We start from the raw sequence: 55875 nt of genomic DNA, 5'->3' as shown, positions 1-55875 counted from the left end.
GTCGAGCCATGCTCGACGGGCTGTGCTGCAGTCGAGCATGGCGCGACTCTACAACGCAATCGCCCGTTGCGGCATGGTTCCGTCACCGTGCTGGCGCGACAATATCCCCATGACCGACCGTATCCCCCTGTTGCTGCTGCCCGGCCTGCTCAACGATGCCGAGCTGTGGCGCGCGCAGCTGGCCGACCTGGCCGATATCGCCGACTGCACCGTGGGCGACCAGACCCGTGGCGAGACCCTGCAGGCGGTGGCCGAAGACGTGCTGGCGCAGGCACCGGAGCGCTTTGCGCTGGCCGGGTTCTCGCTGGGCGGCTTCGTGGCCCAGCAGATCCTGCGCATCGCGCCGGAACGGGTGCTGCAGCTGGCGCTGATTGACACCTCGATCCACGCCGACTCGCCGGAGCGCGCCGAGCAGCGGCGCAGCCAGCGCGCCAGCGTGCGTCTGCCGGGGAAGTTCCACGGCTTCGGCGATGTGCTGATGCGCAGCTACATCGACGCCTCGCGGCTGGACGACTACGTGCTGGTGCAGCGCGTGCGCGACATGACCGCTCGCCTGGGCGCGGAAGTGTTCCTGCGCCAGAGCGCACTGGAACGCCGCGATGGCCATGATGTGCTGGCCGGTTACCGCGATCCGCTGCTGATCGTATGTGGCGCCAACGACCGCATTACGCCACTCGCGGTGAGCGAGGAAATGCACGCGATGGTGCCGCACTCGCAGCTGGTGGTGGTGCCCGATTGCGGGCACCTGGCGCCGATGGAGAAACCGGACGAGGTCAGTGCGGCAATGCGTCGGTGGTTGTTGCAGGGCAGGGGATGATCCCCGCGTTCTGGTAGGTGCCGACCTTGGTCGGCACGGCGTTTCATCGATCGGTCAGACGTCTGCGCCGACCAGGGTCGGCGTCTACCAGAGCAGTTGCGCGCCGTCGTTGGAATCAATCCCAGGCCGGCGCGATGCCTTCCGGGTTGGCCAGGCGATGGCCGCGGTCGAGCTTGGCGATCTGTCCCATGTCTTCGTCGGTCAGGCGGATCGCTGCCGCTTCCAGGTTGCTGGCCAGGTTCTCGCGCCTGGTCGAGGACGGAATGACCGAGAAGCCCTGCTGCAGCGCCCAGGCCAGCGCGACCTGCGCCGGCGTGGCCTGGTGGCGGCCGGCAATGGCCTGGATCACCGGGTCCTTGATTACCTCACCATAGGCCAGGCTCATGTAGGCGGTGATGTGGATGCCGTTGTCCTGCAGGAATTTCACCAGCAGGCGGTTCTGCAGGTACGGGTGGATCTCGATCTGGTTGGTGGCGATGGCGCCGGCACCCAGGATGCCGATCGCCTTGCGGGTCTGCGCGATGGTGAAGTTGGAGATGCCGATCTCCTTCGTCAGGCCCTGTGCCTTGGCCTCGGCCAGTGCGGTCAGGTACTCCTCCATCGGCACGTCGACCTTGTCGTTCGGCGACGGCCAGTGGATCAGCGTCAGGTCCACATGATCGGTGCGCAGCTTTTCCAGACTGGTACGCAGGCTGGCCAGCAGCGCTTCGCGCTTGAACTCGGTGATCCAGATCTTGGTGGTCAGGTAGATCTCATCGCGCGGCACGCCGGAATCGGCGATTGCCTGGCCGACTTCGGCTTCGTTGCCGTAGATCTGCGCGGTATCGATGGCGCGGTAGCCGACCTCCAGCGCGTTGCGCACGGAATCGATCACGGTCTGGTCTTTGAGGCGGAAAGTGCCAAGACCGAAGGCGGGGACTGTCATGAGGGGCTCCAGCAGTGGGGGAGGGAGACGGGACTATCCACGAAAGGGTAGGCCAGCGGCCGTGTGCATGCCGGCAACGGTGCATTGCACTGCCGTGTACGACCACAGGCCGTAATGAGTGCGGAACGTTGGTCCGCACTGTTCATGCCGCCACCCATGTAGCGTTGGACGCTGCCGGCCAGCGGCCGGCACTACCCCCGTCCGCGCTCCACGGTGGTGCCGGCCGCTGGCCGGCAACCGGATCACTCAGGCTGCGCGCGCCAACGCGTCCTTCGCTGTCGCCGTGGCCGACAGGTCGAACACATCCACCGCATCGATCAACCGGTTCGCCTGCTGTTCCAGGCTGCGCGCCGCGGCGCTGGCTTCTTCCACCAGCGCGGCGTTCTGCTGGGTGGTGCCGTCCATCTGGATCACCGTCTGGCTGACCTGTTCGATGCCTGCGCTCTGCTCCTGCGACGCCGCGGAGATCTCGGCCATGATGTCGGTCACGCGCTGCACCGAGGCGACGATCTCGGCCATGGTGTCACCGGCCTCGCGCACGCGCTGCGCACCCTCACCGACCTGTTCCACCGACGCCTCGATCAGCGATTTGATCTCCTTTGCCGCCGCCGCAGAGCGCTGCGCCAGGGTGCGCACTTCGCTGGCGACAACCGCGAATCCGCGGCCCTGCTCACCGGCGCGTGCCGCTTCCACCGCAGCGTTCAGCGCCAGGATGTTGGTCTGGAACGCGATGCCATCGATCACGCTGATGATCTCGGCGATCTGCCGCGACGACGTTTCGATCGCACCCATGGTCGCCACCACCTGCCCGACCACGCTGCCACCGTGTGAGGCGACACCCTGTGCACCGATCGCCAGCTGGTTGGCCTGGCGCGCGTGTTCGGCGTTCTGGCGCACGGTGGAGGTCAGCTCTTCCATGGATGCCGCGGTCTCTTCCAGATTGGCGGCCTGCTGCTCGGTACGGCGCGACAGGTCATTGTTGCCGGCGGCGATCTCCGCGGCGGCGGTGTGGATGTTGCCGGAGGCGTGCTTGATGTCGGTGACGATGGTCGCCAGCTGCGTGGCGGTGGTATTGGCATCGCCGGCGATACGCGCGAACACACCCTGGAAATCACCGTGCATGCGTGCACCGAGGCGGCCATCGGCGATCGCGCGCAGCATCGTCGAGACTTCGCCGAGGTTCAGTTCTGTGGTCTGCATCAGGCGGTTCAGGCCATCGACCATCGCGCGGAAGTCATGCTCGAAGCGCGCGCTGTCGCCGCGCTGGCTGAAGTCACCGGCGGCCGCCGCTTCGGCCAGGCGGCGGATTTCGCCGTTGATCGCCCCGAGGTTGTGCTTGACCGCATCCAGCGCTTCGGTGATCACTGCCTTCTCGCCGGGCAGGCGTTCCATGTCCTGGCTGAGGTCGCCGACGGCGTAGCGGCCCATGATCGAGATCGCGCGCATCTTCACCCGGATGTGCGCGTCGACCAGCGTGTTGCAGTCGGCCACCATGGTGCCGAACGCGCCCGGGAAGGCAGCGGCGTCCATGCGATGGCTGATGGTGCCGGCCTCGTGCGCCTGGGCCATCGCGGCCTGCGCATCCAGCACGCCGCGCAGCGTGGACTGCAACGCCTGCATCGCCTGGGCGAGGCGTCCGATCTCGTCGCGGCTGCGCACCTGTACCACGTGCTGCAGGTCGCCGGCAGCCACTGCGCGTGCAGCGGCTTCCACCGCCAGTACCGGCTGCACCACGGCGCGCCGCAGCCACCAGGACAGGCCGATCAGCAACAGCACGGCGGCCAGCACCGTCAGTGACGCGCACAGCAGCAGGGTCTGCCGCGCCTGCTGCGAACGTGCCGCCAGCGCCGCTTCGGCCACCTGCGTGGCATGCCTGCTCAATGCATCCAGTGCGGTCGCCACCGCGCGATCCTTGCCGCGCACGAGGGTGTCGCCGACGGCGGGATCGTAGCCGGCCGCGGCAAATGCCTGCAGCGCCGCGTGATAGTCCTGCTGCAGCTGCGCGTGCAGGCCGATGAACGCCTGCGCCAGTTCACGCGTGCGCGCGTCCGGGCTGGTCACCAGGCCCTTGGCCAGCCGTTCGACCAGGCGGCCTTCGTTGTCGAAGGCGTCCAGATGGCGCTGACGCAACGCGTCGTCGTGACCACGCAGCAGCACGTTCTTCCATTCCTGCACCTGGCCGCGGAACTCACGCTGCAGGCGTTCGGCGTCGCGGCTGTGCGCGACTTCGGGTGGAACCTCGGTGGACAACTTGAACCAGGCGGAGGCCAGGCCAGCCAGCGCGCACAGCAGGACCACGGCCAAGCCAACAGAAACCGCGCCGAGCAGCTTGGACTGCAGGCGCGGAGCACGGACAGACGCATTCATCGGGAAGCACTCTCGGGAAGGGGCAATGCGGTATCGACCCGCCAAGCTCCCGCTGAAGTGCGACGAACATCACATTAGCGTTTCGTTTAGTGATGTGAAGAAAGTGTTTCATAGGACAAATGTGTCCATATGGAACGAATACGGACCCTGGACAGGGGATATAAATGTAACTAATGTAGTTACATGAAATCCGCGAACCTGCTCTCTGACGCCCTGCATGTGATGGCGCACCTGGTCGGTCAGGACGGCCCGCGCACCTCCGAGCAGCTGGCGTCCTGCCTGCCGACCCATCCGGTGGTGATCCGCCGCCTGCTGGCGCAGCTGCACAGGGCGGGCCTGGTTCACAGCGCCCGTGGTCATGGCGGTGGCAGCCAGTTGGCCCGCGATGCCGCAGCCATCACCCTGCATGACGTCTACCTGGCGGTGGGCGCACCGTCGCTGGTGCAGGTCGGTACCCGTGATTCCGGCGGTGGCTGCCCGATCCAGCAGCTGGTCAACAGCGCTTTGCTGGAGGGTGCACGCGAAGCACAGCGCCTGCTCGAACAGCGCCTGCGGGCGACCACGCTGGACAAGCTCGGCGCCGACTTCGCCCGCCATCTCGCCCATCACCGTTCCCTGGAAGGTCACCATGAATCCTGATGTGCTCATCGTCGGCGGCAGCTATGCCGGCATTGCTGCGGGCCTGATCCTGGCCCGTGCCCGCCGCGCGGTCACCGTCATCGACGCCGGTTTGCCGCGCAATCGTTTCGCCAGCCATTCGCACGGGGTGCTGGGGCTGGATGGCATCAGCGGTGCCGAGCTGCTGAAGGCCGCGCGCCAGCAGCTGCTGGACTACCCCAGCGTGCGCTGGGTGCATGCCGAGGCCGTGCAGGCCAACGCCAGCGCAGAGGCCGTGGAAGTACGTACCGCCGATGGCCAGGTGCTGGCCGCGCGCAAGCTGCTGCTGGCCAGCGGCATCGCCGACCAGCTGCCGGCGCTGCCGGGTCTGGCCGAGCGCTGGGGCAGCACCGTGCTGCACTGCCCCTACTGCCACGGTTACGAAGTGGGTGGCGGCGCCATCGGCCTGCTTGGTGGCCATCCGATGTCCGCCAGCAAGGCGCCGCTGTTTGCCGACTGGGGCAATGTCACCTTCTTCAGCCAGGGCCTGCCGATCACCGATGAGGAACGGGCTGCCATGCAGCAGCGCGGCGTGCAGATCGAGACGTCACCGGTGCTGCGCGTGCAGGGCGACCAGCCGACCTGGCTGGAGGTGGAGCTGGCCGACGGCCGCCGCATCGCCCAGCGGGCGCTGTTCGTGCCGGCCACCCAGGTGATGGCCACGCCGCTGGTGCAGCAGCTGGGCTGCACATTGGCCGAGAGCCCGCTGGGCGAGCTGATCGAGGTCGACATGATGAAGCAGACCTCGGTGCCGAACGTGTATGCCGCAGGCGATGCGACGACGGTCGGCAACATCACCCTGGCCATGGCCGAAGGCGTGCGCGCGGGCATCGGCGTGCACCACGCGCTGGTGGCCGAAGACAGCGTCGTGCGCTGAACGTTGCACAGGTAGAGGCCGACCCTGGTCGGCGCCGTTCCATCCACGCATGGCGTGGATCTACTGCAATTGGGTGCGGTGGGTGCCGGCCTTGGCCGGCACCGCCCCATTTACCCCTTCACGCACAACACCTGGCGCAGGGTGTGCACCACGTCGACCAGGTCCAGCTGCGCGGCCATCACATCGTCGATCGACTTGTACGCGGCCGGTGACTCGTCCAGCACGCCGCTGTCCTTGCGGCATTCCACATGCGCGGTGGCCTCGCGGTGCTGGGCCAGCGTGATCTGCTGGCGCGCGGCGCCACGGCTCATCACCCGGCCGGCACCGTGACTGCAGCTGTGGAAGCTGTCCGCGTTGCCCTTGCCACGCACGATGTAGCTGCGCGTGCCCATGCTGCCGGGAATGATACCCAGCTCACCCTCGCGGGCACTGACGGCCCCCTTGCGCGTCACCAGCAGCTCCTGCCCGTGGTGCGTTTCCTTCTGCACGTAGTTGTGGTGGCAGTTCACTGCCATCGCCGCCAGCTGGAACTTCGGCAGCCGGTGGCGCATCTCGGCCAGCACGCGCGACATCATCGCCTCGCGGTTCTGCCGGGCGTAGTCCTGCGCCCACGACACGGCTTCGACGTAGTCATCGAACAGCGGCTCGCCTTCCATGAAGAACGCCAGGTCCTTGTCCGGCAGGTGGAAGCCGAGCACGCGCCGGGCCAGTTCCTCGCGCGCCTTCTCGATGAAGTAGGTACCGATCAGGTTGCCGGTGCCGCGCGACCCGCTGTGCAGCATCACCCACACCGTGTCGGTCTCGTCCAGGCACAGTTCGATGAAGTGGTTGCCACCACCCAGCGTCCCGAGCTGGCGGTCGAGCTTGTCGGTACGGATCCTGCGGTGCCTGTCCTTGATCTTCTCCAGGCCGGCGGCCAGCCCGGACTGCACCAGCCGGGTATGGATGCTGTCGGGCATGCGCTGATGCTCGCCGCCGCGCCCGTTGCCGACCGGGATGCTGCGCTCGATGCTGTTGCGCAGCTGCCGCAGGTCATCGGGCAGGTCGTTGGCGCGCAGCGTGGTGCGCACGGCCGCCATGCCGCAGCCGATGTCGACGCCGACTGCGGCCGGGATGATCGCACCGCGGGTCGGGATCACCGAGCCGACGGTCGCGCCCTTGCCCAGGTGCACGTCCGGCATCACCGCCACCCACGGCCCGACGAATGGGATCGCGGCGATGTTGCGCAGCTGCTCATGCGCCTGCGCTTCCAGTGGCACGCCGTTGACCCAGCCCTTGATCGGCGTGCTGCCCTCGGCATGCAGCCATTGATAATTGTGTTGAGTGTCCATGTCTTCGTGTATGTCCTTGATGGGCCGGCGGCGCGTCCCTGCGCCACCGCGACCCCCTACCTGATCGTCACCAGCTGCTTCAGCACGCCGTCCAGGCCGCCGAACACGGTGAGCGTGTCGATCTTCTCGGTGACCTTCTCCAGCGCCTCCAGCTCCTTCAAGCGCATCAGCACCGGGTTGTCCTCGATCAGCTTTGCGGTGTTGAGCTGCGAACGGGTGGCATTGGCCTCCTCGCGGCGGCGGATCACGCTGGCCTGGGCCTGCTTCTCGGCCAGCACCACGCCGTTGAGGATCTCCTTCATCTCGCCCGGCAGGATCACGTCCTTGATGCCCACGCCAAGCAGACGTACACCGTGGCCCTCGATCGCCGCCTGCACATGGGCAGCGATCTCACCGTCCAGTGCTGCCTTGTCGCCCAGCAGCTCGTCCAGGCTGCGCGCGGCAATCGCCTGGCGCAGGCCGAACTGCAGCTGCCGGTAGACAAACTCATCGGCATTGCTGAGCGTGCGGTGTGCCCGCACCGGGTCGACCACCTGCACGGTCGCGGCCAGGTTCACCCGCAGGGTCACCTTGTCGCGGCTGAGCAGCTCCTGGCCGGACACGTCCAGCGACCGCGCACGCAGCTCCACACGCTCCACCGACACGTTGCCGTTGAAGTTCCAGAACGCGTGCAGGCCGGCGTCCAGCGTCTGCCGCAGCGTGCCATCGATGAACAGCAGGCCCACCGACTCGCTCGGCACGCTGCTGATCACCGCCACACGCGGCAGCACGCCCAGCTGGCCCAGGCGCTGCTGCACGTCCGCCGGAATGCGCGGCTCGTCACCCAGCGCCATCACGCGCACCTGGGTGTCGACCGAACCGCGCCAGTACAGGCGACGGCTGCCCGGCGGCAGCACTTCATCGATGCGGCCATTGCGCAGCAACAGGCCAACTTCGCTGGCGCCGACGTTGGCCAGCACGAAGTGCGTCTCCAACTGCGCGCCCAGTGCTTCGATCAGGCTGTCCTGGTCGCTGCCGGTGTAGGCCGCGCCCTTCGATGCGGTGTGGATGTCCACCTGCGGGCGGCCGCCGAACGGCGACAGGCGGTGCACGCCCGGCAGCAGGATCTGCTGGAAACGACGGTTGCGATACACCAGGCCGCGCTCGCCGTCGCCGATCACGACCTTGATGGTCCAGAACATGGGAGTCTCTCCTTGTATGGCTCTGGTGGTTCGACCCGTTGCGGATGAATCACCATGACCCGGGTCGATCAGGTCGTGGCAAGGCCGCCTGCACACCACGTGCAGGCAGCGGAAGAGGGCGGCCATCGGCGGACGGTCCGCGCGCGGAGCCTTCGGTGCACCGGCAGTGCTGCCATCGTCGTTCCCGGCAGGCAGCACCGGGGCGGAACGTGGCTGGCAGTGACGGCGGGCCGAGGCCCGGCGTGCGGTCCGCTGCCTTCCACGCCCCCGCCCGAAGGCAGTGACCGTGGACGGCGACGATGGCCGCTGGGGCTTGCGCCCCGGGTGTTGCTTCAATTCATGACGTGACAGGTCATGTGGTTGGAGTGGGAGTCGAACCCACGACAGACGGAATCAGGATCCGTTGCTCTACCCGACTGAGCTATCCAGTGGTGAACCGCGCGGAATCGAACCGCGTACCGGCGAACCGGCGCCTGCCTCCAGCAGGCGATCCAGGCGATGGCTTGTCCGCGACCTCCGGCATACGCCACGGCAACGCCGCGCGCACCAGCCCGTGGTGGAAACGGGACCGTTGGAGAATCGAGGGTGCAGGCCACCGACATTATCGGCGAGCGATAATGTTTGGCTGCAATGCAGATAATGTCCAGGCGTTGCCGTGCACGCGGAGAAAATCCTCCGGCGCGGCAGAAAAACCTGGATCAGTGAGCGGCGGGTTGCCGCGCGGGGTGCAGTTCTGGCATCGCGGGTCCTTGTGCCGACGCAAACGAAAACGCCCCCGGGACTTGCGTTCCGAGGGCGTCGTCAGGCCTCGGAGATCGGGGTGGCCGATCTCCGCAGGGCGGGTATCAGGCCGTTGTCAGCTGGTCTTCCTTGCCGAACGCGCGCGCCGGCCGGTCCATGCGCAGGCATGGCAGCAGTTTGGCGATGGCGACGGAATGCGCGTTCAAGGGAAGTTTCCAGTGGGTGTTGAAACGAGGTGCGCACGATAAACCACGATTTAGTCGCGTGCAACCATTTTGTTGAATTATTTTCTTCGATGTACGTGTCATGCCGGCCAGCGGCCGGCACAACCGGGTCTCATGATTCGGCGCTGGCGGCATCCAGCTGCGCGACATCCTGCACGCTCAGCGATACGTTGGCTGCGGCCAGCAGGTCGTGCAGCTGTTCGACGCTGGTAGCGCTGACGATCGGCGCGGTGATCGACGGCCGCGCGATCTGCCAGGCCAGTGCGATCTGCGCAGCGCTGGCGCTGTGCTTGCTGGCTACGTCATCCAGCGCCTGCAGGATGCGCAGGCCGCGCGGGTTCAGATAGCGCTTCACCACCGTCTCGCCACGTGCCGGGCTCTTGGCTGCATCGGCCGGCGTGCGGTACTTGCCACTGAGGAAGCCACTGGCCAGCGCGTAGTAGCCGATCACGCCGATCTGCTCGCGCTGCACCAGCGGTTCCAGTTCCTTTTCGTAGCCGGCGCGGTCATACAGGTTGTACTCCGGTTGCAGGGTTTCGTAACGCGGCAACTTGTAGTCGGTGGACACCTTCAGCGCATCGGCCAGGCGCGTGGCGCTGTAGTTGGAAGCACCGATCGCACGCACCTTGCCGGCCTCGATCAGGCGGCCGAACGCGGCCAGCGTGGCTTCCAGCGGCGTCGACTCGTCATCCTCGTGGGCCTGGTACAGATCGATCACGTCGGTCTGCAGCCGGCGCAGCGAATCCTCGACCGCCGCATTGATGTTGTCCGGGGTCAGGCCGGGGCGTTCGGCCCACTTGGCCACCTTGGTCGCCAGCACCACCTTGTCGCGCTTGCCGCTGCGGGCGAACCACTTGCCGATCAGCGTTTCCGATTCCCCGCCCGAATTGCCCGGCACCCAGGCCGAGTAAACGTCGGCGGTGTCGACCAGGTTGAAGCCGGCATCGACGAAGGCATCGAGCAGGGCGAAGCTGGCCTTCTCATCGGCGCTCCAGCCGAACACGTTGCCACCGAAGGCGAGCGGACGTACATGCAGGCCGGAACGGCCCAGTTCGCGGGTTGCCGTCATGGGCACGGACTCCTTGGGGGAAGTGTTCCAGAATAGAACGCGATGTGTGACCGTGCTGCGGCGACGACCACAAAACAGTGTTCCGCGACGCGCACGCCGCTAACGTTTTGTGAACACCTGGGACGCTGCGACTGCTAGTCTCGCCGCATCTTCCGCTGGAGTCGTCCCGATGATGCCTGCTTCGTCCCTGCGTGGTTGCCGACTGCTGCTTGCTTCGGCCCTGCTTGCTGCTGTTCCCGCGTTCGCCGCACCGGCCACGGTGGCACCGGCGAAGATCGAGGTCTTGCCGGCCATCGACGCGGCGGTGAAGGCGCCCACCCGCGATGCCAACAACGTCAAGCGCGATGGCTTCCGCCATCCGGCGCAGACGCTGTCGTTCTTCAAGGTAGCGCCGGAAAAGACCGTCATCGAGATCACCCCCGGCAACGGATGGTATTCGGAAATCCTGGCGCCGCTGCTGCATGACAAGGGCCACTACGTCGCTGCGGTGGTCGATCCGATGGCGGTGCCCGAAGGCCGTGGCCGTGACTACCAGCAGCGCAGCCGCGACAGCCTGGAAAAGAAGTACGCCGGTGCACCCGCGCAGTTCGGCAAGACCGCCGTGGTCGCCTACGATCCGGCCAAGCCGGTGTTCGGCCCGGCCAATTCAGCCGACGTGGTGCTGACCTTCCGCAACGTGCACAACTGGCGCAAGGCCGGCCAGGCGCAGGGCATGTTCCAGGGCTTCTTCAACGTGCTCAAGCCGGGTGGCGTGCTGGGCGTGGTCGAGCATCGCGCCAAGACCGACGTGGCCGACGACGATGACACCGGCTATGTCGGCCAGCAGCAGGTGATCGCGATGGCCGAGGCCGCCGGTTTCAAGCTGGACGCGCGCAGCGAGGTCAACGCCAACCCGCGCGACACCAAGGACCACCCCAATGGCGTGTGGACGCTGCCCCCGACCAACCAGCACGACAAGGCCGATGATGCGAAGTACCAGGCGATCGGCGAAAGCGACCGCATGACCCTGCGTTTCATCAAGCCGTAAGCCGGCACGCCCTGTTGCCAGCGCGGAGTGCCCCGTAGAGCCGAGCCGATGCTCGGCTCATTGCGCGCAGCGCGACGGAGTACAACAGCAGCCGAGCGCGGGCAATGCCGGCCGTCCTGACCGGCACCCTTCGGACCGTCGCACGCGACGTTGGCAGCGGCTCCTGCCGCTGCCTCCGGTTCTACAGTTGCCTGGGCGCGAGGCGTGGGACAATGCCCCACCCGCCGCCCGCCGTGCCTGCAATGCTGATCGCCTTCAACAAGCCCTTCAACGTGCTCTGCCAGTTCACCGACCGCAGCGTGCCGCCGCGGCCGACCCTGGCCGGGTTCGGCCTGCCGCCGCGCGTGTACGCCGCTGGCCGGCTCGACCATGACAGCGAGGGCCTGCTGCTGCTGACCGACAACGGCACGCTGGCGCACAAGCTCACCGACCCCAGGCACAAGGCCGACAAGACCTACTGGGTGCAGGTGGAAGGCACGCCCAGTGACGAGCAGCTGCAACAGCTGCGCGACGGCGTGGTACTCAACGATGGGCCGACCCTGCCGGCGAAGATCGAGCGCCTCGATCCAGCACCATTGCTGTGGACGCGCGATCCGCCGGTACGCTTCCGCAAGACCGTGCCGGACAGCTGGTTGGCGATCACGATCCGCGAAGGCCGCAACCGCCAGGTGCGGCGGATGACAGCGGCAGTGAACCTGCCGACGTTGCGGCTGGTGCGGGTGTCGATGGGACCGTACCGGCTGGAGGACCTGCAGCCCGGACAGTGGCGGCAGATCGGTTGAAACAGAAAGGGCCGGAGGCCTCTCGGCATCCGGCCCTCATGGAGTGCCTTGGGGTCAGAGCCCTTCCTGTGGAAGGGATCCGACCCCGGCAGGCTCAGGCGTCGCTGCCGATATCGCTGTGCTCGTCCACGACGGTGTCGTTGCGGCGGTCACGCGCGCTGATGCGCTGCGCCTGCCCATTCACCACATGGCCATTGGCAGCCTTCTTCTTCTGCTGCTTGCGGTACAGCGCATAGCCGAGCAGGCCGACACCCACCGCAGCAGCGGCCACGGCCACGGCCGGATTGCGGCGCACGAACTTGGTGGCGACCTTGCCGCCGGTCTTCACTGCGCCGAGGGCGGCGCCGGTCTTGATCCAATCCGCGTTGCGCAGGCTGCCACCGGCGCTCTTCAGGCCATCGCCAGCGGTGTGGGCCAGCTCCAGGGCGCGCTCCAGAGCGCGGTCGGTGATTACGGTCAGCTTGCTCATGCGGGGGTCCTTTGCCTCGGGTCGAAGTCCAGTGTCGCGCGTTGCCCGTAAACGGTATGTCAGTCGGGGACGCACGTGGTGTGACTCTACCGCAGCCATTCAGGATCAGGCAGGGTCCCAAACCGGTAGCCGGCCGCTGGCCGGCAGTCCCGGGCACCCTGTGGAATGCATTGCCGGCCAGCGGCCGGCACTACCCGTCAGGTTCCACGCGGCTTGGCGCGGTGCGTGGCTGTCGCGGTCCACGGATCGTCCGGCCACGGATGGCGCGGGTAACGGCCCTTCATTTCCTTTTTCACTTCGGCGTAGGTGTTTTCCCAGAAGTTGCGCAGGTCCTGGGTGACCTGCAGCGGGCGGCCGCCGGGGGAGAGCAGGTGCAGGGTCAGCGGCACGCGGCCATCGGCGATGCGCGGCGTGTCGGCCAGGCCGAACAGTTCCTGCAGTTTCACCGCCAGCACTGGCGGCAGCGGATCACCACTCTCGCTGTCCAACGCGTAGGTGATCGGCCGCTCCAGCCCGGACGGCACGGTGATGCGGGTCGGCGCATTGCGCTCGACCAGCTGCCGTTGTGACCATTCCAGCGGCGACTTCAGTGCCTCGCCGAAACTGGCCTCATCCAGCGCGTCCAAGCGGCTCTTGCCGGCGAACGCGGGTTGCAGCCACTGCGTGAGATTGGCCAGCAGGGCCGCGTCGCTGCAGTCGGGCAGGTCCAGCTCCGGCATCCAGCGCCGCAGTGACTCGACGCGCGCCTGCCACTGGCGCAGGCCCTCGGTCCACGGCAGCGCCTGCAGACCGAGTTCAGCCACCGCGTCGGTCAGTGCCTGCGCGGCGTGCTGCGGATCGACCCGGCCGGCCGAGCGGCTGTCCAGCACGATGCGGTCGAAACGGGTCTCGCGCAGCGCCACCAGGGCGCGTCGTTCGCTGTCCCAGCGCACCACGTCTTCAGTGACGAAGCGCTCCGGCCACGCCTTGCGCAGCCGATCCTCGTCCACCGGTGCGGCGCGCAGCAGCAGTGCATCGCGCGCCTCGAAGCGCAGTTCGCTGGCCACCAGCCACGGCTCACCGCGCAGGTCGCTCAGCTCGTGCAGGCGCGCGCTGCGGCCATTGGCCAGCAGGTAGCGCAGAGGATCGCTGGGATGCTGGAAGCCAATCCGGTCAGGGAAGGCATGAGCGAGCAGGTCGCCCAGCTCATGGGCCTCGATGCTGGCCGGCGGCGTGGCTTCGCAGCGCAGGCGGCTACGCCACTGCTTGGCGGCGGCATCGATCGCGGCCAGCCCGCTGCGGTTGGCATCGCCCGGTGTGCGGCCATTGCGGAACGCGGCCAGTGCGCGCCAGCGGGCCGCCAGCGCGTCGCCGCCCTGGCGCAACGGGTCGCGCGCCTCCAGCAGCGCGGCCAGGTCGGCAGCCAGCGCCTGGGCGCGGGCATCGGGCGCTGCCAGCAGCATCGCCGCCATCCGTGGATGCGTGCCCAGCGCCAGCACACGCCGGCCCAGTTCGGTGATCGCGCCACTGCTGGACAGGGCGCCGAGCCGCTGCAGCAGTTCGCGCGCGGCACCCATCGGGCCGGCCGGTGGCGGATCGAGGAAGCGCAGATCGCTGCTGCCCCAGGCCGCCAGCTCCAGTGCCAGTCCGGCCAGTTCCACCTGGTCGATCTCGGCGCGGCGCTGCGGTTCCAGCCGCTGCGACTGTGGCCACAGCCGCCAGGCCACGCCCTCGGCGACGCGGCCGGCGCGGCCCGCGCGCTGGTCGGCCGATGCCTGCGCGATGGCCACCACGTCCAGCCGGGTGAAACCACTGTTGGGGTCGTAGCGCGGTTCGCGTGCCTGGCCGCTGTCGATCACCACGCGCACGCCGGGCAACGTCACCGACGACTCGGCGACGTTGGTCGCCAGCACCACGCGCCGGCGGCCATCGCTGGCCACCTGAAGTACGCGCGCCTGTTGTTCCACCGGCAGTTCACCGTGCAGCGCCAGGACCTCGACATCGCCATTGAGCGATTCCTGCAGGCCCGCCTGCACCCGCGCGATCTCGCGCTGGCCGGGCAGGAACACCAGCAGGTCACCGGGGTGCTGGGCCAGGGCCTGCTGCACCGCGCGGCGCACCTGCAGTTCCAGCGCCTCATCGCGGCGCGCCGGGAAATGGCTGATCGCCACCGGGTAGCTGCGGCCCTCGCTGCTCAGCCGCGGCGCATCGAGAAAACGTGCCAGCCGCTCGCCGTCCAGCGTGGCCGACATCACCACCAGGCGCAGGTCATCGCGCAGCTGCGCCTGCACATCCAGCGCCAGCGCCAGGCCGAGGTCGCCGCTGAGATGGCGCTCGTGGAATTCGTCGAACAGGATCGCACCGACCTCTTCCAGCATCGGGTCGTCCTGCAGCACGCGGGTCAGGATGCCTTCGGTGACGACCTCGATGCGCGTGCGCGCCGAAACCTTGTTTTCGAAGCGGATGCGGTAGCCGACCGTGCCACCGACCTCCTCGCCCAGCTGCCGCGCCATGAACAGCGCGGCGCTGCGGGCTGCGACCCGCCGTGGTTCCAGCAGGATGATCTTGCGGCCCTGCAGCCACGGTGCGTCGAGCAGTGCCAGTGGCACCTGGGTGGTCTTGCCGGCACCGGGCGGGGCCTCCAGCACCAGTCGCTGATGCGCGGCCAGATGTTGCTGGATCTGCGGCAGCAGCGGGGAAATCGGGAAGAGCGGGGCGTTCATGTGCAAAGGATAAGGGGGCACGGCGGGCGCAGGTACAATGCGCGGGCACTTTTCCCCCGCGATGACCATGCACCTGATCGATATCGGCGCCAACCTGACCCACGACTCCTTCGACCGCGACCGCGATGCCGTGCTGGACCGCGCGCGCCAGGCCGGCGTGGTGCAGATGGTCATCACCGGCGCCAGCCGCGAGCACTCGCCGCTGGCGTTGCAGCTGGCCCAGCAGCACCCCGGCTTCCTGTACGCCACCGCCGGCGTGCACCCGCACCACGCGGTGGAATACACCGAGGAATGCGATGCCGAGATGCGCGCGCTGCACGCGCATCCGGAAGTGGTGGCGGTGGGGGAGTGCGGGCTGGACTACTTCCGTGACTTCTCGCCGCGCCCGGCCCAGCACCGCGCGTTCGAGCGCCAGCTGCAGCTGGCGGCAGACAACGGCAAGCCACTGTTCCTGCACCAGCGTGATGCGCATGCCGACTTCATGGCACAGATGAAGAACTTCGAAGGTCGCATCGGTCCGGCGGTGGTGCATTGCTTCACCGGCGAACGCGGTGAGCTGTTCGATTACCTGGACCAGGATTGGTACATCGGCATCACCGGCTGGCTGTGCGACGAGCGCCGTGGCGCGCACCTGCGCGAACTGGTGAAGAACATCCCGGCCAACCGCCTGATGATCGAGACCGACGCGCCGTACCTGCTGCCGCGCACGCTGAAGCCGATGCCGAAGGACCGGCGCAACGAGCCGATGTTCCTGTCGCACATCGTGGAAGAGCTGGCACGTGACCGTGGCGAGGACGTTGCGGTGACCGCGGCCAATGCCACGGCGGCCGCCCGCGCGTTCTTCCACCTGCCCGACGCGGGTTGATCCGTAGAGCCGAGCCCATGCTCGGCTTATCGCGCGCAGCGCGAAAGACGCAAAGAGCAGCCGAGCATGGGCTCGGCTCTACAAAGCGCTGTCCGGTAGCGCCGGGCCATGCCCGGCGAGCGAAGCGGCAAGGTCCGTCAGGCCTTCACGGTAACTCGGGAAGCGCGGCTGCCACCCCAGCGCTTCACGCGTGCCACGGCTGTCGATGCGCTTGTTGCTCTCGTAGAAGCGCCGCAGCGTCGGGCTCAGTACCGGGTCATCCCAGGCCACGGCGAGCGGCAGCGCAAACCCGCCCAGCTTCGCGGCGAAGGCCAGCACATCCTGCGGCGGCGCCGGTTCGTCGTCGCTGGGCAGGTAGAGACCCTGCCGGGCCGGGCGCCGCATTGCGGCGATGATGACGGTTGCCAGGTCATCCACGTGCAGTCGGTTGAACACCTGGCCCGGGCGAACCACGTGGCGCGCACGCCCCTGCGCCAACTGCACCAGCGCATTGCGACCCGGCCCGTACAGGCCGGGCAGGCGGAATACCGCCGAGGCGATGCCGCGTTGTCCGGCCAGTGCGCGCCACTGGGCTTCCGCGAGCAGGCGCTGCACGCCAGCCGCTTCAGTGGCGTCGGCCGCGCTGCGCTCGTCGATCCAACCGCCGGCGCGGTCGGCATACACCGAGGTCGACGACAGATAGCCGACCCAGCGCAATGCCGGGCTGGCCTGCAGCGCGGGCAGCAGCAGGCGCAGTGCCGGGTCGCCCTCCGCGTCGGGCGGCACGCTGCACAGCACGGCATCGGCCTGCGCGATCACATCGAGCAGGGCAGGCGACGGTGGCGTGTCGGCGTGCAGCTGATGCCGTGGCAGGCCATCGTCCGGCGCGAACGAGGGATCGCGCACCGTGCCGGCCACGCCTATGCCGTGCGCCTGCAGCTGCGCGGCCAGCACGCGTCCGCTCCAGCCCAGCCCGAGAATCAGTACCCGCGCGGGCAATGGGCTGGCCTGCAAGGCGGGACTCACGCGACCCGCAGTGCCTGGTAGGCCTGCAGACTGCTGTAGGCAACCTGCAGCAGCAGGGCTTCCTGATCAGCCCTGCGCGCACGCACCAGCATGTCGCCAACAATCTGTTCGGCCTCCACCTGCTGGCCGGCCTCCAGATCACGCAGCATCGAGGCCTTCAACGCCGAGCCGGCCTGGGTCAGCGTGCCGCGCGCAGTGTCCTGCGCTGCCTCCGGAACCGGTTCACCGGCGGCTTCGGCGACGGCCAGGCACTCGTCGTAAAGGCCACGTACGATCGCCTCGCCATCATCGGTGGCGACGATGGTGCCGATATCCGCACGCAGCAGGCAGGTGGCTGCGGCCAGCGCGGTCAGGAAGGTGTACTTGATCCACTGTTCCTGGCCGATACGTTCGCTGGCAAGGTGATCAAGGTTGGCCTTCGCGCAGACCGCAGCCAAGGCGCGCACGCGCGCGGAGATCGCGCCGCCGTCGCGCTCGCCGAAGGTGAGCTTGGCCGGCTTGCCCAGATGCAGCACCGCGCCATCGGGCGCCTTGGTGGCGCTGATGAAGCACAGGCCGCCGAGCACCGCGTCGCGGCCAAAGCGCATATCCAGTGCGTTGTAGTGGTGCAGACCGTTGAGGATCGGCAGCACGGTGGTGTTCGCTCCGACTGCCGGGGCGATGGCATCGATCGAACTGTCCAGGTCGTAGGCCTTGCAGCTGAGGATGACCAGATCGAAGGGCTTCTGCGCGGCCAGTGCGGGCAGTGCATCAGCAGTGACGTGCTGAACCGGGAAACGCGCATCACCCAGTGGGCTGCGGATGACCAGGCCATCATGGTCCAGCTGCGCGGCGCGCGCGGGGCGCACGAGGAAGGTCACGTCCACGCCGGCCTGGGCCAGGCGGCCACCGAAGTAACCGCCGGTACCGCCGGCGCCGAGGATCAGGATGCGCATTGCACGTTCACCGTTTTCTGGGGGGGAATCAGAACTGCGATTGTGCCGGAGATTGCAGGCAAAAAAGAGCCGAGCATAGGCTCGGCTCTACAGACTGCTGCATCCACGCATGGCGTGGATCTGGTGTTGCCGGCCAGCGGCCGGCACTACCACGCAGGTCTCAGCTGCGCATGCCCACACCACGGCGCAGCAGCCACAGGGCCAGCGCCGTCAGCACCACCACGAAACCGATCATCAGGCCGTAGGCCACCGGCAGCGGCACATCGCTGCTACCCAGCAGGCCATAGCGGAACGCGTTGACCATGTAGAAGATCGGGTTCGCGTGCGTGGCCGCTTCGGCCCAGCCCGGCAGCAGCTTCACCGAATAGAACACGCCACCCAGGTAGGTCAGCGGGGTCAGGATGAAGGTCGGCACGATCGCCACGTCATCGAACTTCTTCGCATACACCGCATTGATGAATCCGGCCAGCGAGAAGATCGTCGCGCCGAGGATCACCGTGGTCAGCATCACGATCGGATGCGGGATTCGCACCGGGGTGAAGAACATCGCGATGATCAGCACGATCACGCCGACCATCAGGCCGCGCAGCACGGCACCGGCCACGTAGCCCCACAGGATCACCCAGTTCGGCATCGGGCTGACCAGCAGTTCTTCGACGTGGCGGCCGAACTTGGCACCGAAGAACGAGGAACTGATGTTGCCGTAGCTGTTCTGGATCACGCTCATCATCACCAGGCCCGGCACGATGAACTGCATGTAGGTGTAGCCGCCCATGTCACCCACGCGCGACCCGATCAGGTTGCCGAAGATCAGGAAGTACAGGGTCATGGTGATCGCCGGCGGCACCAGGGTCTGGCCCCAGATGCGCATGATGCGGGCGACTTCGCGGCGCACGATGGTCATCAGCGCGATGCGGTTGCGCTGGCCGTCGGTCAGCTCGGTGGTGCTCATGCGGGCTTCTCCATGTTGCCGGTGAGGCGCACGAACAGCTCCTCCAGGCGGTTGCTCTTGGTACGCATCGAACGCACGCGGATACCCGCCTCGTTCAGCGTGGCGAACACGCGGTTGAGGTCCATCGCGCGTGGCATGTCGATGTCCAGCGTGTGCGGATCCGGCGCGGTCAGCGTCGCGCCCTCGATCACCGGCAGCTGCGCCGGCAGGTCACCGTCGATGTCCAGCAGGAAGCCTTCCACGTCCAGCTTGGCCAGCAGGGTGCGCATCGGCCCCTGCTCGACGATCTGGCCATGGTTGATGATCGCCAGGTGGCGGCACAGGTACTCGGCCTCTTCCAGGTAGTGGGTGGTGAGGATGATCGTGGTGCCGGCACCGTTGATCTCCTTCAGCACGCGCCACATGTCGCGGCGGATCTCGATGTCCACGCCGGCGGTGGGTTCGTCCAGGATCAGCAGCCGCGGGCGGGTCATCATCGCGCGGGCGATCATCAGCCGGCGCTTCATGCCGCCGGACAGCGTGCGGCTCATCACCTGCGCCTTTTCCCACAGGTGCGCGCGCTTCAGTTCTTCTTCGGCGCGCTGCTCGGCTTCCTCGCGCGGCACGCCGTAGAAACCGGCGTAGTTCACCAGGATGTCGAAGGGCTTTTCGAACAGGTTGAAATTGATTTCCTGCGGCACCAGGCCGATCAGGCGCATGGTGGCGCTGCGGTTCCGCACCAGGTCGCTGCCGAACACTTCCACCTGGCCCTCGCTGAGGTTGACCAGGGAGCTGATGATGCCGATCAGGGTCGACTTGCCCGCCCCGTTGGGGCCGAGCAGGGCGAAGAAGTCGCCCGGGGCCACTTCCAGGGAAACGCCCTTCAGGGCCTGGGTGCCGTTGTCATAGGTCTTGCGCAGGTCGCGCACGCGCAGGGCGGGCGCCGTATCGTTCTGGGATGCCAAGCTCGAAGCCTTCGCGCCCATGGGCTGGCGCTGGAGAGGGGCGGGGAGGGGCTATTATAGAAGACCCCGAGGGCTTGCCCCGGCTACACACTGTCCCGAAAAGTCGTGCCTGTTCAATTCCCCCTCAAGCTGGTCGGCTGCCGCATGCTGGCCCCGACCGTCGGCCATTACCAGTTCGTGCGTGACGATGGGCAGCCGCTGGATTTCCAGCCCGGCCAGTTCATCCAGGTCCATTTCAGCTACGCCGACGGCACCGAAACCAAGCGCAGCTACTCGCTGGCGACCATCCACGACCATGCGCTGGGCCCGGGCGAGGCGGTGGACATCGCGGTCAGTTTCGTGCCCGGCGGCGCCGCCACGGCCCTGTTCGAGGCGCTGGAGCAGGGCAGCCAGATCAGTGCGTCCGGCCCCTATGGCCGGTTCTGCCTGAATCCCGGTGACCACAACGCCCGTTACCTGCTGATCGCCACCGGTACCGGTGTTACCCCGTACCGCTCCATGCTGCCGCTGCTGGAGAAGGCCATGGCCGAACGCGGCGTGCAGATCGTGCTGCTGCAGGGCGCGCGCAGCCCGGGCGAGCTGCTGTACAGCGAAGATTTCTACAGCTTCGCCGAAAAGCACGCGAACTTCCGCTATGTTCCGTGCCTGTCGCGTGAACTCCCGGCTGATCCGCACCCGGACGTACAGCACGGCTACGTGCAGCAGGCGCTGGCCGGCTTCACGCCGGACCCGGCCACCGACATCGCCTACCTGTGCGGCAACCCGGACATGGTCGATGCCTGCGCCGAGCTGCTGAAGGCCGCCGGCCTGGGCAACCCGCAGATCCGCCGCGAGAAGTACGTCAGCAGCAAGTAGGCGGGGCGTGCCGGCCGCTGGCCGGCAACCCCGCGAACCGGAGGCGGCACCCTGCCGCCCCCGGTGCCTGCCTCAGTACGCGACCCAGGCATCACGCCAGGCATAGCCGGTGCCCGGGCGATAGGCACCGGCATTGATGTTGCACCACGCGCCTTCCGGGAACGGGCGGCAGGCGTACAGCTTGCCGTCGGTGCCCTTCACCACGGTCTCGCCCGGCGTGTAGCTGCCGAGGCCGGCCGGATACACGAAGTCGAAATCGCCACCCGGCGGGTCGACCGGATCAACCGGGCCCGGCACTTGGGTTTCCAGCTGGAAGCGATTGCCCGGCTTCAGGTACACGCGGTTTTCGGTGGCCGAGGCGACCGGCGTGATCACGCCGTTCTTCATCACACCGACGCGGGCGTGCTGCGCACTGGCATTGACCTTGCGGGCCAGCGCCAGCGGCCACTGTGCGGGAGCGGTCTGGCCGGCCGCCAGCGTGGTCTCCACGCGCTCCAGGTCATTGCCGTTGGCATTGAACACACGCAGGGTCACGGTGCTGTCCACGTCCAGTGCACCGTTGGCGGTCACAGCGCCGGCATCCTGCCACTGCGGCGGCGGAACCACGCCATCGCCGCCTTCGAAGCGCACGTCCATGCAGGTATAGAACGCCTCCTGCGAATCCGAGCGCTGCCAGGTGTTGTAGATGATGTGCTGGCCACTGCGCTTGGGCAGCGGGCAGTCCAGCTTGTAGACACCGCCTTCGGACAGCGGCGTGTTGCCCAGCGTGCAGAATTCCTGCAGGTCGGCCCAACGCAGCGGGCTGCCCGGCTGCCAGCCATCGCGGGTGACGTAGAACTTCCATTCGTGGGTGGCGTGCGGCGCCGGCGCGCGGAACTCGAAGGTGTAACGGCCACGGGCGTCGGCGCGGATCGGCGTGGTCGGCCAGTCCGTGCGGTTCAGGTCGAGCCCGCGGTACTTGGGAATGCTGGCACTGCACAGTTCGCCGTCGCGCACCAGTTCGCGATGGTTGCCATTGGCATTGCCGTGGGCAATCGCGCTCCAGTCGTAGAACGGCTGCGAACCACCGATGGCCTTGGCGGCGGCGCAGGCCGGGTTGGTCGGGTTTTCCGGATTGCCCTCGTGGCACTGCTTCACGCGGCTGAGCGGCTTGGTCATGGTGCCGTGGGCGAAGGCGCTGCCGGACAGGGCCAGGCCGGCAACGACGGACAGTGCGAGGACTGCCCGATGGGACAGGTGCATGCAGAGACTCCTTTGCGAGGTATGGGAAACCCCATGAAGTCTTCACATGCAGACAGGCCGGCAATATCGGACAAGTTTGATTTCAGTGGCTGTCGTGCCTGATCTGCAGCACGCTGCTCAAAGCACTGCGGCTCAGGCAGAAGGCGGCGCGATGCGCACCGCCTTCTACAACGGGTCAGTAGGGCACCCAAGCATCGCGCCATGCACTGCCCATACCGGGGCGATATGCCTCGGCATTGACGTTGCACCACGCCCCTTCCGGGAACGGGCGGCAGGCGTACAGCTTGCCGTCGGTGCCCTTTACCACGGTCTGGCCGGGGACGTAGCTGCCAATGCCTGCGGGGTACACGTGGTCGAAATCACCGCCCGGCGACGGCGTGCCCGCGTCGGGCACCCGGGTGTCGAGCTGGAAGCGGTTGCCGTCCTTCAGGTACACCCGGTTGTCGGTGGCCGAGGCCGCCGGCGTGATCACGCCGTTGCTGAGCACGCCCACGCGTGCGTGCTGCGCACTGGCATTGACCTTGCGTGCCAGCACCAGCGGCCACTGTGCGGCGGCAGTCTGGCCGCTGGCCAGCGTGGCTTCCACGCGTTCGACATCATTGCCGTTGGCATTGAACACGCGCAGCGCCAACGTGGTGCCGACCGGCAGCTCGCCGCGCGCGGTGACCGGGCCGGCATCCTGCCACTGTGTTGCCGGTGCCGTTCCGCCGCCGCCCTGGAAGCGCACATCCATGCAGGTATAGAACGCCTCGGTCGAATCCGAGCGCTGCCAGGTGTTGTAGATCACATGCTGGCCGCTGCGCTGCGGCAATGTGCATTGCAGCTTGTAGGTGCCATCGGCCGACAGCGGTGTATTGCCCAGGGTGCAGAACTCCTGCAGGTCGGCCCAGCGCAGCGGGCTGCCCGGCTGCCAGCCTTCGCGGGTGACGAAGAAGCGCCAGTCACGGGTGGCGTGCGGTGCGGTCGCCTTGAACACGAAGGTGAACCTGCCATTGGCATCGGGCTGGATCGGCGTGGTCTGCCAGTCACTGCGGTTCACATCCAGCCCGCGGAAGGTCGGGTTGTTGCCGCTGCACAGCTTGCCGTCGGGTACCACGGCCTGGTGGTTGCCATTGGCGTTGGCCTGGTTGATGCCGTTCCAGTCGTAGAACGCCTGCGAACCGCCGATGGCCTTGGCGGCGGCACAGGCCGGGTTGGTCGGGTTCTCGGGGTTGCCCTGGAAACAGGCGTAGACGCGGCTGACAGGCGTGGTCATGGTGCCGTGGGCGAACGCGTTGCCGGCCAGGCACAGGCCCGCAGCCACGAACGAGGTGGCCAGCAACAGCGGTGTGGATCGGAATGACATGGCGCATCCTTGTGGTCGTCGAAAGGGAACGGTGACCGCAGGCGCTGCGCTGCGCGGCGGACTTCCGGCGGCACCACGGCGAGTATCGAGTCGCGATGCAGGCGACGGAACCATCGAAGTGCCGATCCGTGACTGCGCATGTGAAGCCCTTCCCGCAGGCTTCACGCAGGACTGAACAGATGCGCTGTATGTCACGTGATCGGCGTGGCATCGATCACGTCATGGAGACCACGCTACGCGGTCCCGGTACCCACCCGATCTGCCTGGCACGAGAAACAGCCATGCGCCGCGTTGTGCAGCTGGACGAACGCCACCGACGGGTCGGCAAACAGTGCATCCAGATGGTCGGCCACCTCGGTGCCCGCACAGACCTGGGCACCGCACATCAGCGCGGCGTGGTCATAGGCACGCATCGAAATCATCCGGCGCTGCACATACGGGGGCACCTCGCCCGGCGTCAGCACGCAACGGGTCACGCCGCGCTGCACGAAGATCGGGCCGGCGGCGCGGTACGGCGAATGCAGCGGCAGGTGGACGTGGGACAGCAGGAGCAGCTCGCTGCCAGGCGCGGGATCGCTCAGGCTGATCCGGCAGGGATGTCCGCCGTTGGCGCCGGCCCAGCGACGCTGGATGCCGAGCGCGGCGAGCGCGCTGTCGCTCATCTCGAACAGGTGCAGGAAGGGGCGATGGTCGATGCCACCGAGGTACCACGTGTGCATGGGCGTCTCCTGGGTCTGCGGCGGATTCTGCGCGTGCGCCGGCGGCCGTGCTCGCCGTTTTCAGACCCCGCATCGCCGTCGGGCCGGGGCACTGGCCCATGGGGCGCTGCGGTCCGCCGCCGATGCCGCCCTGTGCCGGCCGAGGCCGAGGGGCGGGACTGCCTGGTCTGCGCGCCGTCGGCGGCGGATTTGTCATTGCCCATCGCCGTCGGCGCGCTGCCCGTGTAAGTTGGGTCACATCTTCCGCGGCAGCCCGTCGTGGTCGACAGGAACGTCCTCCAGGGGAAACGAGCACGATGCAAAGACACCACCTCGCGCTGGCCGGGATGCTGGCCAGCCTGATGCTTGCCGGGTGCAGCCAGCCGCCGCCGGCCGACGCCGGAAGCGCCAGCGATGCACCCAGCCGCCGCTTCGGCACGATCGACTTCCAGCCCTGCACGCTGTCTACCGAAGGCGCCAGCGCCAACGTGGAGGCGCAGTGCGCCACCCTGCAGGTGCCGGAGGACCGGGCCCAGCCCGGCGGTCGCCGGATCGGCCTGCGTATCGCCTGGCTGGAATCGGGCAGCAGCGGCGCCAGCCAGCCGGACCCGGTGTTCTTCCTGGCCGGCGGCCCCGGACAGGCGGCCAGCGAGGTGGCGGTCATCGTCGACACTGCACTGCGCCAGGTGCGCAAACAGCGCGACGTGTTCCTGATCGACCAGCGCGGCACCGGCGGCTCCAACCCCCTCAGCTGCCTGGGCGCGGACGGCAAGCCGCTGCAGGTGGACGAGGATGCCGCGCCTTCCGAGGCAGCGTTGCGCGACTACGCCCAGCGCTGCGCCGCATCGCTGCAGGGGCGTGCCGATGCGCGCTTCTACACCACCACCGAGGCGATCGCCGATCTGGATGCGGTGCGTGCGGCGCTCGGTGTGGACCAGCTCAACCTGGTTGGCGGCTCCTACGGTACCCGCGTGGCCCAGCGCTATGCCGGGGCCTACCCGCAGCACACCCGCAGCATCGTCATCGATGGCGTGGTACCGAACGAGCTGGTGGTCGGTGGCGACTTCGCAACCACCTTCGAGGATGCGATCGCCCTGCAGTCGGCGCAGTGCCGCAAGGATGCCGCGTGCAGCAAGCGTTTCCCGACCGATACCCGCGCGCAGCTGCGCAGCGTGGTCGACTCCCTGCGCCGTGCACCGGTCTCGGTCGAGTATCGCGACCCGGGTACCAACGCACCCCGGCAGGATGTCCTGACGCCGGACAGCGTGGTCGGCCTTGCCTTCGCCTTCTCCTACGTGCCGCAGTATTCCTCGCTGCTGCCACTGGTGCTGGATGAAGCCGCACAGGGGCGCTATGCCCCGTTGGCATCGCTGGCGCGCGGCGCGAACCGCAGCATGGATTTCCAGATCAACCGCGGCATGCAATGGTCGGTGATCTGCAGCGAGGATGCGCCGCGCTACCACGCGCCGGCCGAAGATCCCGAACGCCTGTTCGGCAACGAGGTCGCCAGCGCGTTCTTCGCGGCCTGCCCGGTGTGGCCGCACCGTCCGGCGCCGGCAACCGATGCCGTGCCGCTGCGCAGCGACGTGCCGGCACTGCTGCTGTCCGGTGAGCTGGACCCGGTGACGCCGCCGCGCTACGCCGCACAGGTGCTCAAGGGCCTGCCCAACGGCCGTGCGCTGGTCGCCCGTGGCCAGGGCCATGGCACGTTGACCGCCGGCTGCATGCCGCGGCTGCTCGGACAGTTCATCGACAAGACCGATGCCAAGGCGCTGGATGCCGGCTGCCTGGACACGCTGAGCTACGTGCCGGCGTTCACCTCGTTCAACGGATGGGAACCATGATCGTCGCCGACAACCTGCACAAGGCCTTCGATACCCGCACGGGCCGCATCCAGGCGGTCGCCAACGTCGGCTTCCGCGCCGGGGATGGGCAGATCACCGGCCTGCTCGGCCCCAATGGTGCCGGCAAGACCACCACCATGCGCATGCTGTACACACTGATGACGCCCGACCAGGGCAGCATCACTGTCGATGGCATCGATGCCGCCCTCAATCCGGTGGAGGTGCGCCGCCACCTGGGCGTGCTGCCCGATGCGCGTGGCGTCTACAAGCGCCTGACCGCGCGCGAGAACATCGCCTACTTCGGCGAACTGCATGGCCTGTCTGCCGAGCGCATCCGCGAACGCATCGAGGTGCTGTCGCACGCGCTGGACATGGGGGACATCCTCGACCGGCAGACCGATGGTTTCTCGCAGGGCCAGCGCACCAAGACCGCGATTGCCCGCGCGCTGGTGCACGACCCGCGCAACGTCATCCTCGACGAACCGACCAACGGCCTGGATGTGATGACCACGCGCGCGCTGCGCCGCTTCCTGCTGGGCCTGCGCGAAGAGGGGCGCTGCGTGATCCTGTCCAGCCACATCATGCAGGAGGTGGGCGCGTTGTGTGACCACATCGTGATCATCGCCAAGGGCACGGTGATGGCTGCCGGCAGCGCCGACGAGCTGCGTGCGCAGGCCGGCGAAGCCAATCTTGAGGACGCGTTCGTGAAACTGATCGGCAGCGAAGAGGGCCTGCACGCATGAGCATGATGTCGACCCTGATGACGGTGATGCGCAAGGAACTGCGCGACCTGTCGCGTGACCGCCGCACGCTGCTGCTGACCCTGCTGTTCGGGCCGCTGCTGTACCCGGTGCTGCTGCTGGGCATGGGCAAGCTGGCCGAGAGCCGGGTACGCACCCAGATCGAAGAGCCGTTGCAGATCCCGACCATCGGCGCCGGGAACGCGCCGAACCTGGTGCGCTTCCTCGCCGCACAGGGCCTCAATGCCGCACCGGCACCGAAGGACCTGGCCGAGGCCATCCGCACCCAGGACATCGATGTGGCGCTGCGCATCAGCGATGACTTCGGCAAGGACTGGGCCGAGGGCAAGCCGGCGCTGGTGGAGGTGATCAAGGACAGCACGCGTCGCGCGGCCGAAGTACCCAGTGCACGCCTGGAAGCGGCGCTGGCCACCTACAACGGCCAGGTCGGTGCACTGCGCCTGATGGCACGCGGCATCGACGCACAGGTGGCACGCCCGCTGGACGTGGCGCGCCAGGACCTGGCCAGTGCCGAGGCCAAGCGCGGCATGATCCTGTCGATGCTGCTGCCGGTACTGCTGACGCTGACCTCGTTCATCGGTGGCGCCTACCTGGTGATGGACGCCACCGCCGGCGAGCGCGAGCGGCAGTCGCTGGAACCCCTGCTGGCCACGCCGGGTTCGCGCAGCGCGATCGTCAGCGGCAAGATCGCCGCCGCCTGCGTGGTCGGTTTCGTGTCGTTGCTGCTGACCCTGGTCGCGTTCAAGGTGAGCGCGCAGATCGCACCTGGCAACATCGGCCGCCAGTTCAACATGAACGTCGGCTCGATGCTGCAGATGCTGCTGGTGATGTTGCCGATGCTGCTGATCGGCACCTCGCTGCTGACCTTCCTGTCGGCCGCGGCCAAGAGCATGAAGGAAGCGCAGAGCCACATGACCTGGCTGATGCTGCTGCCGATGCTGCCCGGCTACGCACTGGTGGCCTATCCGCTGAAGAGCGAGCTGTGGCAGTACGCCGTGCCGTTCCTGTCGCAGAACCAGATGCTTCTGAAAGTGATCCGCCACGAGATCATCACCCCGGCGATCTGGGCGATCTACCTCGGCGCCAGCCTCGGCCTGGCCGCCGTGCTGTGGTTCGCCGCCGTGCGCCGCTATCACAACGAACGTCTGGCGATCTCTGGCTGACCAAAAAGGGGACGGAGGGGATTAAGTCGTTTCTGCCTCTCCCGTCCCCTGCTTGCGCGGGCGCCCTCGTCTGCGCATCACCACGGGGCGTCCCAGCGTCTGTTCCACCATCCGCAGGAATGCAGCGTCCCCCATTGGGCTTTGCCTGGCACTGTGGTTGCGGATCGCAGGTACGTCGGCGGATGCATTCACGTCGCGCAGGAACTCGGCATACAACGACGCCCTTTTCCGAGCGGTCGCTGCCAGTGCTTTGAACGCAGGATGCGGTGTCAGCATCGGATCATCGCGTCGTTGAAGGTTGCCGTGCACGCTGGACCACGGATGATCTTCGGCGCTGACCGCAATTCCGGCACGAACCGGATTGCGTTCGATGTAGCGGTATACGCTGAGAAGATAGGCATCGCTGTCGATCATCGAGGAATGGAAGCGACCCTGCCACAGCGGCCCACTGCGTCCGTGCCGCTGGTTGAACGCCTGCACGTAGTTGTTGCCCTGCATGCGCATTGCGCCCGCCAGTCCCTGCTGTGTGGACGGCGTGGCGAGCAGATGGATGTGGTTGCCCATCAGGACATAGGCATGCAGTGCGACGTGGTGCTTGAGGAATGCGCTGTGCAACAGATGCAGGAACAGTTGGCGGTCGACGTCGTCGATGAAGATCGCGCCCTTGTTCACGCCGCGCTGGATCACGTGATAGGCCTGGCCTGCCAGCATCAGGCGTGCTTGTCGGGGCATGGGATCTGGAGACTGGACGGGGTTTCAGCCTGTCATTGCGGCCGCGAAGCCGGACATCAGGCAACGCCGCGAAGCCGCGTCGGATGAGTCAGAAGCGACTTAATCCCCTCCGTCCCCTTTTGCGTCTTTTGCGTACCGCGCAGGCGTCACCCCCATCTCGCGCTTGAACACGGTGATGAACGCGCTCGGGGTGTCGTAGCCCATCGACAGCGCAACGCTGATCACCGGCTCGCCGGCCAGCAGGCGTGGCAGCGACAGCAACACGCGCAGGCGCTGCCGCCAATGGCCCAGGGTCATGCCTGTTTCGGCCTGCCACCGGCGGGCGAGGCTGCGGCCGGACAGTCCGTTGGCGGCTGCCCACGCTTCGACGCTGCGAAGGTCGTCCGGCGACCGTGCCAGCGCCGCCGCGATCCGCCGCAACCGTCGATCCTGCGGTTGTGGCAAGGCAAGCGGCAAAGGCGTGCTGGCGGCGATCTCATCGGTGATCACGCCGGCCAGGCGTGCCTGCGCGGCGTCCAGCGCCTGATGTGGCCAACTCAGTGCGCGCATCATCGCCGCCTGCAACAGCACGTTCGGCTGGAAAATGCGCGGCACGGCGGGCAGCTCCAGACAGGCTTCGGCGTTGAAGTACAGGCTCCAGCCATCGAATGCCTCTGCCCCTACCAGGGCGTGGGGCAGCAAGGGCGGTATCCAGGCAACGTGCCCCGCCGGCAGCAACCAGTGCAGATCGCCGGCCTCGATCCGCAGCAGGCCGTGGTGGGCACCCAGCACTTGGCCGCGCACGTGCTGGTGGCGTGCGGTGCGGCGCCGTCCCGGCACCCGCAGCTGCGAGGCCAGGATGAGGGGACCGTCTTCGGCGTTCGCCAAAGCGGGGTCAATCAACGCGGGTGATGTCTGATCTGCCATATCCATTGGCAGTTATACGGCAGAAGTGCCGCTGGCTGGGCGGCACACTGGGCTCCCGATCCCACAGGAGCATCACCCATGCAGCCACACGACATCCTTCCCGACCATCAGAACGAGGTGCAGGTGAACGGCCTCACCGTGCGCAAGGGCAGCGTCGGCGCCTTCCTCGCCAGCGTCCGTGACTGGCAGGACCCCGCCAGCGATGACGCCACCCGCGCCACCGCCGAAGCCGACCTGCGTGCGCTGCTGCCGGGCCTGCATGCGCTGGGCCTGTTCCAGGTGTTGGCCGCGCGTGATCCGGCACTGCAACGCCTGATCGACAGCCTCTCCTGAAACGAACACGGCCCGGACATGCCGGGCCGTGTGGTCATTGCGGGGCGGAAACGACTTAATCCCCTCCGTCCCCTTTTCGTGGTCAGCTGCCGCCCGGGGCGAACACCAGGGTGCGGCGGGTGGTGACCGGTGCGCTGACCGGCTCGAAGCGCCAGCGCTTGACCGCGTTCATGGCCTCGCGATCGAAGACGCGCGACGGTGTTGCGCGCAGCACACGGGCGTTGGTCACCGAACCGTCGGTGCCGACGGTGATCTCCACCAGCACCTCGCCGGAGGTGCCTGCACGCAGCGCCTCGGACGGATAGCGCGGCGCCGGTGTGCTGACCGGGCGCAGGTTGGGCGCCGCAGCGGCCGCCGGAGCTGCAGCCTGGCGTGCGGCGCTGGCCTGCTGGGCGGCAGCCTGCTGCTGCTTCTGCTCGGCTTCGCGGCGGGCCGCAGCCTGGCGCTCGGCTTCCTGGCGCTCGTTGTCGCGGCGGGCAGCGTCCTGTTGGGCAGCGATCTGCTTGGCTGCGTCGGCTTCCTTGGCACGCTGCTCGGCCAGGCGCTGCTGTTCGGTCTGCTGCTTGCTGCGGTCCTCGGCGTCCTTCTTCGCTTTCTCGGCTTCGGCCTCGGTGCGCTTGGCCGCGTTCTGCACGCCCTTGGCCAGGCCGTCCTTCAGGCGCGGCAACGCCGGCGCAGAGGCGTCCACCTTCTCGATCAGTGCCACCAGGCGCTGCGCTTCGGTGTAGTCCTCGCGGCCCAGGTGCTGTTCGGCGGCGATCAGGGTGTAGGGCAGCAGGTCGGTCAGCGCGCTCTTCACCGAGGCGTCGTCCGGCGTCTTGTCGCGCAGGGCGAGGTAGTACTCGATGGCGTTGTCGCCGGCCGGCGCGTACATGCGGTTCTCGCGCAGGGCCTGGCTGGCCGACTCACGCAGCTGCTCGGTGCCCATCGACTGCACCTTGGCGGCAACCACCGGTGCGGCCGGTGCAGCGGCGGTGGGTGCGGCGGCCGGGGCCGGTGCGGCGGTTTCCTCCTTGCCCGAGCAGGCAGCCAGTGCCAGTGCCAGGGCAACCGGCAGCCACCGGCGCGCGGCGGTGATCGTTGAGACGTGCGACATCCTGCTCCCCTCTAGAAGACGACGTGACGTAAATCATTGATATGCATGGCCGGGACCTGCGGTCCGGGCGCGGCAGGGTGACGTTTCCCGACGCCACCGCCGGCAACGGCGAGGGTGCAATCTAGCATCCCGGCCGCCGCCGCGTACAAGAGCAGTGGCCGGGATGGGCAACGGCGGCCGTGCCGTTGCCGGCGCCGACCTCAGTGGTCGTGCGCCTTGTCGTGCGACTTGCTGTGGCCGTTGGACATCAGCTTGTCGGTCCAGGCGATGCCGATCGCCGACAGGATGAACACGCAGTGGATGATGGTCTGCCACAGCACGCCTTCCTGAGTCAGCATCGAGCAGCGGGCGACACCGATGTTGGCGGCGGCCACGCTCATCTGCTCCGGCGTGCACAGCGGGATGCCATTCAGTGCGCCACTGGCGATGAAGGTCTTCAGCAGGTGGATCGAGGAGATGCCGATGATCGCCATCGCCAGCTTCACCTTCAGCACGCTGGCGTTGACGTGGCTCAGCCATTCCGGCTGGTCCGGGTGGCCTTCCAGGCGCAGGCGCGAGACGAAGGTCTCGTAGCCGCCGACGATCACCATCACCAGCAGGTTGGAGATCATCACCACGTCGATCAGGCCCAGCACGATCAGCATGATCTGCTGCTCGCCCATCGACACCGAATGCGAGATCAGGTGCCACAGTTCCTTGCCGAACAGGAACACGTAGACGCACTGCGCCACGATCAGGCCCAGGTACAGCGGCAGCTGCAGCCAGCGCGAGGCGAAGATCAGCGTGGACAACGGGGAGAGCGGCGGGCGGTTTGCACTCATGCGGGGGATGCTGCGTTTCGGGGGAGAGGCGAGGTTACCGGCCCGCCATGACGGTGCCAACCCAACTCACGCACTAGACTTCAGGTTCCTTTCCACACCCCGAGCCGACGCCATGATCGACCTGTATTACTGGCCCACCCCGAACGGCCATAAAGTGACCCTGCTGTTGGAGGAAACCGGCCTGGAATACCGCATCCACCCGGTCAACATCGGCTCGGGTGACCAGTTCAAGCCGGAATTCCTCGCCATTTCGCCCAACAACAAGATGCCGGCCATCGTCGACCACGCCCCGGCCGACGGCGGCGCCCCGCAGAGCGTGTTCGAGTCCGGTGCGATCCTGCTGTACCTGGCCGAGAAGACCGGCCGCTTCCTGCCCAGCGATCCGCGCGGCCGCGTCACCACACTGGAATGGCTGTTCTGGCAGATGGCGGGCCTGGGCCCGATGAGCGGCCAGATGGGGCATTTCAATGTGTATGCTCCGGAAAAGATCCCGTATGCGATCGAGCGCTATGACAACGAAGTGCGCCGCCTGCACGGGGTGATGGACAAGCGCCTGGCCCAGCACGCCTTCCTGGCCGGCGACGCGTACACCATCGCCGACATGGCCAGCTACCCGTGGGTCGGCGCCTACGACACGCTGCCGGTGGACTTCGCCGCGTTCCCCAACCTCAAGCGCTGGCACGAGGCCATCGCCGCGCGCCCGGCCACCCAGCGCGCCTATGCGCTGCGCCAGCAGGTGAACCCGAACGCCGGCAAGCCGCTCAGCGACGAAGAACGCAAGCACCTGTTCGGCCAGCGCTGACCCCGGCATCTGAAGGTGGGTGCCGACCGTTGGTCGGCACTCGTCCGCACCGCTTATGGGCAGAAGGTCATGCTGCCTTCCCGCACGGGCTTGGTTAGGATGAGGGACGACCGTCCCGCGCCCCGCGTGGAGGCGGACCTGCCGTTTGCCGGGATCCTCCATGCGCCATCTGTTCGCTTCGCTCGCCCTCATGCTCGCCACCAGTACCGCCGCCCACGCCGAAAAGCTGACCCTGGAAGCCATCACCGGCCCGCTGCCGCTGTCCGGCCCGACCCTGATGAAGCCCAAGGTGGCGCCGGACGGTTCGCAGGTCAGCTTCCTGCGCGGCAAGGACAGCGACCGCAACCAGCTGGACCTGTGGACCTACGACATCGGCAGCGGCCAGACCCGCCTGCTGGTTGATTCCAAGGTGGTGCTGCCCGGCACCGAGACCCTCAGCGATGAGGAAAAGGCCCGACGCGAGCGCCAGCGCATCGCCGCGATGACCGGCATCGTCGATTACCAGTGGTCGCCGGACGCGCAGCGCCTGCTGTTCCCGTTGGGCGGCGAACTCTACCTGTACGACCTCAAGCAGCAGGGCCAGGCGGCCGTGCGCCAGCTGACCCACGGTGAAGGCTTCGCCACCGACGCCAAGCTGTCGCCCAAGGGCGGTTTCGTCAGCTTCATCCGCGGCCGCAACCTGTGGGTGATCGATCTGGCCAGTGGCAAGCAGCTGCAGCTGACCCGCGACGGCAGCACCACCATCGGCAACGGCGTGGCCGAGTTCGTCGCCGACGAGGAAATGGATCGCCATACCGGTTACTGGTGGGCGCCGGATGATTCGGCCATCGCCTTCGCCCGCATCGACGAGGTGCCGGTGCCGGTGCAGAAGCGCTACGAGGTCTACGCCGACCGCACCGATGTGATCGAACAGCGTTACCCGGCCGCCGGCGACGCCAACGTTCGCGTGCAGCTGGGCGTGATCGCACCGGCCGCCGATGCGCAGCCGCGCTGGATCGACCTAGGCAAGGAACAGGACATCTACCTGGCCCGCGTCGATTGGCGCGATGCGCAGCACCTGAGTTTCCAGCGCCAGTCGCGTGACCAGAAGCAGCTGGACCTGGTCGAAGTGGCGCTCGACTCCAACCGCCAGCGCGTGCTCGTACACGAGACCAGCCCGACCTGGGTGCCGCTGCACAACAGCCTGCGCTTCCTTGAAGATGGCAGCGTGCTGTGGTCGTCCGAGCGCACCGGCTTCCAGCACCTGTACCGCATCGACAGCAAGGGCAAGGCCACTGCGCTTACCCATGGCAACTGGCCGGTGGACGAACTGCTGGCGGTCGATGAGAAGGCCGGCAAGGCCTACTTCCGTGCTGGCATCGAGACCTCGCGCGAAAGCCAGATCTACGCGGTGTCGCTGCAGGGCGGTGAGCCGCAGCGCCTGTCGAAGGCGCCGGGCATGCACAGCGCCAGCTTCGCCCGCAATGCCAGCGTCTACGTGGACAGCTGGTCCAACAGCACCACGCCGCCGCAGATCGAACTGTTCCGCGCCAACGGCGAGAAGATCGCCACGCTGGTCGAGAACGACCTGGCCGATCCCAAGCACCCGTATGCGCGCTACCGCGATGCGCAGCGCCCGGTCGAGTTCGGCACGTTGATGGCTGCCGACGGCAAGACCCCGTTGAACTACAGCCTGATCAAGCCGGCCGGCTTCGATCCGTCCAAGCGCTACCCGGTGGCGGTGTACGTCTACGGCGGCCCGGCCAGCCAGACCGTCACTGACAGCTGGCCCGGCCGTGGCGACCATCTGTTCAACCAGTACCTGGCCCAGCAGGGCTACGTGGTGTTCTCGCTGGACAACCGCGGCACCCCGCGCCGCGGCCGCGACTTCGGTGGTGCGCTGTACGGGAAGCAGGGCACGGTGGAAGTGACCGACCAGCTGCGCGGCGTGGCCTGGCTGAAGCAGCAGCCGTGGGTGGACCCGGCGCGCATCGGCGTGCAGGGCTGGTCCAACGGCGGTTACATGACCCTGATGCTGCTGGCCAAGGCATCGAACCAGTACGCCTGTGGCGTGGCCGGCGCACCGGTCACCGATTGGGGCCTGTATGACAGCCACTACACCGAACGCTACATGGACCTGCCGGCGCGCAACGAAGCGGGGTACCGCGAAGCGCGCGTGCTGACCCATATCGACGGCCTGCGTTCGCCGTTGCTGCTGATCCACGGCATGGCCGATGACAACGTGCTGTTCACCAACTCGACCAGCCTGATGAGCGCGCTGCAGAAGCGCGGGCAGCCGTTCGAGCTGATGACCTATCCGGGTGCCAAGCATGGCCTGTCCGGCGCCGATGCCCTGCATCGCTACCGTGTGGCCGAAGCCTTCCTGGGACGCTGCCTGAAGCCCTGATGCACAAACGGGAAGGAGCCCGCCGATGACACTGCCGCCGCCGATTCCCACCCATGGCCCGAAGCCTGCCGGCTGGTGGTCCCGTCACTGGCGCTGGGCGATGCCGCTGGCCGTGCTGCTGGTGTTGGCCGGTGCCGGTGGCGTGGTGGCCTGGAGCGTGCTGCGCTGGAGCGAGGCGGCACGCGAGAGCCCGCCGATGCGCGAGGCGATGCGCCGCGCCGGATGCAGCATCGAACTGGTGGAAGCCTTCGGCGAGCCGCTGCGTGCCGAATCGATGCCGCTGGGCAGCATGCAGACCGCGATCAATGGCCAGCGCGACGTCGGCCTGACCGTGGCCCTGGAAGGCCCGCGCGCGCACGGCCGGCTTTTCGTGAAGGGCACCCGCAGCGACGACGTCTGGGACTATCCGGTGATGTATGTGCTGGGCGAGAACAAGCAGACGTTCGACCTGACCGCGCTGGATGATGATGAGGCCGCGCAGGAATGCGAGCTGCAGGCCTGCCGCGAACGCGGCGAATGCCCGCTGGCCGCGGCGTTGTGACCTCCGGCCGATTGTCGCCACAGCGCTGAGCGCGTAGGGTGCGGGCAACCCTGTCCTGGAGTGCACCATGAAGCCGATCGCGTTGGCCGTTGCCCTGGCCCTGACTGCCGCCCCGCTGATGTCCGCACCGCCGGCGCTGGCGGCACCCGCCACCAAGGCCGCTACTCCGGCCAGCCCGGCCTGGGTGGCCCGCAGCAACGCATTGGCGCAGATCCTGCTCGATGCGCAGGGCCCGTTCCAGCCGGAAGAAACCGGCTTCTTCGGCGTGCCCGGCTATGACGACAAGGTGGCCGACCTCGGTGCGGACAACGGCAAGCGCTACCGCGCGGCGATGGCCAAGGCGCGCGACGAACTGAAGGCGAAGCTGGCCACCGAGCAGGATCCCAACGTCCGCCAGGACCTGGAGATCATGATCCACGCCGCCAACCAGAACATCGAAGGCAGTGAGCTCAACGAGAAGTACCTGCTGCCATGGAGTGACGCGCCGCAGACCATCTTCAGCGGCCTCAACCTGCTGCTGTCCGACCAGGTGCCGGCCGAGCGCCGGGCCAAGGCGATCGACCGCCTCAAGGCCTACGCCGGGCTGCAGCCGGGTGGCACCGCGTTCACCACGCTGGCCCGCCAGCGTTACGAAGAGCGCTTGAAGGACGGCAGCCTGCTGCAGCCGACGAAGATCGAAGTGCAGCAATCGCTGGACAACGTCGAGACGTACATCACCGGCATCGAGTCGCTGCTGAAGAAGTACCAGATCGCCGGCGCCGATGAGGCAATGAAGGCCCTAGCCGGGCAGATGAAGGATTACGCCAGCTGGACGCGCACGACCGTGCTGCCAAAGGCACGCACCGACGCGCGCCTGCCGGCGCCGCTGTACGCCTACCAGCTCAAGCAGGTCGGCATCGATATCGACCCGAAGCTGCTGATGCAGCGCGCGCAGCTGGAGTTCATGGAAACCCGCTCGGCGATGCAGCAGCTGGCGCCGCTGGTGGTGAAGGACAAGGGCCTGAAGGTGGCCGATCCGAGCGACCCGGTGGCGGTGATCCGCGCGCTGAAGGCCGACAAGATCGCCGACGACCAGCTGGAAGGCCACTACCGCAAGGTGATCGATGCGATCGATCCGCTGATCCGCGAGCATGCCATCGTCGATGTACCCAAGCGCGCCATGCAGATGCGCCTGGGTTCGGCCGCCGAGAGCGCGGCCAGCCCGGCCCCGCATTTCCTGCCGGCGCCGCTGGTCAACAACACCGGGCAGCAGGGCACCTTCGTGCTGCCGCTGGGCAACCCGGCGGCGGGCCCGGGCGCACAATACGACGATTTCAACTTCGGTGCGGCGGCGTGGACGCTGAGCGCGCATGAAGGCCGCCCCGGCCACGAGCTGCAGTTCACCGCGATGGTCGAGCGTGGTGTCTCGCTGGCGCGCACCATGTTCGCGTTCAATTCGGTGAACGTTGAAGGCTGGGCGCTGTATGCCGAGGCCGAGATGGTGCCGTACGAGCCGCTGGACGGGCAGATGATCGCCCTGCAGTTCCGCCTGCTGCGGGCCGCACGCGCAATGCTTGACCCGATGCTCAATCTCGGCCTGACCGACCGCGCCAACGGCGAGCGCGTGCTGATGGAGCAGGTCGGCCTGTCCAAGGCGATGGCCACCCAGGAACTGGACCGCTACATGGTGCGCATGCCGGGCCAGGCGGGCAGCTACTTCTATGGCTACACCCGTATCCTGGAACTGCGCATGCAGACCGAGCTGGCACTGGGCGCGAAGTTCGACCGCCTGGCGTTCAACAACTTCCTGCTCGACCAGGGCCTGCTGCCGCCGGACCAGCTGGCCGATGCGGTGAACAAGGTGTTCGTGCCGAAGTACAAGCGCTGAACCCCTCCGGTAGTGCCGGCCGCTGGCCGGCATTCCCCTGGCGTAGAGAGGATTCCTGAGGTTGCCGGCCAGCGGCCGGCACTACCCGCGGTGAGGCTGCCGCGTCACCGCTGCGGTTGCGGCGTGATCACCTGGGTCGGCAACCGTGCCGGCGGTTCCGGATTGGGTACCCAGATCGCCACGCCGGCGGCGCGCTTCTGCGTGGTCGGAATACCGATGCCGACGCCACCCCCCACATGCGAGCCAAAGGTGCCGGCACCCACCGACATGCCGACCGGCGAGCCGCTGCTGCCCACGCCCATCAGCACCACGCCATTGGCGCCCAGTGCCGCCGCTTCACGCTTCAGGCGTGCCACCGCGGCGTCGGTCTGGCCCTGCGTGCCGAAGCCCACGGCAGATGCCGATTCCAGCTGCGCGATTTCCTGCGAGCCGGCCGGTGGCGTGGAATAGATCTGCACCAGTGCCGGATCGATCGGCGCGCGGGCGCGCCCCAGCATGACCTTGGAGGTGCTGGCACAACCGGCGGCGACCAGCAGGATGGCCGCCAGCGCGGCCCAACGGATGTTCATGGCACGACCCCTGTAGGACTGGTTGCGATCTTCGGTGGGCCACTCTGAATCGGCGCCAACACCCGGGCCCGGGCACCCACGGCAGCACGCTAGCACGCGTCGGGTGACAGCCCCGCCAACGGCAGTAGGCGGCGACCGCGTGAACGACTATGGTGGACAGACAGGAACCAACTGCGGGAGAGCGGAATGGGCGTGATCAGTCTTTTGTGGGGCGTACTGGCGCTGTTGTGGATGATCCTGGCGCTGATTCCGCTGCTTGGCTGGGGCAACTGGTTCCTGATCCCGTTCGCCGCCGTCGGCGCGGTGATCGCCGCGCTGGGCATCCTGTTTACCCACCCGACCAAGCGCGGTCGGGCCTGGGCCGGGCTGGTGCTGAACGGCATCGTGGTGGTGGTCGGCATCCTGCGCCTGGGCCTGGGCGGCGGCGTGATCTGAATCCCGGCGCCGGGTGCGACAGGGCGTCGCAGGCGCACGGCCGGTGGCCGGGCAGGGGCGTACAATGAGCGGCTGCGCGAGCCCCCCGCGTGCCTGTGATTCCGCGCCTGGCGCGGCTGCCCGATGATCATCCGACCCCGTCCCCACGGCTGGCAACTGCTGTACATCCTGCGCGGCTCGATCGTCAAAGCGATCGCGCCGAAGGTGCTGGCCATCCTGATCCTGTCCATTGCCGTGGCGGCCGTGGTGGAACTGGCCCCGCCGACCGGCATCGAACGCGTGTCGGTCACGCCGTTCACCCTGCTCGGCCTGGTCCTGTCGATCTTCCTCAGCTTCCGCAACAGCGCCTGCTATGACCGCTGGTGGGAAGGCCGCAAGCTGTGGGGCCAGCTGGTCTACGAATCACGTTCGCTGGCCCGCCAGGTGCACCTGCTGCTGGCCGATGACGGCGGCCGCCGTCGCCGCATCGCGTACCTCACCACCGCGTTCGCCCATGCGCTGGCCGCGCGCCTGCGTGGACGCATCGTGGCCCTGGCCGCCTTGCCATGGCTGGACAAGCCGCAACGCGAGCAGCTGGGCCAGCGCGAGAACGTGCCGGATGCATTGCTGTCGATGATCGCTGCCGAGCTGGCCCAGGCGCTGCGCGCCGGCGAGCTCGATCCGATTCTCTACACCCAGCTGGAGGAGCGCCTGCACGCGATGTCGTCGATCCAGGCCGGCTGCGAGCGCATCCTCACCACGCCGCTGCCGTTCGCCTACACCCTACTGCTGCATCGCTGCGCGTGGATGTTCTGCGTGCTGCTGCCGTTCGGCCTGGCCAGTTCGCTGGGCTGGGGCACGCCGGTGCTGTCGGCGGTGCTGGCCTATGCCTTCTTCGGCCTGGACCAGCTGGGCGAAGAAATGGAAGACCCGTTCGGCCTGGAGCCGAACGACCTGCCGCTGGACGCGCTGGTGCGCACGATCGAGATCGACCAGCTCGACGCGCTCGGCGAACGCCCCTTGCCCGAACCCCTGCTGCCGCAGGGTTACCTGTTGCAATAGCCACTCCTCGGAGCCTGCCATGTCCCATCCGCTTTACCGCCCGCGCCGCATGCGCCACGACGAGTTCTCGCGCCGCCTGATGCGCGAGAACACGCTGACCACCGACGACCTGATCTACCCGGTGTTCGTGCACGAACTGGCGGGCCGCACCGCAGTGCCGTCGATGCCGGGCGTGGAGCGGCTGTCGATCGAAGAGCTGCTGAAGGTGGCCGAAGAAGCGCTGGAACTGGGCATTCCGGTGATCGACCTGTTCCCGGTGATCGACCCGTCGCTGAAGTCGCTGGACGCGTCGGCGGCGTGGGCCGAGGACGGCCTGGCGCAGCGTGCGATCCGCGCGCTGAAGTCGCGCTTCCCGGAACTGGGCGTGATGACCGACGTGGCGCTGGACCCGTACACCACCCACGGCCAGGACGGCATCATCGACGACAAGGGCTATGTGCTGAACGACATCACGGTCGAAGCGCTGGTCAAGCAGTCGGTGTCGCACGCCGAGGCCGGTGTGGACATCGTCTCGCCGTCGGACATGATGGACGGCCGCATCGGCGCGATCCGCCGTGCGCTGGATGCCGACAACCACATCAACGTGCGCATCATGGCCTACTCGGCCAAGTACGCCTCGGCGTTCTACGGCCCGTTCCGTGATGCGGTGGGCAGCGCGGCCAGCCTCGGCAAGGCCGACAAGAAGACCTACCAGATGGACCCGGCCAACGGCGACGAGGCCCTGCGCGAGATCGCGCTGGACCTGGAAGAGGGCGCCGACATGGTGATGGTCAAGCCGGGCATGCCGTACCTGGACCTGGTGCGCCGGGTGAAGGAGACGTTCGGCGTGCCGACCTTCGCCTACCAGGTCAGTGGCGAGTACGCGATGATGAAGGCCGCCTTCGCCAACGGCTGGCTGGACGAGCGCGCCTGCGTGCTGGAGTCGCTGCTGGGCTTCAAGCGGGCCGGTGCCGATGGCGTGCTGACCTATTTCGCGCCGCAGGTGGCGCGATGGCTGCGCGAGCGCTGACAATAGCGCCACGATAGACGGAGGACTGCGCGATGGGACCCGAACTGGGATGGATGCAATGGCTGATCTGGGGTACCGGTGTCCTGGTGTTCGGTGCCATCATCGTCGGTGTCTTCATCGCTGCCTGGCGGGCGGGCAAGCGCCCGCCGGAGCAGCTTTCCGCCGCTCGCCACGTAGCCCGTGAGCAGGCCCTGCCGGACAGCGTGCAGGCCGAGCTGGCTGCGTTGAACCAGCGCAAGGACAACGGCCAGCTGAGCGAGATGGAGTACGAGCAGTTGCGCGCCAAGGTGCTGTCGCGCTGACGGGTGGGTGCCAACCTTGGTTGGCACTTTCCCGCATGCCAACCAAGGTTGGCATCTACCAAACGATCATCCACGCGCGGCGTGGATCTACCGCACGCACCCGGCCACCGCCGCCACCTTCGGCACCGCCAACCGGTACACGTCCACGCCACCGGCGCGCGGCGCCTTTGCCGCGCTGCTGGCCACCATCATCTCGCCGGGCCTGGCGTTGTCGATCACCGGCGCGCCGGTCCAGCCGCCGGCCTGGTTGAACGATAGTCCCAGCGGCTGCAGCGCCACACCGCTCCACGCACAGCCGCTGCTCCAGACCTGCGCGGTACTGCCGTGGCCGCGGCTGAACACCACGGCGCCGTCATGGCCCAGCCAGTCGCCGTCGGTCTCGTCGTCGGCGCTGTTCAGCGCGCTCAGTGCGGTGGCCGGGCCACGCACGCCCTGCGCATCCAGCGTCGCCACGAACAGGTCCCAGCCGGCGCCATGGCCCTGCTGGCGGGCAAACAACAGCTGCTTGCCATCCGCGCTCAGGGCCGGTCCGCGCTCTTCCCGGCGCCCGCCGTCACCGGCCAGCGGCTGCGCCGGGCCCAGCCGGCCATCGGAGGCCAGCGCAGCGCGGTACAGCGCCAGCGCGCCCTCGCGACCGGCCGCGAACAGCAGCCAGCGGCCGTCACGGCTGAAGTAGGGATCGCGGGCTTCACCGGCCACGCCGACCGGCAGTGCCTGTGCCTGCTGCCAACGACCGTCGACCACGCGTGCCTCCCACAGGCTCCAGCCGGCTTCGCCGCGGCGGGCGAACACGATGCGCTGGCCATCGGCGCTGATCGCGGCGCGGCCCTCGTCGGCGCGGGTCGAGACCACGCCCATGCCTTCGATGCCGTACTCGTTCAACGCCATCGCCACGGGGGCAGAGAGTAGACTGGCGGCAAGCACCAGCAGGGGCGGGGTGATGCGCATCATCCGGTTCCATGCACGAACAGAGCATCAGTCTAGCCAGCTTGAGGATTCCATGACCGACCGTTACGCCGTCTTCGGACACCCCGTCGCCCATTCGAAGTCGCCGCAGATCCATGCGACGTTCGGTCGCCAGGAAGGCATCGCCATCGACTATCGCGCGATCGACCTGGCCCCGGAGGCGTTCCTGGCCGGCCTGGAGGCCTTCGCTGCCGAGGGCGGTGTCGGCGCCAACGTCACCCTGCCACACAAGGAAGCCGCGTTCTCGGCATGCACCACGCTGACCGCACGTGCGCGCCGCGCCGGCTCGGTCAACACGCTGCTGCGCAAGGGCGACCGCTGGCACGGCGACACCACCGATGGCATCGGCCTGGTGCGCGACCTGACCGACCGCCACGGCCTGGACCTGCGTGGCCGCCGCGTGCTGATGATCGGCGCCGGTGGCTCGGCGCGCAGCGTCGCCCCGGCGCTGCTGGATGCCGGCATCACCGAACTGGTGGTGGTGAACCGCACACCGGAGCGCGCCGATGAACTGATCGACGCGATGGGCGAGCCGGGCCGCGCGATCAGCCGCTACTGGGAAGACCTGCGCGAGCTGGGCGACTTCGAACTGATCGTCAATGCCACCTCGGCCGGCCGCGACCGCGACGTCGAGTTCAAGCTGCCGCTGTCGCTGGTCAATTCGATGACCACTGCCGTCGACCTGAACTACGGCGAGGCCGCCATCGCCTTCCTGGCCTGGGCCCGTGCGGCGCAGTGCCGTAACACCGTCGACGGCTTGGGCATGCTGGTCGAGCAGGCTGCCGAGAGCTTCCTGCAGTGGCACGGCGTACGCCCGCAGACCGACGAGGTCTACCAGGCGCTGCGCCAGGGCCCGGCTGTGTTGGCCGGCGAGGACTGATCGATGGACGGCACGACCCTGATGGTGACCGTGCTGAGCATGGTCGGTGTGCGCCTGCCGGTGCTGATCGCGCTGTGCGTCGGCCTGGTCTGGGTGGTCGGCGCGCCGCGCGATGCCACCCGCACCGGCGCGCTGGTCGGCCTGCTGCTGTTGCTGTTGTCCAGCCTGGGCGGCCTGGCCGCGGGCCTCCTGCCGATGTGGCTGGTCAGCAGTGGCAACTTCAGCGCCATCTCGGGCATGAGCGCCATCTTCGGCGTACTGCACTTCGCGCTGGCGATGGTCGAGGCCATCGGCGTGGTGCTGCTGGTGTGGGCGCTGGTGCGCCTGCTGCGGCTGCGCGGCAACGCGGTGCAGTGACACCCCGGTGACGGCCCAGGGCCGTCGCCAGCAGCGTACGGTGTGTTCATCCAGCCGCCGGGCGTCGCCGCTGCCCCGTTCAGACAGCCAGCGGCGGCGGACATGGCCGGCCATGCGACAATGACCGGCCCGATCCAGCCACGGTAATTCCCGGCGTGACCGAAACCGTCGCCGCTCCGCGCACGCTCGATGACACCTTGAAGGACGCGATCCGCAAGGCGTACACGACGCTGCAGGCCAATACTCCCGGCTTCTCCACCCGCCGCTCGCAGAGCCAGATGATCGGCGTGGTGTCGCGCGCGCTGTCGAAGAGCGGCGGCGTTGGCGTGGTCGAGGCGCCGACCGGCGTCGGCAAGAGCCTGGGTTACCTCACCGCGGGCGTACCGATTGCGCTGGCCACCAGGAAGAAGCTGGTGATCAGCACCGGCACCGTGGCGCTGCAGTCGCAGCTGGTCGAGCGGGATATCCCGAATTTCCTCAAGGCCACCGGCCTGGAAGCAACCGTGGCGCTGGCCAAGGGCCGTACCCGCTACCTGTGCACGCGCAACGCGGCCGAAGCACAGGGCGAGGGCTCGCAGGGCGGCATGTTCGAGGAGGATGCACCACTGTTCGACCGGCCGCTGGCGCCGATCGAGATGGACATCGCCAAGCGCCTGACCGATGCCTTTACCGGCGGCAGCTGGGACGGCGATATCGACAATGCGCCGGAGACCATCAGCCCCGGCCTGCGCAGCCGCATCACCACGCCGGCTTCGGGCTGCGCCGGGCGCCGTTGTGCGTATTCGGCGCAGTGCGCGGTACTGCGTTCGCGCAACACCGTGCGCGATGCGCAGATCGTGGTCACCAACCACGCGCTGCTGCTGTCGGCGCTGTCGATCGGCGACAGCGACAATGGCCAGCCGTTGATCGCACCGCCGTCGGACATGCTGCTGGTGCTGGACGAAGGCCATCACATCGGCAACGTGGCGATCGACCAGGGCGCGGCCAGCCTGGCGCTGGACGAGATGGCCAAGCGCACCGGTCGCCTGCAGATCCTGATCGCCGGCGCCTACCGCGCGGTCGACAAGGATCGCCTCGGCAACCTGCTGCCGAACGAAGCGATCGAGGTGGCCAGCAACGTGGCCAAGCAGCTGCGCGCGTTCCGTGACCACATCGAGCGCGTGTGGATGCCGGCGCCAGCCGATGAGGAACCGATGTGGCGCGCCGCCAATGGACGCCTGCCCGAGGCCTGGCGCGAGCCGATCGAGGCGTTGGCTGACGATACCCGCAGCCTCTACAACTGGGCGCATGCCGCTACCGCGCAGGTGGCCAAGGGCAAGCCGGACGATGCCGCGCGCGAGCGCCTGCAGCGCAACCTGGGCATGGCGCTGGAAATGATCGAGCAACAGTACAACCTGTGGCAGGCGTGGCGCCGCGAGGACAAGGACGGCGCGCCGCCGATGGCGCGCTGGGTCACCGCCACCCGCGACGGCGACCTGGTGCTGCACGGCTCGCCGGTGTCGGCCGCGCACGTGCTGCGCAAGCTGCTGTGGGATGAAGTAGATTCGGTGGTGATGACCTCGGCGACGCTGACCGGCGGCGGCGATTTCCAGTCGCTGGCGATCGACAACGGCATCCCCGAAGAGGCCGAGATGGTCTCGCTGTCGTCGCCGTTCGACCTGCCCAACCAGGCCGAGCTGATCGTGCCGAAGTTTCCGGTCACCCCCGACGATCGCGAAGGCCATCCCCGCGAAGTGGCGCGCTACCTGGACACCGAGCTGGACTGGGCCAAGGGCTCGATGGTGCTGTTCACCTCACGCTGGAAGATGGAAAAGGTGGCCGGCCTGATGCCGGCCGCGCGGCGCAAGCAGGTGCTGGTGCAGGGCGAGATGTCCAAGACCCGCCTGATCGAAGAGCACCTGCGCCGCGTCGCTGCCGGCGAAGGCTCGGTACTGTTCGGCCTGAACTCGTTCGGCGAAGGCCTCGACCTGCCCGGCGAAGCCTGCACCACGGTGGTGATCACCCAGGTGCCGTTCGCGGTGCCGACCGACCCGCAGACCGCCACGCTCAGCGAATGGTTCGAAGGCCGCGGGCTCAATGCGTTCAACCTGATCGCCATTCCGCACGCGCTGCGCACGCTGACCCAGTTCGCCGGCCGCCTGATCCGCACCTCCACCGACACCGGCCGCGTGATCATCCTCGATTCGCGGCTGCTGACCCGCCGCTACGGCAAGCGCATCATCGACGCGCTGCCGCCGTTCAAGCGCGTGATCGGCTGAGACGGGGTCGGATCCCTTCCGAAGGAAGGGCTCTGACCCGACCACGCCCTCTGTCGCTCAATCGCCCTCCGGATTCCGGCAGGCCTGGTTGCCCATCGCATTGTGGTAATCGCGATCAAAGCAGCGCAGGAAGCCATCGAGCACGTCCAGGTTGGGCGGCCACGGCACATCCACCTTCTGCCCGCCGGCGGTCGTGAAATGATAACGCCCATCCTTCAGCGCCTTGGCAATCTGCTCCGGCGCAGGAATCGCAATCAACCTTGCTCGCGCTTTCTCCAGCGCCGCACGATCACGCTGCAGGAAGGCGATCGTGCCGTCCACGTAGGCGTTCCAGTAACCGGGGTCGGTGGCGGTGGGCTTGTAGGTGCGCTGCATCAGCGCCACCGCCTCCGGGTACTGGCCCGCCTCCGCACGCATCTGGCTTTCATGCCACAGAATCATGGTGTTGCCCGCAGCCTTGGGCAGCACAGCATAGGCGGCGAGCAGATCAGCGGCTTCACGGTGGCAGCCACGGTCGGCCAGCGTGCGCCAGCCACCTTCCAGGTCCTGATCGAACGCATCCGGTTCCATCGCCAGCATCGCTGCACGGTCGTAGCTGCAGTCGGGTGCTTTGGGTGGTTCTGCTGACGTGCCCATGGCAGCGGCCAGTGCAAAGAAAAGCAACATCCTCTCAACCTCCGTGTTGATGACCTCCTGGCCACCATAACGGATCACGACGGGTAGTGCCGGCCGCTGGCCGGCAACCTCAATGATGTGGGACGCGGCGTGCAGATGCCGGCCAGCGGCCGGCACTACCGGATCGGGATCAATCGCCGAGCAGGGCGGTGTTGCGTACGGCGCCCTTGTCGGCACTGGTGGCGAGCAGGGCGTAGGCCTTCAACGCGCTGGTGACCTTGCGCGGGCGCGGTGCGCGTGGCTTCCAGCCGCGTGCATCGGCCTCGCTGCGGCGCTGGACCAGCGTGGCCTCATCCAGCAGCAGGTCGATGCGGCGGGCCGGGATGTCGATGCGGATGCGGTCGCCATCTTCCACCAGGCCGATCGCGCCGCCACTGGCCGCTTCCGGCGAAACGTGGCCGATCGACAGCCCCGAGGTGCCACCGGAGAAGCGACCATCGGTGAGCAGCGCGCACTGCTTGCCCAGTCCCTTCGACTTCAGGTAGCTGGTCGGGTACAGCATCTCCTGCATGCCCGGGCCGCCCTTCGGCCCTTCGTAGCGGATCACCACCACCTCGCCCGGCTGCACCTCGTCGGCGAGGATGCCGGCGACGGCGGCGTCCTGGCTTTCGTAGACGCGTGCGGGGCCTTCGAACACATGGATCGATTCGTCCACGCCGGCGGTTTTCACCACGCAGCCATCGACGGCCAGATTGCCGCGCAGCACAGCCAGGCCACCTTCCAGCGAATACGCATGTTGCAGCGAGCGGATGCAGCCCTCGGCGCGGTCCAGGTCCAGCGCGGGCCAGCGCGTGGCCTGGCTGAAGGCCTCCTGGGTAGGGATGCCGGCCGGGCCGGCCTTGAAGAAGGTATGCAGGGTGTCGTTGTCACTGCGCACCACGTCCCAGCGTTCCAGCGCTTCGGCCAGGCTGGCGCTGTGCACGGTCGGCACTGTGGTATCGAGCAGGCCGGCGCGATCCAGTTCACCGAGGATGCCGAACACGCCGCCGGCGCGGTGCACGTCCTCGATGTGGTACTTCGGTGTGTTCGGCGCCACCTTGCACAGCTGGGGGACGCGTCGCGACAGCGCGTCGATGTGGGTCAGGTCGAAGTCGACCTCCGCTTCCTGCGCTGCGGCCAGCAGATGCAGGATGGTGTTGGTGGAGCCGCCCATGGCGATGTCCAGGGTCATCGCGTTGGCGAACGCGGCCTGGGTGGCGATCCCGCGCGGCAGCGCGCTCGGGTCTTCGCCGCCGTACCAGCGATGGCAGAGCTCGACGATCAGGCGGCCGGCGCGGCGGAACAGCGCCTCGCGGTCGGCATGGGTGGCCAGCGTAGTGCCGTTGCCGGGCAGCGACAGGCCCAGCGCTTCGGTCAGGCAGTTCATCGAGTTGGCGGTGAACATGCCCGAGCAGGAGCCGCAGGTGGGGCAGGCGCTGCGTTCAAAGGCCGCGACCTTCTCGTCGGAGGCGCTGTCATCGGCGGCCACCACCATCGCGTCGACCAGGTCCAGCTTGTGCTCGGACAGTTTTGTCTTGCCCGCTTCCATCGGCCCGCCGGAGACGAACACCACCGGGATGTCCAGGCGCAGCGCAGCCATCAGCATGCCGGGGGTGATCTTGTCGCAGTTGCTGATGCACACCAGCGCGTCGGCGCAGTGCGCGTTGACCATGTACTCCACGGCGTCGGCGATGATCTCGCGGCTGGGCAGCGAATACAGCATGCCGTCGTGGCCCATCGCGATGCCGTCGTCCACGGCGATGGTGTTGAATTCCTTGGCGACGCCACCGACCTGTTCGATTTCGCGCGCGACCAGCTGGCCGAGGTCCTTCAGGTGCACGTGGCCGGGCACGAACTGGGTGAAGGAGTTGGCGATGGCAATGATCGGCTTGTGGAAGTCGCCGTCCTTCATGCCGGTGGCACGCCACAGGGCGCGGGCGCCGGCCATGTTGCGGCCGGCGGTGGAGGTGCGGGAGCGGTATTCGGGCATGGCTGGCGGAACGGGCGGGCCGTACGACGTGGGGGTCAGCCGATCATGGCCAATTTTTTCGGTTGCTGCTGCAACCACCGGAGATGGTCCGGCCGGGCTGCGCCCGGCACCCGCAGAGGCAACGTCAACGTCAAAGGCGGGCATTCCGTGGGACAGCGGGGTGGGTCCGGTTGCGGGGGACGGCGCAAGTACATCCATGTAGCCTCGGTCGCGCCATCCATGGCGCTCACGCCCCCGCAACCGGACCCACCCCGCCTTCGACAGTTTGCTGCGATCTGTTGGGGCCGGCGCTCTGCCCTTGGTAGGTGTCGACCTTGGTCGACACGATGGATCCACGTCATGCGTGGCTGATGGGGAACGACGAAAATGAAATTCCGTTCATCTTTCCCACTTTGCCGATTCCGGTTGTTGGTGAGGATTTGGCATCATTGGGCATTGATCCGTATACAGGGCATGAGGCCATGAAACGTTCCCGCACCACCGCGCTGCTGCTGATGAGCGCTGCGCCGCTGCTGTTCACCGCCTGCCAGAAGGAGCCGGAGGTGAAGGTGCAGGAAGGCCTGTACACCTCGGTCGAGGCCTGCACCGAGGCCACCGGCGACCCGTCGTCGTGCCGCAATGCCTTCGCCGAAGCGCAGAAACAGGCCGCCGATGCGGCGCCGAAGTACGCCAGCAAGGAAGCCTGCGAGAAGGATTACAAGCCGGAGCAGTGCGTGCAGCAGCACACCTCGGCCGGCACCTCGTTCATCGGCCCGATGATGATGGGCTTCTTCATGTCGCAGATGCTGAGCAACCGCGGCGGCCTCGCCCCGCAGGCGCCGGCGTCGGCACCGGCTTACCAGGACAAGAACGCTGGCTGGGCGCGCCCGGCACCGGGCGGCACCGGTGGCCTGAACACCGCCAGCGGCATCGGTGCCGGCAAGGCCGGTCTGGCGCCGGTCACCAGCGAGCCGAACCGTGCGGTCACTGCCAGCCGTGGTGGCTTCGGCAACACCAGCGCACGCCGCAGCACCAGCGGCAGCTACGGCGGCTGATCGACCCATGCAGCGCATCCGGATTGCCGAGCGTGCCCAGTGGCGGGCACGCGCGGAGGAAGCGGGTTTCCGTTTCCATACCATCGATGGCCAGCCCTACTGGGATGAAAGCGCGTACTACGCGTTCACCCTGCGCCAGATCGAACAGGACATCGAAGACCCCAGTGCCGAGCTGCACCAGATGGCGCTGGATCTGGTCGGTGATGTCATCGGCAGCGAGCGGTTGATGGACCAGCTGGCGATTCCGTCGCATTACCGCGACTGGATCGTCGACAGCTGGCGCCAGCGCCAGCCGCACCTTTACGGCCGCCTGGACCTGGCCTACGACGGCACCGGTCCGGCCAAGCTGTACGAGCTGAACTACGACACGCCGACCTCGCTGTTCGAGGCCAGCTTCTTCCAGTGGCAGTGGCTGGAAGACCAGCGCAACGCCGGCCGCCTGCCGCAGCATGCCGACCAGTTCAATGCGATCCATGAGGCACTGGTCGAGCGCTTCGGCGAACTGGCCACGCAGCTGCCGCCGCCGCTGTACTTCAGCGCGGTGGGAAGCTCGGAAGAAGACCGTGGCACGGTCGAGTACCTGCGCGACTGCGCGTCGCAGGCCGGCCTGCATGGCCAGGCCATCGCGATCGAGGACATCGGCCTGTCCGAGGACGGCCGCTTCACCGCGCTGGATGATTCGGTGATCGGCACGCTGTTCAAGCTGTACCCGCTGGAAGACCTGATGGCCGAAGAGTTCGGCCGCGCGCTGCCCGGTTCGGGCGTGCAGTTGCTGGAACCGGCGTGGAAGGCAGTGCTGAGCAACAAGGGCATCCTGCCGTTGCTGTGGCAGCGCAACGTGGGCCATCCGAACCTGCTGGAGGCGCACTTCGATGACGGCAGCACGCTGGCCCCGGGCTGGGTGCGCAAGCCGCTGTTCTCGCGCGAAGGTGCCAACATCGAGATGCACCTGGCCGATGGCAGCACCCAGCGCAGCGACGGTCCCTATGACGGCCCGGCGATCATCCAGCGCGCCCATCCGCTGACCCGCTTCGAAGGTGGCTACCCGCTGATCGGCAGCTGGGTGGTGGGTGACCACGCCTGCGGCATCGGCATCCGCGAGGACGACAGCGCGATCACCCGCGACAGTGCGCGCTTCGTGCCGCACGCGATCGTCGACGAGGCGCCGACGCGGATCTACGTCTGATGACGGTGCGGCGTTGGCCTGGCCGGCATGGACGTGCCACGCCCGCGCCGGGCCGGCATTTCGATGACGGGCGCAGCCTGCAGGCCGTCGCGGACCGCGTCGCGGTGCGTTGCCACCGCTGCGATGCCCCCGGTTGGGTGATCGCCCGCTGGGAACCCTATCGATGGACCGCGCGTTTCCGCTGCACCGCTTGCAGCGCTGCATTGGACAGCGGCGACTGGGTGGGTGCAGTCCGCATTCTGGGCCGCCAGCCCTGTGGATTCTGCGGGCATCAGTGGCTGCATGTGTGTCGGCCGATTCCCGCCGGCATCCCCGCGCCTGCATCCTTCCCCGCCCGATGCGCACAGTGCGATCGCAGCACCGAGGTCACGGTGTTGACGCGTCCCCTGCGTGACGCCGAGCCTGCCGATCCGCATTTCGGTCTGCCGCTGCGCCTGGTCGAATCGACCCGCGCGGGCCTGCTGTGGGCCTACAACGCCGAACATCTGCAGGCACTGCACGAATACGCGGGCGCGACGCTGCGCGAGGGCCGCGGCCATCATCGATCCATGTTCTCGCGCCTGCCGCAGTGGATGAAGCTGGCCCGCAACCGGGTGCTGCTGCAGCGTGCGGTGGAGCGGTTGCAGCGGCGCTTGCTGCAGGGGTAGGTAGTGCCGGCCGCTGGCCGGCAGCCGAGCATGGGCTCGGCGCTACAGACAACCCGATTCGTGTAGAGCCGAGCCCGCGCTCGGCTCAGAGCCGCCCTTCGCGCTTCACCGCCAGGTAGCGCTCCACCAGCGCGCCGGGCAGGGCGTCGGCGGTGACGTCCAGCACCATCACCTTCTCGCTGCGCAGCGCTTCGTGCGCCTTCGCGCGCTGCTGCAGGTACAGCGCGGCGGCACCGGCCTGGGTGGCGTCTTCCAGTGTCTGCACTTCGCCCTCCAGCACGCCGTCCAGCTCGCGCTCGCGCAGGCTGGCCACGCACACCAGGTGGCGCCGCTGCAGCAGGCGCACCGCCGCCAGCAGGTCTTCGATGTCCTCATCGCGCACGTTGCTGACCAGCATCACCAGTGCTCGCCGGCGCTGGCGCAGCGACACCTCGGTGGCAGCGGCCAGGTAATCGGTGGCCACCGCGCGTGGCTGCAGGTCGTAGCTTGCGCGCAGCAGGTGCTCGACCGTGCCCATGCCGCGCTGCGGCGCGACCCAGCGGCGTTCGCCACCGGCAGCGAACAGGCCGGCGGCATCGCCCTGGCGCAGCGCCAGGTAGGCCACCACCAGCGAGGCATTCAAGGCATGGTCGAAGTGCGAGAGCCCGCCTTCGCTGGCCAGCATGCGCCGGCCACTGTCGAGCATCAGCAGCAACTGCTGGTTCTTCTCGTCCTGGTACTCGCGCGAGATCAGCTTGCGCGCACGCGCGGTGGCCTTCCAGTCCAGCTGGCGCAGGCTGTCGCCGACGCGATACTCGCGCATCTGGTGGAAGTCGGTGCCTTCACCACGGCGGCGCTTCACGTGTGCACCGACCAGCCGCGAGGCCTGGTCGGCACTGAACAACGCAAAGCGCGTGAGCGGGACGAAGTTCGGATAGACCCGCACGTCCAGTACGGGCGGCAGCGTGCGTTGCTGCCACCACAGGCGCCACGGCGAGCGCATGCGCAGGTGCACGCCTTCGAAGCGGAAGTGCCCGCGCTGCAGCGGCTGCAGGTGATAGTGCAGCGTGGAGGCGCTACCGGCCCGCAGGCGCACGCGCTGTGGCAGCGATTCCAGCGGCCAGCCGCCGGGGACCAGGTCGAACACCTGCACCGTCATCGCTTGCTCGGCCTGCAGCCGCAGCGCCGCCTCGCGGCGCACGCCCAGCGCCAGCGCTTCGGGCAGTTCGCGCTGTACCTGAGGCGACGGACGCCGCGATTGCCGCCACAGGTCGAACAGCGCAGGCAACGCGATGGCCGCCGCGGCCAGCGCCCAGCTCCAGCGCGGCAGCAACCCGCCCAGCACCAGGCCGCCCAGGGCGGCCCAGGCCAGCAGCAGCGCCAGCAGCAGCGGGGCAGGCCTCATCGGCGCGGTGCTTCCACCTTGGCCAACAGTGCGCCCAGCACGTCGTCGGCGTCCTGGCCTTCGATCTGCAGCTCCGGGGCCAGTGCAATGCGGTGGCGCAGCGCCGGGCGTGCGATGTCGCGCACGTCGTCGGGCGTGACGAAGTCACGGCCGGCCAGCACCGCCTGCGCACGCGAGGCACGCACCAGCGCGATGCTGCCGCGTGGGCCGGCGCCGACCGCGACGCCCGGCCACTGCCGGGTCGCCGCCACAATCCGCACCGCGTAGTCGATCACTTCGTCATCGACGGTGATCGCCGCGGTCGCACGTTGCAGTTCCAGCAGCTCGCCAGCCCCCAGTACACGCGGCACCTGGCTCAGGTCGAAGTCGCTGGCGGCACGGCCACTGGTGATCGCGGTCACCATGCGCTTCTCGTCCTCCAGTTGCGGGTAGTCGATCAGCACCTTCAGCAGGAAGCGGTCCAGCTGTGCCTCTGGCAGCGGGTAGGTGCCTTCCTGCTCCAGCGGGTTCTGCGTGGCCAGCGCCATGAACGGCGGCGCCAGGGTGAACGCCTTGCCTTCGATGGTCACCTGGCCTTCCTGCATCACTTCCAGCAGTGCCGACTGGGTCTTGGCCGGCGCACGGTTGATCTCGTCGGCCAACAGCAGGTTGGTGAACACCGGGCCACGGCGGATCCTGAAGCTCTCGCTCTTCGGGTCGTACACCGCATGGCCACTGACGTCGCTGGGCATCAGGTCGGGGGTGAACTGCACGCGGCCATAATCCAGCTCCAGCGCCTGCGCGAGTGCCCGCACCAGCAGGGTCTTGCCCAGCCCGGGCACGCCCTCGATCAGCACATGGCCACCGGCCAGCAGGGCCACCAGGATCTGGTCCAGTACATCGGCCTGGCCAATGAAGGCGTGGCCGACGGCATCGCGGATGGCATCGACGCGTTCGATCAGGCGGGCGTTGGCGGCCGCCGGCAGCTCGGGGACTTCGGTCATAGCAGGGATCTCATCTGGAGCAGCAAGCGGATGCGCTCGCGCAGGGCGGAGGAATCGTGCGGCGGAGGGGGCGTGAGCGCGCTGGCAACGCGGTCTTGCGGCCACTTCAGCAGTTCGGCGATGGCCTGTTCGCGGGGGGCGCCCTCCAGTGCTGCAGCCACCGGTGCGCGCAGGCGCAGGCGATGCAGGAACAGGGCGAGCACGGCGTGGTACAGGCGCGCGCCGTGGCCGAAGCGCAGCAGCAGCTCGCCGCTGGCCCGCACGTGTTCCAGCAGCGAGCGGCGTTCCAGCACCGGCGACGGCAGGCGGCTGCCGAAGCGTTGCGAACGGCCCCACAGCCAGCCCAGCAGGGCCAGCAGCAGCGGCGCCCACACCGGCCAGCCCTGGTAGAACAGGCGCGCCCACAGCGACGGCGGGCGGCTGGCGTAGACCAGCCAGAAAGTACCCTTGCCGTAGTTCGGATCGAGCAGATAACGGGTCAGGTCGCGGTGCGAGAGATCGTGCAGGCCGTCGCTGGCCTTGCCCGCAGCCGACGCCAGGCGTGCTGCCGGCGAATCCACCTCGCCGCGCATGAACTCCATGTCGGCCAGCACGCTCACCTTGCCCTGCCCGTGGCGCAGTCGCGCGAACACCAGGTTGCGCTCGTTGCCCCAACGCCGTTCGGCTTGTGTACGGGCGGCAAAGCCCAGCGTGAAGCGGCGACCACCGCAGAACTCCACATGGCTGGGATCGTCGATGACGTGGAACGGCTGGCAGTCGCTCTGCTGGTACAGGCTGTCCACGCCGAGCTGGTCCAGCAGCGGTCCCTGCGTACTGCTGGCGTCGTCCTCTGCGGGTGGCGGCGTACGAACCAGCAGATGGCCACCACCATCGACCCAGGCCAGCAGGGCCCTGGCCGCCGGTGCCGGCAGTTCGCTGCTGTCCTGTAGCAGCACCACCGTATCGCGCGGACCCAGCGCCATCTGCTGCAGGTCCAGCCGCGGCCGCGAGTGCACGTCGATGCCATCGGCGCGCAGTGCCTGGCCAAGCACGTACAGCGGGTTGTAGCCAGCTTCGCCCTGCGGCGGCAGCTGCACGGTCTCGGTCACCCGCTCATGCGTGCGCAGAAAGAGGATCGTCAGCGGTACGCCGAGCAGCACCAGCCCGCCCAGCAACAGCGACCAGAACAGGCGCGGGCTCATGCCAGCCACCGGTATTGCTGGCGCAGCGTGTCGGCCAGTGCATCGAAATCGGCGCGGCTGGGCAGGCGGCCACCGTAGGCGGCGTACTGCCACATGCGCACGATGCGCGCGAACAGGTCACGGTCGGTGGCATCGGGCATGCGCCGCGACGCGCGCAGGCATTGCGCTTCGGTGGCACCGGGCGGAAGCGCGATGCCGCTGCGCTCGCCCACGGTGCGTACGCTGGCGCGGTACAGCAGGGCCAGCGCCTGACGTGGCCGGCCCTGGTCCCACAGCAGGCCGGCCTGGGTGGCCACGTCCGGCGGCAGCACGACCGGCAACTCCACCTGTTCCACCACCACCTGTGGTGCAGCCTCGGCCTTGCGCCGGCCACTGCCGCGCAGCCACGGCAGCCACAGACGGGCGGTCAACAACAGCACCAGCAGCAGGACGCCCAGCAGGCCCCACAGGCCCCACTCGGCCAGGCGCGCCAGCCAGGCAATGCCGGCCTTGCGGTTGCTGCGCTCGCCCTTGCTGCTGCCGTCGCTCTGCAGCGTCTTGTCTTCCTTCTTTTTTTCCTCGGCCTGTTCGATCGGCTTCCAGCGCGTGACCTGGCGGGTCGGGCGCTGCAGCGGATCCTCATAGGCGCGGTTCACCGCCTGGCGGAAACCGGCGGTGTCCACCGGCGCCGCACCGAAGATCATCGTCGGCGTATTGGCCGGATCGTTGGCCGCAGTGGCGGGTTCTTCCGCACGGTCCTCGTCCTCTTTGGCACCGTCGGCCTGCTCAGCGACTGTCTGCGCGTCCTGCGCATGCACTGGCGCGGAGGCCAGCGGCAGGGCAAGGCACAGCAGCAGCGCCAGCGTCGATGCTGCCGGCAGCAGCCGCTCGCGCAGGCGGCGCAGGGCGATCTCCACATCCCACGCTTCCATCTGCGTACGCCGGTTCAAGTACAGGCCGAAGCCGGCGCCGACATAGAACGGTCCGATCAGCACCGATGCCAGCCAGCACGCCAGGTTGAAGCCCAGCTGCGCCCAGGCAGGCGTGTCCTGGCCGATCATGTCCCATGCGGCACGCCATGATTCGGACATCAGCTCCAGTGGCATGAACATGAACACCGCGCCGATCGCGCCGGACACCAGCACGCCTTCAAAGGCCATGCAGGCCACGGTCAGCACGACGGCGGCGCCCGCGGCACCGGCCGCCACGGCGCGGCGGCGTGCACCGCGCTGGGCCGGCGCGTTGCCTTCCAGCAGGTTCACCGGCAGGCACAGGCTGCGCAGCACGCTGAAGCGGCGCCAGCCCAGGTAGCCCCAGAAGCCTGCATTGCCCCAGCTGCGCTGCGCGCGCAGCGCTGCCAGCGCGCCCACCGGCTCACCGAAGATGCCGCGCGACAGCACGTACAGCGGTGCGCGCTCGAACAGCGGCTTGCACCACCACATCGCCAGCCAGGCCCAGCCGAACGCATCCAGCCACCAGCCCAACGCGTTGAAGATCACGAACAGCGGCGCACTGGCCAGCAGCCAGCTGCCCCATACCGCACGTGCGTGGCGGCGCGACAGGGCGCTGCCCAGCTCCATTGCTTCCCAGCCACTGCGCGCGCGCAGTACCACGTCCAGGCGGTCAATGCGCATTGCCGCCTCCGCGCCCGCCGCGCCACAGCCACAGCAGCACGCCGGCCCACAGCACGCCGGCCACGCTGAACTTGCCCCACGCCGGCACTTCGGCAATCGACGACCAGAACGCTTCGATGAACGC

General features: G+C 68.0%; 52 protein-coding genes and 1 tRNA gene (1 of these 53 only partly in view). 25 read left to right on the top strand and 28 right to left on the bottom strand.

Going from position 1 to position 55875, the window contains the following annotated elements; translation table 11 throughout:
- Nucleotides 1–109 precede the first annotated feature (109 nt).
- Entirely contained in the window at nt 110–817 is a 708-nt protein-coding gene (locus ACUDTM_RS11895) for an alpha/beta fold hydrolase (RefSeq protein ID WP_072168050.1), read from the top strand.
- Nucleotides 818–932: 115 nt separating this feature from the next.
- On the opposite strand, the gene dkgB is transcribed toward ACUDTM_RS11895, so the two are convergent.
- Nucleotides 933–1742, bottom strand: coding sequence for a 2,5-didehydrogluconate reductase DkgB (gene dkgB, locus ACUDTM_RS11890; RefSeq protein ID WP_072168049.1), 810 nt, complete (start codon nt 1740–1742; stop codon nt 933–935).
- 246 nt (nt 1743–1988) lie between these two features.
- A complete protein-coding gene (locus ACUDTM_RS11885; protein WP_088497007.1) occupies nt 1989–4109 on the bottom strand; it encodes a methyl-accepting chemotaxis protein in 2121 nt (706 codons plus the stop codon).
- Between the two features lie 183 nt (nt 4110–4292).
- Here ACUDTM_RS11885 and ACUDTM_RS11880 point away from each other — a divergent pair, with 183 nt between their 5' ends.
- Both ACUDTM_RS11880 and ACUDTM_RS11875 read left to right on the top strand, forming a co-directional pair.
- Entirely contained in the window at nt 4293–4748 is a 456-nt protein-coding gene (locus tag ACUDTM_RS11880) for an Rrf2 family transcriptional regulator (RefSeq protein ID WP_072168047.1), read from the top strand.
- The gene (locus ACUDTM_RS11875) at nt 4738–5643 is read left to right on the top strand and encodes an NAD(P)/FAD-dependent oxidoreductase (protein ID WP_329953122.1); all 906 of its coding nucleotides are present in this window, start codon (nt 4738–4740) and stop codon (nt 5641–5643) included. Before ACUDTM_RS11880 ends, ACUDTM_RS11875 begins: the two co-directional genes overlap by 11 nt.
- 110 nt (nt 5644–5753) lie before the next feature.
- On the opposite strand, the gene ACUDTM_RS11870 is transcribed toward ACUDTM_RS11875, so the two are convergent.
- From ACUDTM_RS11870 to ACUDTM_RS11855, 4 genes are all read right to left on the bottom strand, one after another.
- Nucleotides 5754–6974, bottom strand: a complete 1221-nt coding sequence (locus ACUDTM_RS11870; RefSeq protein ID WP_005420260.1) for an RtcB family protein — start codon at nt 6972–6974, stop codon at nt 5754–5756.
- A 56-nt stretch (nt 6975–7030) separates the two neighbouring features.
- Nucleotides 7031–8155 (bottom strand): slipin family protein, encoded by a 1125-nt coding sequence (locus tag ACUDTM_RS11865; protein WP_088497010.1) that lies wholly within the window; start codon nt 8153–8155, stop codon nt 7031–7033.
- 357 nt (nt 8156–8512) lie between these two features.
- A tRNA-Gln gene (locus ACUDTM_RS11860) sits at nt 8513–8583 on the bottom strand.
- 649 nt (nt 8584–9232) lie between these two features.
- Nucleotides 9233–10189: an aldo/keto reductase gene (locus ACUDTM_RS11855; RefSeq protein ID WP_053496774.1), complete on the bottom strand. Its 957-nt coding sequence runs from the start codon at nt 10187–10189 to the stop codon at nt 9233–9235.
- 169 nt (nt 10190–10358) lie between these two features.
- On the opposite strand from ACUDTM_RS11855, the gene ACUDTM_RS11850 reads away from it, so the two are divergent.
- Together ACUDTM_RS11850 and ACUDTM_RS11845 are read left to right on the top strand one after the other, a co-directional pair.
- Nucleotides 10359–11216: a class I SAM-dependent methyltransferase gene (locus ACUDTM_RS11850; RefSeq protein ID WP_061478983.1), complete on the top strand. Its 858-nt coding sequence runs from the start codon at nt 10359–10361 to the stop codon at nt 11214–11216.
- Between the two features lie 242 nt (nt 11217–11458).
- Nucleotides 11459–11998: a pseudouridine synthase gene (locus ACUDTM_RS11845; protein WP_072168044.1), complete on the top strand. Its 540-nt coding sequence runs from the start codon at nt 11459–11461 to the stop codon at nt 11996–11998.
- 94 nt (nt 11999–12092) lie between these two features.
- Here ACUDTM_RS11845 and ACUDTM_RS11840 read toward each other — a convergent pair whose 3' ends face one another.
- Entirely contained in the window at nt 12093–12467 is a 375-nt protein-coding gene (locus ACUDTM_RS11840; protein ID WP_061478985.1) for a hypothetical protein, read from the bottom strand.
- Between the two features lie 197 nt (nt 12468–12664).
- Nucleotides 12665–15169: an ATP-dependent helicase HrpB gene (gene hrpB, locus ACUDTM_RS11835; RefSeq protein WP_088497011.1), complete on the bottom strand. Its 2505-nt coding sequence runs from the start codon at nt 15167–15169 to the stop codon at nt 12665–12667.
- A 67-nt stretch (nt 15170–15236) separates the two neighbouring features.
- Between hrpB and ACUDTM_RS11830 the strand changes: the two genes are divergently transcribed.
- The gene (locus ACUDTM_RS11830) at nt 15237–16034 is read left to right on the top strand and encodes a TatD family hydrolase (protein WP_445391334.1); all 798 of its coding nucleotides are present in this window, start codon (nt 15237–15239) and stop codon (nt 16032–16034) included.
- A gap of 78 nt (nt 16035–16112) precedes the next feature.
- Here ACUDTM_RS11830 and ACUDTM_RS11825 read toward each other — a convergent pair whose 3' ends face one another.
- From ACUDTM_RS11825 to ACUDTM_RS11810, 4 genes are all read right to left on the bottom strand, one after another.
- Nucleotides 16113–17039, bottom strand: coding sequence for an NAD-dependent epimerase/dehydratase family protein (locus ACUDTM_RS11825; protein ID WP_188241450.1), 927 nt, complete (start codon nt 17037–17039; stop codon nt 16113–16115).
- Nucleotides 17036–17974 (bottom strand): 2-dehydropantoate 2-reductase, encoded by a 939-nt coding sequence (panE, locus tag ACUDTM_RS11820; protein WP_061478988.1) that lies wholly within the window; start codon nt 17972–17974, stop codon nt 17036–17038. The genes ACUDTM_RS11825 and panE overlap by 4 nt, the downstream gene beginning before the upstream one ends.
- A gap of 160 nt (nt 17975–18134) precedes the next feature.
- Nucleotides 18135–18926 (bottom strand): ABC transporter permease, encoded by a 792-nt coding sequence (locus ACUDTM_RS11815; protein ID WP_005420226.1) that lies wholly within the window; start codon nt 18924–18926, stop codon nt 18135–18137.
- Nucleotides 18923–19891 (bottom strand): ABC transporter ATP-binding protein, encoded by a 969-nt coding sequence (locus ACUDTM_RS11810; RefSeq protein WP_072168040.1) that lies wholly within the window; start codon nt 19889–19891, stop codon nt 18923–18925. Before ACUDTM_RS11810 ends, ACUDTM_RS11815 begins: the two co-directional genes overlap by 4 nt.
- Before the next feature lie 84 nt (nt 19892–19975).
- Here ACUDTM_RS11810 and ACUDTM_RS11805 point away from each other — a divergent pair, with 84 nt between their 5' ends.
- Complete coding sequence (locus ACUDTM_RS11805; protein WP_072168039.1) at nt 19976–20725, top strand: ferredoxin--NADP reductase; 750 nt, start codon at nt 19976–19978, stop codon at nt 20723–20725.
- A gap of 72 nt (nt 20726–20797) precedes the next feature.
- On the opposite strand, the gene ACUDTM_RS11800 is transcribed toward ACUDTM_RS11805, so the two are convergent.
- From ACUDTM_RS11800 to ACUDTM_RS11790, 3 genes are all read right to left on the bottom strand, one after another.
- Nucleotides 20798–21967: a lytic polysaccharide monooxygenase gene (locus tag ACUDTM_RS11800; protein WP_088497013.1), complete on the bottom strand. Its 1170-nt coding sequence runs from the start codon at nt 21965–21967 to the stop codon at nt 20798–20800.
- Nucleotides 21968–22142: 175 nt separating this feature from the next.
- Nucleotides 22143–23312, bottom strand: a complete 1170-nt coding sequence (locus ACUDTM_RS11795; protein ID WP_188241447.1) for a lytic polysaccharide monooxygenase — start codon at nt 23310–23312, stop codon at nt 22143–22145.
- A gap of 233 nt (nt 23313–23545) precedes the next feature.
- Nucleotides 23546–24031 (bottom strand): DUF1203 domain-containing protein, encoded by a 486-nt coding sequence (locus ACUDTM_RS11790; RefSeq protein WP_061478993.1) that lies wholly within the window; start codon nt 24029–24031, stop codon nt 23546–23548.
- Between the two features lie 296 nt (nt 24032–24327).
- On the opposite strand from ACUDTM_RS11790, the gene ACUDTM_RS11785 reads away from it, so the two are divergent.
- From ACUDTM_RS11785 to ACUDTM_RS11775, 3 genes are read left to right on the top strand one after another with little or no spacing between them, the layout of a single operon-like run.
- Entirely contained in the window at nt 24328–25854 is a 1527-nt protein-coding gene (locus tag ACUDTM_RS11785; RefSeq protein ID WP_252744803.1) for an alpha/beta hydrolase, read from the top strand.
- Nucleotides 25851–26597: an ABC transporter ATP-binding protein gene (locus ACUDTM_RS11780; protein ID WP_072168034.1), complete on the top strand. Its 747-nt coding sequence runs from the start codon at nt 25851–25853 to the stop codon at nt 26595–26597. The genes ACUDTM_RS11785 and ACUDTM_RS11780 overlap by 4 nt, the downstream gene beginning before the upstream one ends.
- Nucleotides 26594–27778, top strand: a complete 1185-nt coding sequence (locus tag ACUDTM_RS11775; protein WP_188241445.1) for an ABC transporter permease — start codon at nt 26594–26596, stop codon at nt 27776–27778. The genes ACUDTM_RS11780 and ACUDTM_RS11775 overlap by 4 nt, the downstream gene beginning before the upstream one ends.
- Before the next feature lie 21 nt (nt 27779–27799).
- Here ACUDTM_RS11775 and ACUDTM_RS11770 read toward each other — a convergent pair whose 3' ends face one another.
- Together ACUDTM_RS11770 and ACUDTM_RS11765 are read right to left on the bottom strand one after the other, a co-directional pair.
- Nucleotides 27800–28510, bottom strand: a complete 711-nt coding sequence (locus ACUDTM_RS11770) for a transposase (RefSeq protein ID WP_072168033.1) — start codon at nt 28508–28510, stop codon at nt 27800–27802.
- A 99-nt stretch (nt 28511–28609) separates the two neighbouring features.
- Nucleotides 28610–29416, bottom strand: coding sequence for an AraC family transcriptional regulator (locus ACUDTM_RS11765; protein WP_072168032.1), 807 nt, complete (start codon nt 29414–29416; stop codon nt 28610–28612).
- 78 nt (nt 29417–29494) lie between these two features.
- On the opposite strand from ACUDTM_RS11765, the gene ACUDTM_RS11760 reads away from it, so the two are divergent.
- On the top strand, nt 29495–29749 hold the full coding sequence (locus ACUDTM_RS11760; RefSeq protein ID WP_061478998.1) for a hypothetical protein: 255 nt from the start codon (nt 29495–29497) through the stop codon (nt 29747–29749).
- Between the two features lie 82 nt (nt 29750–29831).
- Here ACUDTM_RS11760 and ACUDTM_RS11755 read toward each other — a convergent pair whose 3' ends face one another.
- Nucleotides 29832–30845, bottom strand: coding sequence for an energy transducer TonB (locus ACUDTM_RS11755; protein WP_061478999.1), 1014 nt, complete (start codon nt 30843–30845; stop codon nt 29832–29834).
- 200 nt (nt 30846–31045) lie between these two features.
- Nucleotides 31046–31666, bottom strand: a complete 621-nt coding sequence (locus tag ACUDTM_RS11750; RefSeq protein WP_065177871.1) for a TIGR00645 family protein — start codon at nt 31664–31666, stop codon at nt 31046–31048.
- Between the two features lie 112 nt (nt 31667–31778).
- Between ACUDTM_RS11750 and ACUDTM_RS11745 the strand changes: the two genes are divergently transcribed.
- The 4 genes from ACUDTM_RS11745 to ACUDTM_RS11730 all read left to right on the top strand — a co-directional run bounded on the left by ACUDTM_RS11745 (nt 31779) and on the right by ACUDTM_RS11730 (nt 37262).
- Nucleotides 31779–32468, top strand: coding sequence for a glutathione binding-like protein (locus ACUDTM_RS11745; RefSeq protein ID WP_061479000.1), 690 nt, complete (start codon nt 31779–31781; stop codon nt 32466–32468).
- A 160-nt stretch (nt 32469–32628) separates the two neighbouring features.
- Nucleotides 32629–34854: a S9 family peptidase gene (locus ACUDTM_RS11740; protein ID WP_088497017.1), complete on the top strand. Its 2226-nt coding sequence runs from the start codon at nt 32629–32631 to the stop codon at nt 34852–34854.
- Nucleotides 34855–34879: 25 nt separating this feature from the next.
- Nucleotides 34880–35395: a cytochrome c oxidase assembly factor Coa1 family protein gene (locus ACUDTM_RS11735; protein ID WP_049414402.1), complete on the top strand. Its 516-nt coding sequence runs from the start codon at nt 34880–34882 to the stop codon at nt 35393–35395.
- 67 nt (nt 35396–35462) lie between these two features.
- Nucleotides 35463–37262 (top strand): DUF885 domain-containing protein, encoded by a 1800-nt coding sequence (locus ACUDTM_RS11730; RefSeq protein ID WP_088497018.1) that lies wholly within the window; start codon nt 35463–35465, stop codon nt 37260–37262.
- 104 nt (nt 37263–37366) lie between these two features.
- Here the strand turns inward: ACUDTM_RS11730 and ACUDTM_RS11725 are convergent, their stop codons facing one another.
- Nucleotides 37367–37831: a hypothetical protein gene (locus ACUDTM_RS11725; protein WP_049439393.1), complete on the bottom strand. Its 465-nt coding sequence runs from the start codon at nt 37829–37831 to the stop codon at nt 37367–37369.
- Between the two features lie 186 nt (nt 37832–38017).
- Between ACUDTM_RS11725 and ACUDTM_RS11720 the strand changes: the two genes are divergently transcribed.
- The 4 genes from ACUDTM_RS11720 to ACUDTM_RS11705 all read left to right on the top strand — a co-directional run bounded on the left by ACUDTM_RS11720 (nt 38018) and on the right by ACUDTM_RS11705 (nt 40618).
- Complete coding sequence (locus ACUDTM_RS11720) at nt 38018–38266, top strand: hypothetical protein (RefSeq protein WP_005420185.1); 249 nt, start codon at nt 38018–38020, stop codon at nt 38264–38266.
- Between the two features lie 123 nt (nt 38267–38389).
- Entirely contained in the window at nt 38390–39307 is a 918-nt protein-coding gene (locus ACUDTM_RS11715; protein WP_069138806.1) for a bestrophin family protein, read from the top strand.
- 19 nt (nt 39308–39326) lie between these two features.
- Entirely contained in the window at nt 39327–40316 is a 990-nt protein-coding gene (gene hemB / locus ACUDTM_RS11710; RefSeq protein WP_006400669.1) for a porphobilinogen synthase, read from the top strand.
- A 32-nt stretch (nt 40317–40348) separates the two neighbouring features.
- A complete protein-coding gene (locus ACUDTM_RS11705; protein WP_005420179.1) occupies nt 40349–40618 on the top strand; it encodes a hypothetical protein in 270 nt (89 codons plus the stop codon).
- An 87-nt stretch (nt 40619–40705) separates the two neighbouring features.
- Here ACUDTM_RS11705 and ACUDTM_RS11700 read toward each other — a convergent pair whose 3' ends face one another.
- A complete protein-coding gene (locus tag ACUDTM_RS11700) occupies nt 40706–41569 on the bottom strand; it encodes a TolB family protein (protein ID WP_111008345.1) in 864 nt (287 codons plus the stop codon).
- 49 nt (nt 41570–41618) lie between these two features.
- On the opposite strand from ACUDTM_RS11700, the gene aroE reads away from it, so the two are divergent.
- The 3 genes from aroE to dinG all read left to right on the top strand — a co-directional run bounded on the left by aroE (nt 41619) and on the right by dinG (nt 45079).
- Complete coding sequence (aroE, locus tag ACUDTM_RS11695) at nt 41619–42464, top strand: shikimate dehydrogenase (protein WP_088497020.1); 846 nt, start codon at nt 41619–41621, stop codon at nt 42462–42464.
- 3 nt (nt 42465–42467) lie between these two features.
- A complete protein-coding gene (locus tag ACUDTM_RS11690) occupies nt 42468–42821 on the top strand; it encodes a hypothetical protein (protein WP_049439388.1) in 354 nt (117 codons plus the stop codon).
- A 155-nt stretch (nt 42822–42976) separates the two neighbouring features.
- On the top strand, nt 42977–45079 hold the full coding sequence (gene dinG, locus ACUDTM_RS11685; RefSeq protein WP_353080473.1) for an ATP-dependent DNA helicase DinG: 2103 nt from the start codon (nt 42977–42979) through the stop codon (nt 45077–45079).
- A gap of 57 nt (nt 45080–45136) precedes the next feature.
- Here the strand turns inward: dinG and ACUDTM_RS11680 are convergent, their stop codons facing one another.
- The gene (locus ACUDTM_RS11680) at nt 45137–45745 is read right to left on the bottom strand and encodes a hypothetical protein (RefSeq protein ID WP_058979311.1); all 609 of its coding nucleotides are present in this window, start codon (nt 45743–45745) and stop codon (nt 45137–45139) included.
- A gap of 139 nt (nt 45746–45884) precedes the next feature.
- Complete coding sequence (ilvD, locus tag ACUDTM_RS11675) at nt 45885–47723, bottom strand: dihydroxy-acid dehydratase (RefSeq protein ID WP_065177877.1); 1839 nt, start codon at nt 47721–47723, stop codon at nt 45885–45887.
- A 461-nt stretch (nt 47724–48184) separates the two neighbouring features.
- Between ilvD and ACUDTM_RS11670 the strand changes: the two genes are divergently transcribed.
- Genes ACUDTM_RS11670 through ACUDTM_RS11660 form a run of 3 tightly spaced genes read left to right on the top strand, consistent with a single transcriptional unit; the run spans nt 48185 to nt 50590 of the window.
- A complete protein-coding gene (locus ACUDTM_RS11670; RefSeq protein ID WP_005420172.1) occupies nt 48185–48757 on the top strand; it encodes a DUF1190 domain-containing protein in 573 nt (190 codons plus the stop codon).
- Between the two features lie 7 nt (nt 48758–48764).
- Nucleotides 48765–49943 carry a glutathionylspermidine synthase family protein gene (locus tag ACUDTM_RS11665; RefSeq protein ID WP_445391333.1) on the top strand — a complete coding sequence of 393 codons (1179 nt, stop codon included), beginning with the start codon at nt 48765–48767 and terminating at the stop codon, nt 49941–49943.
- Nucleotides 49943–50590 (top strand): hypothetical protein, encoded by a 648-nt coding sequence (locus tag ACUDTM_RS11660; RefSeq protein ID WP_111201605.1) that lies wholly within the window; start codon nt 49943–49945, stop codon nt 50588–50590. The genes ACUDTM_RS11665 and ACUDTM_RS11660 overlap by 1 nt, the downstream gene beginning before the upstream one ends.
- A gap of 85 nt (nt 50591–50675) precedes the next feature.
- Here ACUDTM_RS11660 and ACUDTM_RS11655 read toward each other — a convergent pair whose 3' ends face one another.
- The 5 genes in view from ACUDTM_RS11655 to ACUDTM_RS11635 are tightly spaced (each overlapping or abutting the next) and all read right to left on the bottom strand, a layout consistent with a single transcriptional unit that may run on beyond the window.
- Nucleotides 50676–51974, bottom strand: a complete 1299-nt coding sequence (locus tag ACUDTM_RS11655; RefSeq protein ID WP_072168021.1) for a DUF58 domain-containing protein — start codon at nt 51972–51974, stop codon at nt 50676–50678.
- On the bottom strand, nt 51971–52957 hold the full coding sequence (locus ACUDTM_RS11650; protein WP_072168020.1) for an AAA family ATPase: 987 nt from the start codon (nt 52955–52957) through the stop codon (nt 51971–51973). The genes ACUDTM_RS11655 and ACUDTM_RS11650 overlap by 4 nt, the downstream gene beginning before the upstream one ends.
- Nucleotides 52954–54138 (bottom strand): DUF4350 domain-containing protein, encoded by a 1185-nt coding sequence (locus ACUDTM_RS11645; RefSeq protein ID WP_072168019.1) that lies wholly within the window; start codon nt 54136–54138, stop codon nt 52954–52956. Before ACUDTM_RS11645 ends, ACUDTM_RS11650 begins: the two co-directional genes overlap by 4 nt.
- Nucleotides 54135–55751, bottom strand: a complete 1617-nt coding sequence (locus ACUDTM_RS11640) for a DUF4129 domain-containing protein (RefSeq protein WP_088497022.1) — start codon at nt 55749–55751, stop codon at nt 54135–54137. Before ACUDTM_RS11640 ends, ACUDTM_RS11645 begins: the two co-directional genes overlap by 4 nt.
- A protein-coding gene (locus ACUDTM_RS11635) for a stage II sporulation protein M (protein ID WP_065177881.1) crosses the window boundary here: on the bottom strand, nt 55741–55875 show its 3' portion. 858 nt of this gene lie beyond the right edge of the window; the window shows 135 of its 993 coding nt (coding positions 859–993); its start codon lies beyond the right edge, outside the window; its stop codon occupies nt 55741–55743. Before ACUDTM_RS11635 ends, ACUDTM_RS11640 begins: the two co-directional genes overlap by 11 nt.

The organism is Stenotrophomonas maltophilia group sp. vghtpe118 (assembly GCF_052605195.1).
The sequence above is the reverse complement of the archived record's forward strand: the minus strand, read 5'-3'. Positions and strand labels throughout refer to the sequence as shown.

Coding starts and splice junctions, on each gene's coding strand:
- ACUDTM_RS11895 (WP_072168050.1), top strand. CDS start 110: ATGACCGACCGTATCCCCCTGTTGCTGCTGCCCGGCCTGCTCAACGAT.
- dkgB (WP_072168049.1), bottom strand. CDS start 1,742: ATGACAGTCCCCGCCTTCGGTCTTGGCACTTTCCGCCTCAAAGACCAG.
- ACUDTM_RS11885 (WP_088497007.1), bottom strand. CDS start 4,109: ATGAATGCGTCTGTCCGTGCTCCGCGCCTGCAGTCCAAGCTGCTCGGC.
- ACUDTM_RS11880 (WP_072168047.1), top strand. CDS start 4,293: ATGAAATCCGCGAACCTGCTCTCTGACGCCCTGCATGTGATGGCGCAC.
- ACUDTM_RS11875 (WP_329953122.1), top strand. CDS start 4,738: ATGAATCCTGATGTGCTCATCGTCGGCGGCAGCTATGCCGGCATTGCT.
- ACUDTM_RS11870 (WP_005420260.1), bottom strand. CDS start 6,974: ATGGACACTCAACACAATTATCAATGGCTGCATGCCGAGGGCAGCACG.
- ACUDTM_RS11865 (WP_088497010.1), bottom strand. CDS start 8,155: ATGTTCTGGACCATCAAGGTCGTGATCGGCGACGGCGAGCGCGGCCTG.
- ACUDTM_RS11855 (WP_053496774.1), bottom strand. CDS start 10,189: ATGACGGCAACCCGCGAACTGGGCCGTTCCGGCCTGCATGTACGTCCG.
- ACUDTM_RS11850 (WP_061478983.1), top strand. CDS start 10,359: ATGATGCCTGCTTCGTCCCTGCGTGGTTGCCGACTGCTGCTTGCTTCG.
- ACUDTM_RS11845 (WP_072168044.1), top strand. CDS start 11,459: ATGCTGATCGCCTTCAACAAGCCCTTCAACGTGCTCTGCCAGTTCACC.
- ACUDTM_RS11840 (WP_061478985.1), bottom strand. CDS start 12,467: ATGAGCAAGCTGACCGTAATCACCGACCGCGCTCTGGAGCGCGCCCTG.
- hrpB (WP_088497011.1), bottom strand. CDS start 15,169: ATGAACGCCCCGCTCTTCCCGATTTCCCCGCTGCTGCCGCAGATCCAG.
- ACUDTM_RS11830 (WP_445391334.1), top strand. CDS start 15,237: ATGCACCTGATCGATATCGGCGCCAACCTGACCCACGACTCCTTCGAC.
- panE (WP_061478988.1), bottom strand. CDS start 17,974: ATGCGCATCCTGATCCTCGGCGCCGGCGGTACCGGCGGTTACTTCGGT.
- ACUDTM_RS11815 (WP_005420226.1), bottom strand. CDS start 18,926: ATGAGCACCACCGAGCTGACCGACGGCCAGCGCAACCGCATCGCGCTG.
- ACUDTM_RS11810 (WP_072168040.1), bottom strand. CDS start 19,891: ATGGGCGCGAAGGCTTCGAGCTTGGCATCCCAGAACGATACGGCGCCC.
- ACUDTM_RS11800 (WP_088497013.1), bottom strand. CDS start 21,967: ATGCACCTGTCCCATCGGGCAGTCCTCGCACTGTCCGTCGTTGCCGGC.
- ACUDTM_RS11795 (WP_188241447.1), bottom strand. CDS start 23,312: ATGTCATTCCGATCCACACCGCTGTTGCTGGCCACCTCGTTCGTGGCT.
- ACUDTM_RS11790 (WP_061478993.1), bottom strand. CDS start 24,031: ATGCACACGTGGTACCTCGGTGGCATCGACCATCGCCCCTTCCTGCAC.
- ACUDTM_RS11785 (WP_252744803.1), top strand. CDS start 24,328: ATGCAAAGACACCACCTCGCGCTGGCCGGGATGCTGGCCAGCCTGATG.
- ACUDTM_RS11780 (WP_072168034.1), top strand. CDS start 25,851: ATGATCGTCGCCGACAACCTGCACAAGGCCTTCGATACCCGCACGGGC.
- ACUDTM_RS11775 (WP_188241445.1), top strand. CDS start 26,594: ATGAGCATGATGTCGACCCTGATGACGGTGATGCGCAAGGAACTGCGC.
- ACUDTM_RS11770 (WP_072168033.1), bottom strand. CDS start 28,510: ATGCCCCGACAAGCACGCCTGATGCTGGCAGGCCAGGCCTATCACGTG.
- ACUDTM_RS11765 (WP_072168032.1), bottom strand. CDS start 29,416: ATGGCAGATCAGACATCACCCGCGTTGATTGACCCCGCTTTGGCGAAC.
- ACUDTM_RS11760 (WP_061478998.1), top strand. CDS start 29,495: ATGCAGCCACACGACATCCTTCCCGACCATCAGAACGAGGTGCAGGTG.
- ACUDTM_RS11755 (WP_061478999.1), bottom strand. CDS start 30,845: ATGTCGCACGTCTCAACGATCACCGCCGCGCGCCGGTGGCTGCCGGTT.
- ACUDTM_RS11750 (WP_065177871.1), bottom strand. CDS start 31,666: ATGAGTGCAAACCGCCCGCCGCTCTCCCCGTTGTCCACGCTGATCTTC.
- ACUDTM_RS11745 (WP_061479000.1), top strand. CDS start 31,779: ATGATCGACCTGTATTACTGGCCCACCCCGAACGGCCATAAAGTGACC.
- ACUDTM_RS11740 (WP_088497017.1), top strand. CDS start 32,629: ATGCGCCATCTGTTCGCTTCGCTCGCCCTCATGCTCGCCACCAGTACC.
- ACUDTM_RS11735 (WP_049414402.1), top strand. CDS start 34,880: ATGACACTGCCGCCGCCGATTCCCACCCATGGCCCGAAGCCTGCCGGC.
- ACUDTM_RS11730 (WP_088497018.1), top strand. CDS start 35,463: ATGAAGCCGATCGCGTTGGCCGTTGCCCTGGCCCTGACTGCCGCCCCG.
- ACUDTM_RS11725 (WP_049439393.1), bottom strand. CDS start 37,831: ATGAACATCCGTTGGGCCGCGCTGGCGGCCATCCTGCTGGTCGCCGCC.
- ACUDTM_RS11720 (WP_005420185.1), top strand. CDS start 38,018: ATGGGCGTGATCAGTCTTTTGTGGGGCGTACTGGCGCTGTTGTGGATG.
- ACUDTM_RS11715 (WP_069138806.1), top strand. CDS start 38,390: ATGATCATCCGACCCCGTCCCCACGGCTGGCAACTGCTGTACATCCTG.
- hemB (WP_006400669.1), top strand. CDS start 39,327: ATGTCCCATCCGCTTTACCGCCCGCGCCGCATGCGCCACGACGAGTTC.
- ACUDTM_RS11705 (WP_005420179.1), top strand. CDS start 40,349: ATGGGACCCGAACTGGGATGGATGCAATGGCTGATCTGGGGTACCGGT.
- ACUDTM_RS11700 (WP_111008345.1), bottom strand. CDS start 41,569: ATGATGCGCATCACCCCGCCCCTGCTGGTGCTTGCCGCCAGTCTACTC.
- aroE (WP_088497020.1), top strand. CDS start 41,619: ATGACCGACCGTTACGCCGTCTTCGGACACCCCGTCGCCCATTCGAAG.
- ACUDTM_RS11690 (WP_049439388.1), top strand. CDS start 42,468: ATGGACGGCACGACCCTGATGGTGACCGTGCTGAGCATGGTCGGTGTG.
- ACUDTM_RS11680 (WP_058979311.1), bottom strand. CDS start 45,745: ATGTTGCTTTTCTTTGCACTGGCCGCTGCCATGGGCACGTCAGCAGAA.
- ilvD (WP_065177877.1), bottom strand. CDS start 47,723: ATGCCCGAATACCGCTCCCGCACCTCCACCGCCGGCCGCAACATGGCC.
- ACUDTM_RS11670 (WP_005420172.1), top strand. CDS start 48,185: ATGAAACGTTCCCGCACCACCGCGCTGCTGCTGATGAGCGCTGCGCCG.
- ACUDTM_RS11665 (WP_445391333.1), top strand. CDS start 48,765: ATGCAGCGCATCCGGATTGCCGAGCGTGCCCAGTGGCGGGCACGCGCG.
- ACUDTM_RS11660 (WP_111201605.1), top strand. CDS start 49,943: ATGACGGTGCGGCGTTGGCCTGGCCGGCATGGACGTGCCACGCCCGCG.
- ACUDTM_RS11655 (WP_072168021.1), bottom strand. CDS start 51,974: ATGAGGCCTGCCCCGCTGCTGCTGGCGCTGCTGCTGGCCTGGGCCGCC.
- ACUDTM_RS11650 (WP_072168020.1), bottom strand. CDS start 52,957: ATGACCGAAGTCCCCGAGCTGCCGGCGGCCGCCAACGCCCGCCTGATC.
- ACUDTM_RS11645 (WP_072168019.1), bottom strand. CDS start 54,138: ATGAGCCCGCGCCTGTTCTGGTCGCTGTTGCTGGGCGGGCTGGTGCTG.
- ACUDTM_RS11640 (WP_088497022.1), bottom strand. CDS start 55,751: ATGCGCATTGACCGCCTGGACGTGGTACTGCGCGCGCGCAGTGGCTGG.